Annotated in this window: 47 protein-coding genes and 4 tRNA genes (1 of these 51 running past the window's edge); 36 read left to right on the top strand and 15 right to left on the bottom strand. The window is 71.2% G+C overall.

Features of this window, described 5'->3' with window-relative positions:
- The 9 genes from RIN75_RS17980 to RIN75_RS17940 all read left to right on the top strand — a co-directional run.
- On the top strand, positions 1–1,209 hold the 3' portion of the coding sequence (locus RIN75_RS17980) for a cytochrome P450 (RefSeq protein ID WP_309113095.1). It extends 114 nt beyond the left edge of the window; 1,209 of the gene's 1,323 nt are visible here — the last part of the coding sequence; the start codon falls outside the window, past its left edge; it ends in the stop codon at positions 1,207–1,209.
- Positions 1,210–1,225: 16 nt separating this feature from the next.
- Entirely contained in the window at positions 1,226–2,233 is a 1,008-nt protein-coding gene (locus RIN75_RS17975; RefSeq protein WP_309113094.1) for an alpha/beta hydrolase, read from the top strand.
- Between the two features lie 378 nt (positions 2,234–2,611).
- A tRNA-Thr gene (locus RIN75_RS17970) sits at positions 2,612–2,685 on the top strand.
- Between the two features lie 46 nt (positions 2,686–2,731).
- Positions 2,732–2,804: transfer RNA gene (locus RIN75_RS17965), tRNA-Leu, on the top strand.
- 7 nt (positions 2,805–2,811) lie between these two features.
- Positions 2,812–2,883, top strand: a tRNA-Gln gene (locus RIN75_RS17960).
- A gap of 132 nt (positions 2,884–3,015) precedes the next feature.
- Positions 3,016–3,086 (top strand) — tRNA-Cys (locus tag RIN75_RS17955).
- A gap of 256 nt (positions 3,087–3,342) precedes the next feature.
- The gene (locus tag RIN75_RS17950; RefSeq protein WP_309113093.1) at positions 3,343–3,822 is read left to right on the top strand and encodes a hypothetical protein; all 480 of its coding nucleotides are present in this window, start codon (positions 3,343–3,345) and stop codon (positions 3,820–3,822) included.
- A gap of 77 nt (positions 3,823–3,899) precedes the next feature.
- On the top strand, positions 3,900–4,655 hold the full coding sequence (locus RIN75_RS17945; RefSeq protein ID WP_309113092.1) for an FHA domain-containing protein: 756 nt from the start codon (positions 3,900–3,902) through the stop codon (positions 4,653–4,655).
- Positions 4,656–4,780: 125 nt separating this feature from the next.
- Complete coding sequence (locus RIN75_RS17940) at positions 4,781–6,535, top strand: protein kinase (RefSeq protein ID WP_309113091.1); 1,755 nt, start codon at positions 4,781–4,783, stop codon at positions 6,533–6,535.
- Between the two features lie 16 nt (positions 6,536–6,551).
- Here the strand turns inward: RIN75_RS17940 and RIN75_RS17935 are convergent, their stop codons facing one another.
- Positions 6,552–7,979, bottom strand: coding sequence for a polysaccharide lyase 6 family protein (locus RIN75_RS17935; protein ID WP_309113090.1), 1,428 nt, complete (start codon positions 7,977–7,979; stop codon positions 6,552–6,554).
- Between the two features lie 117 nt (positions 7,980–8,096).
- Here RIN75_RS17935 and RIN75_RS17930 point away from each other — a divergent pair, with 117 nt between their 5' ends.
- The 8 genes from RIN75_RS17930 (at position 8,097) to RIN75_RS17895 (ending at position 19,207) form a co-directional block, all read left to right on the top strand.
- Entirely contained in the window at positions 8,097–8,402 is a 306-nt protein-coding gene (locus RIN75_RS17930; RefSeq protein ID WP_309113089.1) for a hypothetical protein, read from the top strand.
- Positions 8,402–9,616 (top strand): WXG100 family type VII secretion target, encoded by a 1,215-nt coding sequence (locus RIN75_RS17925; RefSeq protein ID WP_309113088.1) that lies wholly within the window; start codon positions 8,402–8,404, stop codon positions 9,614–9,616. Before RIN75_RS17930 ends, RIN75_RS17925 begins: the two co-directional genes overlap by 1 nt.
- Positions 9,616–10,272 (top strand): ESX secretion-associated protein EspG, encoded by a 657-nt coding sequence (locus RIN75_RS17920; protein ID WP_309113087.1) that lies wholly within the window; start codon positions 9,616–9,618, stop codon positions 10,270–10,272. Before RIN75_RS17925 ends, RIN75_RS17920 begins: the two co-directional genes overlap by 1 nt.
- 158 nt (positions 10,273–10,430) lie before the next feature.
- Positions 10,431–11,582 carry a BMP family ABC transporter substrate-binding protein gene (locus RIN75_RS17915; protein ID WP_309113086.1) on the top strand — a complete coding sequence of 384 codons (1,152 nt, stop codon included), beginning with the start codon at positions 10,431–10,433 and terminating at the stop codon, positions 11,580–11,582.
- A 40-nt stretch (positions 11,583–11,622) separates the two neighbouring features.
- Positions 11,623–12,207, top strand: a complete 585-nt coding sequence (locus tag RIN75_RS17910; protein ID WP_309113085.1) for a DinB family protein — start codon at positions 11,623–11,625, stop codon at positions 12,205–12,207.
- A gap of 222 nt (positions 12,208–12,429) precedes the next feature.
- A complete protein-coding gene (gene rph / locus RIN75_RS17905) occupies positions 12,430–14,982 on the top strand; it encodes a rifamycin-inactivating phosphotransferase (RefSeq protein ID WP_309113084.1) in 2,553 nt (850 codons plus the stop codon).
- Between the two features lie 39 nt (positions 14,983–15,021).
- A complete protein-coding gene (locus RIN75_RS17900; protein WP_309113083.1) occupies positions 15,022–16,683 on the top strand; it encodes an ATP-binding protein in 1,662 nt (553 codons plus the stop codon).
- A gap of 1,189 nt (positions 16,684–17,872) precedes the next feature.
- Positions 17,873–19,207, top strand: coding sequence for an endo-1,4-beta-xylanase (locus tag RIN75_RS17895; RefSeq protein ID WP_309113082.1), 1,335 nt, complete (start codon positions 17,873–17,875; stop codon positions 19,205–19,207).
- 51 nt (positions 19,208–19,258) lie between these two features.
- Here the strand turns inward: RIN75_RS17895 and RIN75_RS17890 are convergent, their stop codons facing one another.
- Entirely contained in the window at positions 19,259–20,332 is a 1,074-nt protein-coding gene (locus RIN75_RS17890; protein ID WP_309113081.1) for a substrate-binding domain-containing protein, read from the bottom strand.
- 122 nt (positions 20,333–20,454) lie between these two features.
- Here RIN75_RS17890 and RIN75_RS17885 point away from each other — a divergent pair, with 122 nt between their 5' ends.
- From RIN75_RS17885 to RIN75_RS17860, 6 genes are read left to right on the top strand one after another with little or no spacing between them, the layout of a single operon-like run.
- Positions 20,455–21,465 carry a hydroxyacid dehydrogenase gene (locus RIN75_RS17885; protein WP_309113080.1) on the top strand — a complete coding sequence of 337 codons (1,011 nt, stop codon included), beginning with the start codon at positions 20,455–20,457 and terminating at the stop codon, positions 21,463–21,465.
- On the top strand, positions 21,462–23,384 hold the full coding sequence (locus RIN75_RS17880) for a DUF2264 domain-containing protein (RefSeq protein WP_309113079.1): 1,923 nt from the start codon (positions 21,462–21,464) through the stop codon (positions 23,382–23,384). Before RIN75_RS17885 ends, RIN75_RS17880 begins: the two co-directional genes overlap by 4 nt.
- A gap of 20 nt (positions 23,385–23,404) precedes the next feature.
- Positions 23,405–24,670: a sugar ABC transporter substrate-binding protein gene (locus tag RIN75_RS17875; protein WP_309113078.1), complete on the top strand. Its 1,266-nt coding sequence runs from the start codon at positions 23,405–23,407 to the stop codon at positions 24,668–24,670.
- A 3-nt stretch (positions 24,671–24,673) separates the two neighbouring features.
- On the top strand, positions 24,674–25,582 hold the full coding sequence (locus RIN75_RS17870; RefSeq protein WP_309113077.1) for a sugar ABC transporter permease: 909 nt from the start codon (positions 24,674–24,676) through the stop codon (positions 25,580–25,582).
- Positions 25,579–26,469 carry a carbohydrate ABC transporter permease gene (locus tag RIN75_RS17865; RefSeq protein ID WP_309113076.1) on the top strand — a complete coding sequence of 297 codons (891 nt, stop codon included), beginning with the start codon at positions 25,579–25,581 and terminating at the stop codon, positions 26,467–26,469. Before RIN75_RS17870 ends, RIN75_RS17865 begins: the two co-directional genes overlap by 4 nt.
- Positions 26,470–26,474: 5 nt before the next feature.
- Positions 26,475–27,104 carry a hypothetical protein gene (locus RIN75_RS17860; RefSeq protein WP_309113075.1) on the top strand — a complete coding sequence of 210 codons (630 nt, stop codon included), beginning with the start codon at positions 26,475–26,477 and terminating at the stop codon, positions 27,102–27,104.
- Between the two features lie 152 nt (positions 27,105–27,256).
- On the opposite strand, the gene RIN75_RS17855 is transcribed toward RIN75_RS17860, so the two are convergent.
- A complete protein-coding gene (locus RIN75_RS17855) occupies positions 27,257–27,820 on the bottom strand; it encodes a DJ-1/PfpI family protein (protein WP_309113074.1) in 564 nt (187 codons plus the stop codon).
- A gap of 365 nt (positions 27,821–28,185) precedes the next feature.
- Between RIN75_RS17855 and RIN75_RS17850 the strand changes: the two genes are divergently transcribed.
- Complete coding sequence (locus tag RIN75_RS17850) at positions 28,186–34,326, top strand: RHS repeat-associated core domain-containing protein (RefSeq protein ID WP_309113073.1); 6,141 nt, start codon at positions 28,186–28,188, stop codon at positions 34,324–34,326.
- An 18-nt stretch (positions 34,327–34,344) separates the two neighbouring features.
- Positions 34,345–35,130 carry a hypothetical protein gene (locus RIN75_RS17845; protein ID WP_309113072.1) on the top strand — a complete coding sequence of 262 codons (786 nt, stop codon included), beginning with the start codon at positions 34,345–34,347 and terminating at the stop codon, positions 35,128–35,130.
- Between the two features lie 22 nt (positions 35,131–35,152).
- Here the strand turns inward: RIN75_RS17845 and RIN75_RS17840 are convergent, their stop codons facing one another.
- Together RIN75_RS17840 and RIN75_RS17835 are read right to left on the bottom strand one after the other, a co-directional pair.
- On the bottom strand, positions 35,153–35,332 hold the full coding sequence (locus RIN75_RS17840; protein ID WP_309113071.1) for a hypothetical protein: 180 nt from the start codon (positions 35,330–35,332) through the stop codon (positions 35,153–35,155).
- 219 nt (positions 35,333–35,551) lie between these two features.
- Positions 35,552–35,797 carry a three-helix bundle dimerization domain-containing protein gene (locus RIN75_RS17835; RefSeq protein WP_309113070.1) on the bottom strand — a complete coding sequence of 82 codons (246 nt, stop codon included), beginning with the start codon at positions 35,795–35,797 and terminating at the stop codon, positions 35,552–35,554.
- A 109-nt stretch (positions 35,798–35,906) separates the two neighbouring features.
- Here RIN75_RS17835 and RIN75_RS17830 point away from each other — a divergent pair, with 109 nt between their 5' ends.
- From RIN75_RS17830 to RIN75_RS17810, 5 genes are all read left to right on the top strand, one after another.
- Positions 35,907–36,035 (top strand): hypothetical protein, encoded by a 129-nt coding sequence (locus tag RIN75_RS17830; protein ID WP_309113069.1) that lies wholly within the window; start codon positions 35,907–35,909, stop codon positions 36,033–36,035.
- Between the two features lie 56 nt (positions 36,036–36,091).
- Positions 36,092–36,424 (top strand): hypothetical protein, encoded by a 333-nt coding sequence (locus RIN75_RS17825; RefSeq protein WP_309113068.1) that lies wholly within the window; start codon positions 36,092–36,094, stop codon positions 36,422–36,424.
- Positions 36,425–36,495: 71 nt separating this feature from the next.
- Positions 36,496–38,478, top strand: a complete 1,983-nt coding sequence (locus RIN75_RS17820) for a M12 family metallopeptidase (RefSeq protein WP_309113067.1) — start codon at positions 36,496–36,498, stop codon at positions 38,476–38,478.
- Between the two features lie 136 nt (positions 38,479–38,614).
- Positions 38,615–38,770 (top strand): hypothetical protein, encoded by a 156-nt coding sequence (locus tag RIN75_RS17815; RefSeq protein ID WP_309113066.1) that lies wholly within the window; start codon positions 38,615–38,617, stop codon positions 38,768–38,770.
- An 11-nt stretch (positions 38,771–38,781) separates the two neighbouring features.
- Positions 38,782–39,645 carry an alpha/beta fold hydrolase gene (locus tag RIN75_RS17810; protein ID WP_309113065.1) on the top strand — a complete coding sequence of 288 codons (864 nt, stop codon included), beginning with the start codon at positions 38,782–38,784 and terminating at the stop codon, positions 39,643–39,645.
- Here the strand turns inward: RIN75_RS17810 and RIN75_RS17805 are convergent.
- Positions 39,642–40,949, bottom strand: a complete 1,308-nt coding sequence (locus tag RIN75_RS17805) for an MFS transporter (RefSeq protein WP_309113064.1) — start codon at positions 40,947–40,949, stop codon at positions 39,642–39,644. The two genes, RIN75_RS17810 and RIN75_RS17805, sit on opposite strands and share 4 nt — an antisense overlap.
- A 54-nt stretch (positions 40,950–41,003) precedes the next feature.
- Here RIN75_RS17805 and RIN75_RS17800 point away from each other — a divergent pair, with 54 nt between their 5' ends.
- Positions 41,004–41,360, top strand: coding sequence for a metalloregulator ArsR/SmtB family transcription factor (locus tag RIN75_RS17800; protein WP_309113063.1), 357 nt, complete (start codon positions 41,004–41,006; stop codon positions 41,358–41,360).
- 32 nt (positions 41,361–41,392) lie between these two features.
- Here RIN75_RS17800 and RIN75_RS17795 read toward each other — a convergent pair whose 3' ends face one another.
- Entirely contained in the window at positions 41,393–43,009 is a 1,617-nt protein-coding gene (locus tag RIN75_RS17795; RefSeq protein WP_309113062.1) for a serine/threonine-protein kinase, read from the bottom strand.
- 148 nt (positions 43,010–43,157) lie between these two features.
- Between RIN75_RS17795 and RIN75_RS17790 the strand changes: the two genes are divergently transcribed.
- Entirely contained in the window at positions 43,158–43,370 is a 213-nt protein-coding gene (locus RIN75_RS17790) for a sigma factor-like helix-turn-helix DNA-binding protein (RefSeq protein ID WP_309113061.1), read from the top strand.
- A 19-nt stretch (positions 43,371–43,389) separates the two neighbouring features.
- Here RIN75_RS17790 and RIN75_RS17785 read toward each other — a convergent pair whose 3' ends face one another.
- Positions 43,390–44,028 (bottom strand): hypothetical protein, encoded by a 639-nt coding sequence (locus tag RIN75_RS17785; protein WP_309113060.1) that lies wholly within the window; start codon positions 44,026–44,028, stop codon positions 43,390–43,392.
- A 41-nt stretch (positions 44,029–44,069) separates the two neighbouring features.
- On the opposite strand from RIN75_RS17785, the gene RIN75_RS17780 reads away from it, so the two are divergent.
- Positions 44,070–44,813: an enoyl-CoA hydratase/isomerase family protein gene (locus RIN75_RS17780; protein WP_309113059.1), complete on the top strand. Its 744-nt coding sequence runs from the start codon at positions 44,070–44,072 to the stop codon at positions 44,811–44,813.
- Between the two features lie 2 nt (positions 44,814–44,815).
- Here RIN75_RS17780 and RIN75_RS17775 read toward each other — a convergent pair whose 3' ends face one another.
- The gene (locus tag RIN75_RS17775) at positions 44,816–46,039 is read right to left on the bottom strand and encodes a serine hydrolase domain-containing protein (protein WP_309113058.1); all 1,224 of its coding nucleotides are present in this window, start codon (positions 46,037–46,039) and stop codon (positions 44,816–44,818) included.
- Between the two features lie 554 nt (positions 46,040–46,593).
- On the opposite strand from RIN75_RS17775, the gene RIN75_RS17770 reads away from it, so the two are divergent.
- Positions 46,594–48,567, top strand: coding sequence for an amino acid transporter (locus tag RIN75_RS17770; RefSeq protein WP_309113057.1), 1,974 nt, complete (start codon positions 46,594–46,596; stop codon positions 48,565–48,567).
- A gap of 31 nt (positions 48,568–48,598) precedes the next feature.
- Positions 48,599–49,738 (top strand): glycosyltransferase, encoded by a 1,140-nt coding sequence (locus RIN75_RS17765; protein ID WP_309113056.1) that lies wholly within the window; start codon positions 48,599–48,601, stop codon positions 49,736–49,738.
- 61 nt (positions 49,739–49,799) lie between these two features.
- On the opposite strand, the gene RIN75_RS17760 is transcribed toward RIN75_RS17765, so the two are convergent.
- A complete protein-coding gene (locus RIN75_RS17760; protein WP_309113182.1) occupies positions 49,800–49,952 on the bottom strand; it encodes a hypothetical protein in 153 nt (50 codons plus the stop codon).
- A 148-nt stretch (positions 49,953–50,100) separates the two neighbouring features.
- Between RIN75_RS17760 and RIN75_RS17755 the strand changes: the two genes are divergently transcribed.
- A complete protein-coding gene (locus tag RIN75_RS17755) occupies positions 50,101–51,327 on the top strand; it encodes a cytochrome P450 (protein ID WP_309113055.1) in 1,227 nt (408 codons plus the stop codon).
- A gap of 42 nt (positions 51,328–51,369) precedes the next feature.
- On the opposite strand, the gene yicI is transcribed toward RIN75_RS17755, so the two are convergent.
- The 5 genes from yicI to RIN75_RS17730 form a co-directional block, all read right to left on the bottom strand.
- Entirely contained in the window at positions 51,370–53,661 is a 2,292-nt protein-coding gene (gene yicI, locus RIN75_RS17750; protein WP_309113054.1) for an alpha-xylosidase, read from the bottom strand.
- Positions 53,662–53,863: 202 nt separating this feature from the next.
- A complete protein-coding gene (locus tag RIN75_RS17745; RefSeq protein ID WP_309113053.1) occupies positions 53,864–54,676 on the bottom strand; it encodes a carbohydrate ABC transporter permease in 813 nt (270 codons plus the stop codon).
- A complete protein-coding gene (locus RIN75_RS17740) occupies positions 54,676–55,566 on the bottom strand; it encodes a sugar ABC transporter permease (RefSeq protein ID WP_309113052.1) in 891 nt (296 codons plus the stop codon). Before RIN75_RS17740 ends, RIN75_RS17745 begins: the two co-directional genes overlap by 1 nt.
- Positions 55,563–56,837, bottom strand: a complete 1,275-nt coding sequence (locus tag RIN75_RS17735; RefSeq protein ID WP_309113051.1) for an extracellular solute-binding protein — start codon at positions 56,835–56,837, stop codon at positions 55,563–55,565. The genes RIN75_RS17740 and RIN75_RS17735 overlap by 4 nt, the downstream gene beginning before the upstream one ends.
- Positions 56,838–57,136: 299 nt before the next feature.
- Positions 57,137–57,671, bottom strand: a 535-nt coding sequence (locus RIN75_RS17730; protein ID WP_309113050.1) for a cellulose binding domain-containing protein, incomplete at its 5' end; no start/stop codon positions are given.

Here is a 57,671-nt window from a genome sequence, read left to right as displayed (position 1 = left end):
GTGGTGCGGGTCGACCTCGGGCCGATGCCGACGTATTTCGTGACCAGTCCTCGACTTGTGCACGCGGTGCTGGTGGGTGAGGGGTCCTCGTTCCGCAAGGGCGCGATGTTCGACAAGTTCCAGCCCTACCTCGGCAACGGCCTGCTGCTGTCCAACGGCCCGTTCCACCGCCGGCAGCGGCGGCTGGTGCAGCCCGCGTTCCACCGCGACCGGATCGCCGGGTACGTGGAGGTCATGCGTCGCGCCACCGCCGACCTCGCGGACGCTTGGCGGCCCGGCGAGGTTCGGGTGGTCGAGCGGGACATGCAGGGCCTGGCGGTCGCGATCGTCGGCGAGGCGCTGTTCTCCACCGGGATCGGCGAACCGGTGGTCGAGGAGATCCGCCGCTCCATCTTCACCATCATCAAGCAGGGCATGGTCCGCGCGCTGTCGCCGTCCTGGGTGGAGAAGCTGCCGCTGCCGGGCAACCGCGAGTTCGACCGGGCCGTCACGGCGATGAAGGCGATCGTGCTGGACGTCATCGCCGCCCGCCGCGCCGACGGGACCGACCACGGCGACCTGCTCTCCACCCTGCTGCACGCGCGCGACGAAGCGGGCGGCATGACCGACGAGCAGACCTACGACGAGGTCCTCACCCTGTTGACCGCCGGCATCGAGACGACGGCCATCGCGCTGGCCTGGGCGTTCCACGAGATCGCGCAGCACCCGTCAGTGGAGGAGCGGGTGCACGAGGAGGTGGACCGGGTGCTCGGCGGGCGTCCGGTGACCTTCGCCGACGTGCCGCGCCTGGCGTACGTCGGGCAGGTGGTCGACGAGGTGTTGCGGCGCTACCCGGTGTGGATCCTGATGCGCCGCGCGCTGGAGGACGTTCGGCTCGGGGACGTGCTCGTACCGGCCGGCGGCGAGGTGGTCGTCAGCCCGCACGCCCTGCACCACGACCCCGCCGTGTTCCCCGACCCGCACCGGTTCCTCCCCGACCGCTGGGAACCCGAGCGCGCCCGTCGACTACCGCCCGGGGCCTACGTCCCGTTCGGCGCGGGCACCCGCCAGTGCCTGGGGAACCTGTTCGCCCGCACCGAGATCGTCGTCGCCGTCGCCACGATCACCGCCCGCCTGCGACTGGTTCCGTTGCCGGACAAGCCGGTGCGGGTGAAGTTCACCTCGGCCCCGTACCCCACCGGGCTGCTCATGCGCGTCCAACCCCGATAAGTGGAGGTCGTTCTCCGTGCGCTGGAAGAGTTTCCGCCGGTTCTGCGCCGTCGCGCTGCTCACCGCCGGAACCTGCCTCGTCCCCGGCTCGGCGGGCGCCGCACCGGTCGTCTGCGAAGACGTGACCGTGCCGGTGCGGGTCCTGCCGACCACCCAGACGATGTACGGCAGGCTCTGCACACCGCGGGGCGCCGACACGCTCCAGGTCCTCATCCCCGGCGGCACGTACAACAGCTCCTACTGGGACATCGCGTACACGCCCGGCACCCGGTCCTACCGGCAGGCGATGAACAACGCCGGCCAGGCCACCCTCGCCGTGGACCGCCTGGGCACCGGTCGCAGTTCGAAGCCGCTCAGCACGCTGATCACCGCCACCGCCCAGGCCAACGCCGTGCACGAGGTCGTCCAGGCCATGCGCGCGCGGTTCGACCGGATCATCGTCGGCGGGCATTCGATCGGCGCGGCGATGGCGATGATCGAGGCCGGGCTGCACCACGACGTGGACGGCGTGCTCGTGACCGGGATGACCCACCGGATGAACCACATCACCGTGCTGCCGGTGATGGCGAACATGGTCCCCGCCGCGCTGGACCCGCAACTCGCCGCGCGCGGCCAGGACCCCGGCTACCTCACCACCAGCGCCGGCACCCGGTTCGACGCCTTCCACACCCCCGGGCCGCTGGTGCCGGAGGCCATCGCCGAGGACGAGGCCAAGAAGGACGTCTTCGCCGCCACCGAGGCCGTGGACACCATCGCGCTGACGAACGTCGTCATCCCGTTCACGCGGCGGATCGACGTCCCGGTGATGATCGTCGTCGGCAACGACACCCACTTCTGCGGGGCGCCCCTGGGCAGCGACTGCTCGTCACCCGAAGCGCTCCGCGCCTCCGAGGCTCCCTACTTCTCGTCGGCGGCACGCCTGCACACCTACATCCTCAACGGCTACGGCCACTCCATCAACTACGCCCCCAATGCCCCCGACTACCACCGCGCCGTCCTCGCTTGGACGTCCACGCTCGGGTGAACCGGCTTCGGTATTGGACCTGATACGAGGATTGTGGAAAACCCATTGCGGAAATCTGCGCGGGCCGTGCATACTCGACTCACACCACGAGACAAGGGGTCAGTGTCATGACGAACACGCGGGAGCGAGAGGCGTGGCGTTTGCGTCAACACGCCACGATCGCCGCCGTGTGTCCGTCGCGCGACCTTGCGGCGACGACGTGGCTTGAGGCGCTGCTGAGCTGCGCGGACTCCCCGCCCTGATCCGGTAAGGGTCATGTGGACCGGGAGCCGCCCATCGGGAAACCGAGCAGGGCGGCTTCTTCGTTCGGCGTGCTCGAAATTCTCTCCGAATTCTTTCGGCACCTGAATGCCGCCCATTTTTCGGTGGGTGGTCCATGCCTCTTCAGCTCAACAGGTCAGGAGCACCCGCCTCGTAAGCGGGAGGACCGGGTTCGAGTCCCGGGAGGGGCTCACAACACACCCGCGCCGGTCGTCGCACGCGGCCGCCGGCGCACCCGCCCCCGTAGCCCAACGGGAGAGGCAACGCGCTCAGAACGCGTTCAGTCCAGGTTCGAATCCTGGTGGGGGCACGCACGATCCCGGTTGGTGCAGTCGGCAGCACAGCGGACTTTGGATCCGCACGCCCAGGTTCGAGTCCTGGACCGGGAGCCCGCCGAGCACCACACCGAGGGGGACGCGCCGGTGCGCAGACGATCCTTGCAAGATCGTCGTGGAGGGTTCGACACCCTCGTCTTCCACCACCACCGTCCCGGCACACGCCGGGGCGGGCCGTGATCGCCCGGCCCACGTCACGACGGTCGTGAGACGGCCTGCAAAGCCGTCGACACCGGGTTCGACTCCCGGGTGGGTCTCGTCACCAAGCTGCTCCGCCGTCGAGGAACGCGCTGCGTGGGCACCCTCGGCCGGCTTCGGCTGCCGCGCCCGCCGCGGTTCGGCGCCGCCGCACAGGCTGAAACCGTGTCGTCGTGGTGGCGTCCTCCCGAAAGCCCGAAAGCCCGATCGTACGACCGGCCGCATCCCGCCGAACCGTGGCTCGACCCGCCCGCCTGGCCCTACCCTGAAACCCGACGCCGCCGCCGAATGCTCCTTGTCCACGAGGGGGACTCTTTGACGCGTCTACGATTCTTGGCCCACGCGGTCGGCGTCCTGACGATGTCGGCCGTGCTGCTCACCTCCGTCCTGATCAGCCCGGCCAGCGCCTGCGTCTGCTTCCCCGGCAACGAGGCTTTGCGCTACCAGCAGGCGACCTACGTGTTCAGCGGGGTCGTGGTGGCCAAGAAGGTCGAGCAGAACAACGGCTACGACGACATCTACCGCTACACCGTCAAGGTCGGCACCGAGTACAAGGGCGACGTGCCGCCCTGGGTCCACGTCTTCACCCGGATCAACTCCTCGTGCCGGTACGAACTGACCGTGGGCGCCGAGTACATCGTGTTCTCGAAGTTCCCGCTGGTCGACAGGCGGCTGGAGATCGACCAGTGCGGCGGCACCCGGCCCGCGTCGGCCGGGCCGCCGGTGACCACCTCGCCGTCCTCCGGCACGTGGGCCGCCACGCCCACCACGCCCTGCGCGACGGCCACACCGTGAAACCGTCCTGAGAGGACCGTCCCGGGACCCCTCCCGGGACGGTCCGGCCACACTGCGCGAGGACCGAGGAGGCCGGCATGAACACCGAAAGCCTGGCGCGCGACGTGCCGCGCGCCGCACCCGGAGCCGTCGTCGCGCTCGCGTTGAGCGGGAAGATCAGCGCCGATCCCGTCGAGGGGCGCAGCGTCCGGTTCGGGCGCAACCGGCCCGACGTCGACCTGTGCGTCGGGGAGACCGACCCGCGGGTGAGCCGGCAGCACGGCCTGCTGACCCGCCGCGAGGGACGGTGGTGGGTCACCAACACCGGCAGGTTGCCGATCCGGCTGCCCAAGACCCGGTGGCTGTTCCGCGACGAGGACCCGGTGCCGCTGCCCAACGGCTACACGCCGCTGTTCATCCGCGGCTCGCACGACCGCGAGCACCTGCTGGAGCTGTACGTCGCGGGCCACGACGGCCGCCACCCCGCCACGCACCACGCCGCGGTCACCCAGCCGCCCAAGCGGTGGCGGCTCACGCCGGACGAGCACCTGCTGCTGGTCGTGCTGGGCCAGCGCTACCTGCTGCACGAGGCCAACCCGCAGCCGGTGTCGCGCCAGCACGCCGCCGAGATCCTCGCCGAACTCCAGCCGGACGCGGGCTGGGGCGTCAAGCGGGTCGAGCACATGGTGGCCGACGTCCGGGCCCGGCTGTCCGCGGCGGGCGTGCACGGGCTGCTGCGCGAGGAGGTCGGCGAACCCGTCGGCAACGCGCTCAACGACAACCTGCTGCGCGAACTCGTCCTGTCGACCACCCTCGTCCCGCCGGACCTGGCGCTGCTGGACTCCCTGTCCTGACCGACGCGGAACTGACCGACGCGGAACGACCAACGCTGTCCTGACGAACGCTTTTTGCGGTGAACGGACCATCGAACACCCGCAACCCGATGACGACACCGAGTGCGCTCATTACACTACTCTTCGTGCGCACGGGGGATGTGGTGGGCGGGCGGTACGAGCTGGAGGACGCTCGCGGCTCCGGGTCCGGGGGGATCGTCTGGTCCGCGTTCGACCGCAAGCTGAAACGGCGGGTGGCGCTCAAACGGCCCCACACGGCCGCGGACGAGGGCGACCGGCAGCGGTTCCGCCGGGAGGCCGAGACGGCCGCGCAGGTGCACCACCCCAACGCGATCTCGATCTTCGACACGGTCGACGCCGACGACTGCTGGCTGGTCATGGAGTACCTGCCGGCCGAGAGCCTGGACCGGATCCTGGCCGCGCGCGGACCGCAGCCGCCGGAGCGGGTGGCGCGGATCGGCGTGCAGATCGCGGGCGCGCTGGCCGCCGTGCACGCGAAGAACATCGTGCACCGGGACGTGAAGCCGGGGAACATCCTGGTCACCGACGACGACCTGGCCAAGCTCACCGACTTCGGCATCTCCATCTGGCGGGAGGTGACCCGCACCGACGACGGCCGGATCAGCGGCACCCCCGCGTTCACCTCGCCCGAGGTGGCGCGCGGGTACCCGGCGAACCAGGCCTCGGACGTGTTCTCCCTGGGCGCCACCCTGTTCGCGGCACTGGAGGGCACGCCCCCGTTCGGCAACGGCGACGCGTACGAGGTGCTCAAGCGCGCCCGGCGCGGTGAGATCCGGCCGATGCGCCACACGGGTCCGCTGGCCGCGCTGGTGGCGGAGATGCTGCGACCACAGCCCGCGGACAGACCGGGCGCCGACGAGGTCCTGTTACGGCTCAAGGAGATCGTCGGCGACTGGGAGCCACCGCGGGTCGACCACCCGGCGCCGCGCCGCCGCCGTCGACTGCTCCAGGCCACCGCGGGGGTCGCGGTGGTCGCGGTGCTCGGCGGGGTGGCGTTGGCCTGGGAGCCCTGGGCGCCCGCCGCGCCGCAGTCCGCGCCCCGCGTCGACCTCATCGGCGACGAGAAGACCGCCGACCCGTGCGCGTTGATCGACCCCGGGCGGCTGCGCGAGTTCGGCCCGACGCAGGTGTTCACCACCTACGGAAACTTCAACCGCTGCGACGCCGTGGTCGACGTCGGCGCCAAAGCCCCGGTGGACGTCGAGCTCCAGCTGATCACCCGCGCTTCCCGGGCCGTGCAGGGCAAGCCGCTGGAGGTCGTGGAGAAGACCCAGAACAACAGCGAGTGCGACCGGACGGTGGTGGTCGACGACACGTACGCCGTCCGCGTCTCGGCGAAGCAGGAAAGCCCCCGGCTGGACCTGTGCACGGTGGCCGAGTCGGCGACCGAGACCGTGCTGGAGGTGCTCCGCGCCGGTCCAGTGCCGCGGCGCGCGGTGCCGTTCCCGGAGGGTTCGCTGGCCCACGTCGACGCCTGCGCGCTGCTGGACGACGAGTCGCTGACCACGCTCGCCGCGGTCGACGGCGACTCGGCGGTGAACGTGTTCGGGAACTGGGCGTGCAAGTGGTTCAGCACGGTCGGCGGGCCCGGCATCAACCTGCGCTACGACCAGCACCCGGCGCAGGAGATGGTCCGGGGCGAGCGGACCGACGTGGCCGGCCGGGCGGGGTACGTCCAGCTGGACCCGGGTTCCGGCACGAGCTGCACGGTCGCCGTCCCGCACCGGCCGGCGAAGGGGCCGCAGCGGGACAACATCGACGTGATGGTGCTGACCGTGCGCGGCGACCGACCGGGCATCGAGTACTGCGGACCGGCCACCGGCCTGGCGGCGGTGGCCGTCAAGAAGTTGCCCTCCTGACGGCCCCGCCAGGCGGCTACCGCGAGTGGGGGCCGACGTCGGCGGCCCCGAGCGGCTTGCGGACGACCGGGGCGTCCGACCGTTCGTCCGCGCCGACATCGGGGACGCCGGCGCGCGGCTGGCCGTCCATGTCGTCGGTGACGAACGCGAAGCGGCCGGTGCCGGTGCCGACCGCCGGGCTGCCCGCGCAGATCCGGTGCACCTGTCCTTCGCGGCGCAGCAGGGGATCGACCGTGCGGATGGCCTCGGCGGGCTGGGTGACACCGACGGTCGCGGTGCCGGTCGGCCACGCGATGTTCCCGGCGTAGGTCATGTTCACCGGCGCCTTGCGCTCGTCGAACAGCTTGCCGTGGGCGCCGGTCACCACGTTGTCGGCGATGGTGGAGTCGACCGGCGGGTAGGTGTAGTTGGTGCCGATCTCGATGTTGGAGACGTTGTCCACGAACGTGTTGTGCACGATGGTGGCCCGGTAGACGCGCCAGTGCGCGTTCAACGCGCCGGAGGTGTCCACGTCGCCGCCGTCGACCTGGAGGGCGGCGTCGTAGCCGGTGCCGGTCAGGCCCTCGAAGTGGTTGTTGTAGATCTTGTGGTCCTGGCCGTAGATCCGGATGCCGCCGGTGCCCGCTTTGCCGCCGCCGAGGAAGAAGTTGCCGTAGAACGAGCCGCGATCGCCGTGGCGGTGCGACAACGTCCCTTGCGAGGTCCGGAAGGTGTTGTAGCGCACGGTGTTGTCGTTGCTCTTCACGGACACGATCTCGGGGTCGCCGTCGCAGTTCTCGAACAGGTTGGCCTCCACCACGGTGAACCCGCTTGAGCGGGAGATCGTGCTGCGGCCGACCCGGATGGCCTCCATCTCGTTCTGGGCGCGGGGTCCGATGTTGCGGAAGTGGTTGTGGTCGATGCGGTCGTGTTGGGACTGCTGGGTGTCCGAGCCTTCGATGGCGATGAAGTTGCCCAGCTGGTGCTTCTCCTCGAACAGGTTGTGGTCGATCCGGTTGTGGTGGCTGTCCGCGCCCCGGATGAGCACCCAGTGCAGGGTGGACTCTTCAGCGAGCCGGAAGTGGTTGCGCGTCAACCGGATGTGGTTGGAGCTGGTGATCAGCAACGTCGAGCGGTTGGTCCAGGTGAACCCCTCGAACGTCACGTGGGAGGAGTTCGCGACCTCCAGTTGGCCGTCGTCGACCACGGCCCGGCCGCGGTGGGCCGCCACGACGGTGATGGGCTTGGCCGCGGTGCCGTGCCGGCCGCTCATCGCGCCGATCGCGTACCGGCCGTCGGCGACCACGATCCGGTCGCCCGCGCGGGCGTCGGCCAACGCGGTGCTCAGCTGGGTCGAACTGCGCACGTAGACGGTGCGGTCGGTCGCCGACGCGGTCGGCCCCGTCAGCGCCGAGACCACCGACACGAGCAGCACCACCAGGAACGCACGACGAGCCCGTGTCATCGGAACCCCTTTTCGGACCGGAGACAGAACATGCGCGCCAGCGTCGTCGACCACTCTCGGGACCCGTCCCGAGCGGTCGGGGAGGGGTCCCCGAACACCGCCGCCACGCTGTGGCGCATGGGCGATTTCGAAGTGACCATCGAAACACTCCACGGTGTGGTCGGGCTGACCGACAAGATGCGGGACGACCTGTCCGAGACCACGCAGCACAGCCGGCCGCTGGCGCAGATCCAGCCCCCGATGCAGGACCCGGCGACCACCGCCTTCGTCGCCGCCGCCTCCCAGGCCGGGCAGGCGCACCTGGACTCCGTCACCCGGATCGGGCAGCAGGTGCGGACGCAGGGCGACGAGCTGCGCGCGTCGGTGGAGCAGTACGCGACCACCGAGCAGGGCAACCACCAGCGGCTGGCGGTGGCGGACTGATGGCCGGGCTCAGCGGGTACGAGATCTTCACGATGGTGTCGCAGGGCGCCGGCCCCGCCGGGCTGGTCCAGGCGGCGGACGTGACGCGCGCGGCGAGCACGCGCCTCCAGGGCGTCGGCGACCAACTGCGCCGCACCACCACGGACATGCGGGCCGCGTGGCGGGGCGCCGCGTCGGACGGGGCCGCGCGGGCCACGCAGCCGATCGAGCAGGCCCTCCAGCGCGAGCAGGAGACCCTGGGCCAGGTCGACGCGGCGCTGCGGGCCCAGGCGCAGTCCTACGAGCGGCTCCGGGCGCAGGTGCTGCCGATGGCCACGCCGCAGCCGCCGGAGCTGACCCTGTTCGACCAGCTGACGCCGTGGGACACCGACAACGAGATCACGCGCAGGGAGTGGTTCGAGGCCGACGCGAACAACCGCCGCGTCTACGCGGAGTACGTCGCGGCCACGGGCCAGAACCAGGCGATGCTCCCGCAGGCGGCCCAGGCCGCCGGCGCGCAGGGCGGGAACACCGCCGTGCAGTCCGCGGGTGGCGCCGGTGCGAAGTCGGCTTCGTCCGCGCCGCCCCAGGTCGCGGGCGCCGGCGCGGGCGGGACCACCGCGCCGTCGTCGGCCGGCGCTGGTGGTGGTTCCGCGTCGGCGCCGTCGGGCGGGGGCATGCCGTCGGGCGGGGGCCGGACTTCGGCGAGCGAGGCCGAGGGCGCGGCCGGTGGCCGGACGCCGGTCCTGCCCGGGCCGGGAACGCCGAAGCAGCCCAGTGACCGGACGGCGACGGCCGACGCGTCGCTCAGCGCGCTGGGTGGCGTGCCGATCGCGCCGCGGCCGGCGTCGGGCCGGGACACCGCGCACACGTCGAACCTGCCGAAGGGCGACCACCTGGGCGGCGGTGGCGGTGTCGCGCCGGTGCTGCCGGGCGGGATCGGCACGGGTGATCCGACCGGTACCAGGGGCGGGCGGGGTCCCCTGGGTGCCGGCGAGCGCTCGGGCGTGCTCGGCAAGACGCTGCCTCCCGGTGCTCCCGGCGGCGCTTTCACCAGTGCTCCCGGCGGCAAGCCCGCGATGGCCGGGGTGGGCGGCGGGTTCGCGCCGCACGCCGGGTACGCGCGCGACGAGGAGGAGAGGGTGCACAAGCGCACCGTGTACCTCGACGAGGACACCGACGCGCTGGTCGGCCGGCTGCCCGGCAGCGTGACGCCCGTGATCGGGGAGGACTGATGTTGCGCGCGCCGGTGGTGCTGTCGGACACCGCGTTCGACGTGCTGTGGCACCACGACGACCTCGGCGACCACCACACCGTGCTGCACGTGCCGCCCGCCGAGGCCAACGTCCTGGAGGTCGAGCACGAGCTGTACCGCGAGGGCGTGCGGGTGGACGACACGCTGGAGGCGTTGCGGGTGCTCGCGTTCGCCGACCTGGAGTACTTCGGCTGGATCGGGTTCAACCGCGAGGTGACGCTGCCGGTGGTCGCCGCCGCGGCGGGCCGGCACGGGGTGCTCGCGTTGCGGGACAACGGTCACGTGCGGATCGAGGCGGTGCACGGCGACCCGTCGGACACGCTCGCGGCGTGCCTGCCGGAGGTGCCGCCCGGGCGGGGCGCGTCGATCAACGCGCGGGAGGAGGAGGCGCGGGGGTCGCGGGCGCTGGTCGAGCTGATGCAGCGCCCGCGGTCGGGGGTGGCGAAGCTGTACGCGGCGCGGCGGGACCGGTACGGGCGGCGTCGGCGGTCGGAGTCGTTCGTGACCACGCTGGACTGCCCGGACGGGCGCTGGCTGGTCGTCCGCTACGCCGACCGCCGGGGCCAGCGCTGGGTGCACGCGACCCCGGCGGCGCGCCCGGTCATCAGGGAGTGGCTTCGCCGCCTCGGCGGCTGACCGCCGGCAGCGGGCCGACCGCGCGGCCGGCCCGCTGCCGGTGTCCCAGCAGGTGAGCGCTCGAACCGGAAGATCACCCGAAAGAGGTACGGTCCGACCCGTCCGGCCGTTGACACGGCCATCGGCCTGCTCGACGAGCAGGGGAGGGGAGACGATCCGTGCGCCGTCGTACGCGTGGCACCGCTGTTGCCGCGATCGCGCTGACCAGCCTCTTGCTGGGCGCCTGCGCGAAGGACCCCGGTGGGGGCACCGCCGGCTCGACCACCGCGACCGGTGCCGCGTGCGAGTTCGCACCGCCACCCAGCCCGCCCGCCAACTCGACCACCAGTGCCGCGGAACAACGCAGCGGTGAGAAGATCGACGGGAGCGCGCTGAAGATCGGCCTGGCCTACGACATCGGCGGCCGCGGCGACGCGTCGTTCAACGACCTCGCCGCCGCCGGGTTCGACCAGGCGATCAAGGACCTGGGGGTGAAGAAGGAGAACACCCGCGAGCTGTCCGCCGCGCCGAACGAGGACGAGTCGGTGAAGCGGTCCCGCCTGCGGCAGCTCGCGCGCGACGGGTTCAACCCGATCGTCGCGGTCGGGTTCGCGTACACGGAGTCGTTGAAGGTCGTCGCGCCGGAGTTCCCGGACGTCCGGTTCGGCCTGGTGGACTCGGCGGTGGACGGCGCGGCCAACGTGACGCCGCTGGTGTTCGCCGAGCAGGAGGGCGCGTTCCTGGCCGGTGTGGTGGCCGCGTACCAGAGCAAGAAGTGCCACGTCGGTTTCGTGGGCGGCGTCGACATCCCGTTGATCCACAAGTTCGAGGCCGGCTACACCCAGGGCGCGAAGGCCGCCGCGCCGAACATCGTGGTGGAGCGCAAGTACATCACCCCGGCCACCGACTTCAGCGGCTTCCAGGACCCGGCGAAGGGCTCGGAGACCGCCAAGGGCCTCATCGACAAGGGCGCGGACGTCCTCTACCCGGCCGCGGGTGCCTCGGGCATCGGCGTCTTCTCCGCGGTGAAGCAGGCGGGCGTGCTGGCGATCGGCTGCGACGCCGACCAGTACCACCAGCCCGCACTGGCCGACACCCGGGACGTCATCGTCGCGTCGAGCCTCAAGCGCGTGGACGTGGCCGTCAACGACTTCGTCACCGCCGCCGCCCGCAACGACCTGTCCTCCCTGCCCAAGGTCTTCGACCTCAAGGTGAACGGCGTCGGCTACGCCACGTCGGGCGGCAAGGTCTCCTCCGAGTTGCAGGGCATCCTGGAAGCCTTCAAGGCCCAGATCATCGAGGGCAGGATCAAGGTCGCCGACAAGCGGTAACCCTGCGGGCCGGGTCGCGGTTGGGGCATGCTCGGACGGCATGATCGACGATTTCGCGAAGGACTACCTGCACGGCGACCTCCGAGAGGTCCGCGAGGTGATGCTCCGCAAGCTCGACGGGCTGTCCGAGTACGACGTCCGCCGTCCCCTGACCGCGACCGGCACCAACCTCCTCGGCCTGGTCAAGCACCTGACCGTGACCGAGGCCCGGTACTTCGGCGAGGTCTTCGGCCGCCCGTTCCCCGAGCCCGTCTTGCGGTGGGACGACCTTGAGCGGCGTGGCACCGACCTCTGGGTGACCGAACACGAGACCCGCGAGGAGATCACCGACCGCTACCGGCGCGCCTGGGCGCACTCCGACGCCGCGATCGCCGCCCTCGCCGTCGACGCGCCCGGCCACGTGCCGTGGTGGCCGCGCCCCGACGTCATGCTGTTCAACGTCCTGGTCCACGTGCTGACCGAGACCACCCGGCACGCCGGTCACGCCGACATCCTGCGCGAGCAGTTGGACGGTGCGGTGGAGATGGACCCGGAGGGCATGGTCCGGCGCGGCCAGGACGCGGCTTATTGGGCTCGCCGGCACGCGGAGATCGAACGGGCGGCCCAGGCGGCTCGCAGCCGCTGACGTACGCAGAACCGCGCATGGCGAGCGGGCCGGCCGGGGCGGCGGTGTTCGCGGATACCGGCAGAGTCGCCGGGGATCGCGGAGATTCGCACTCTCCGCCACTTTCAACTTATAGCGCACAGGGGGTCTTGCGGCAAGACCCGGTCTGTGCCGCAGAATCTGCGACCGCTGCGCGACGATCGACGTACTGAGGGAGAATCAGTGGTGGCTTCAGGTCGTCATGTGCTGGGATTTCCGGAGATCGACCAGAGCCGGGCGGCGGTCGTCGGGGGGAAGGGCGCGCACCTGGCGGAACTGTCCCGGATCGACGGCGTTCGCGTGCCGCCCGGCTTCTGCGTGACCACGGACGCTTTCCGCCGGGTGGTGGCGGACGCGCTCGCCGATCGGATCGAGCGGCTGTCGCGCCCGGACGACGCGATTGGTGCGCTGAGCGCAGACCTCCGCCGTGCCGTTGAAGCGGTCACGATCCCCGACGACGTGGCGGCGGCGATTTTCGCCCGTTTGGATGACAACGCGGCCTATGCGGTTCGTTCCAGTGCGACCGCCGAGGACCTGCCGACGGCGTCTTTCGCGGGCCGGCACGACACGTACCTGAATGTCGTGGGGCGTGAGGCGGTTCTCCAGCACATCAAGTCGTGCTGGGCTTCGCTGTTCACCGAGCGGGCCGTGGCGTACCGCCTGCGGAGCGGTTTCGACCACCGCAAGGTGCAGATGGCCGTGGTGGTGCAGCGGATGGTCGTGCCGGAGGCGTCCGGGGTGTTGTTCACCGCCGATCCGGTCACGTCGAACCGGAAGGTCGTCAGCGTGGAGGCCGGGTTCGGCCTGGGGGAGGCGCTGGTGTCCGGTCTGGTGAACGCGGACGTCTACAAGGTCCGGGACGGCGAGATCGTCGAGAAGAAGGTCGCGAGCAAGCGCTTGGCCGTGCACGCCGTGCCCGGGGGCGGGACGCGGGAGGTGGCGATCGAGCCCGGAGCGCAGCAGCAGCCTGCGCTGACCGACGAGCAGGTGCTGCGGCTGGCGGGGTTGGGCCGGCGGATCGAGGCGCACTTCGGCCGGCCCCAAGACATCGAGTGGTGCCTGGTGGACGGCGGTTTCCAGGTCGTGCAGAGCCGGCCGATCACCACGTTGTTCCCGGTCCCGGAGGCCGCGGACGAGGCCAACCGGGTTTACCTGTCGGTCGGCCACCAGCAGATGATGACCGACGCGATGAAGCCGTTGGGCCTGTCGGTGTGGCAGTTGACCACGCCACGACCGATGGCCGAGGCCGGCGGGCGGCTGTTCGTGGACGTCACCGCGCACTTGGCGACCGAGAAGGGCCGTGACGCACTCCTGGACGCCCTGCGCACGTCCGACCCGCTGACCGGCGACGCCCTGCGCACCGTCCTGGACCGGGACTTCCTCCCGGCCCCGTCTTCCGCCGATCCCACCGTGCCGCCGGTCACCCCGGCCCCGTCTACGATCGACAACGATCCCGCCATCGTGGCTGAGTTGATCGCGAACTGGCAGACGTCACTAGCCACCCTTTCCCGCGATATCCGGACCAAGCAGGGATCGGCCCTGCTCGACTTCATCCGCGAAGACCTGCAAGAACTGCGCCGGCTCCTGTTCGAGCCGCGCAGCTACCAGGCGATCATGGCCGGGATGGACGCGACTTGGTGGCTCAACCAGCACATGCACGAGTGGCTGGGCGAGGAGAACGCCGCCGACACGCTCACCCAGTCCGCGCCCGACAACATCACTTCCGAGATGGGCTTGGCGCTCTTGGACGTAGCCGACGCGATCCGCCCGCACCCGGAGGTGGTCGAGTTCCTGCGCCAAGTCGAGGACGATCGTTTCCTCGACGAACTCCCCAAGCTCTCCGGCGGCCCTGAATCACTCCACGCGATCCGGACCTACCTCGACAAGTACGGGATGCGCTGCGTGGGCGAAATCGACATCACCAGGCCGAGGTGGAGCGAACACCCCACCGCCCTGGTGCCCGTGATCCTCGGCAACATCGACACCTTCGAGCCCGGAGCCGGCCGGCGGCGGTTCGACCAGGGCCGGCAGGAGGCGTGGCAGAAGGAGCAGGGCCTGCTGGAACGCTTGCGGGCGTTGCCGGACGGGGACGCGAAAGCCGAGGAAACCAAGTCGACGATCGACCGCCTGCGGACTTTCATCGGCTATCGCGAGTACCCCAAGTACGCCATGATCAGCCGCTACTTCATCTACAAGCAGGCCCTGCTGGCCGAAGCCGATCGCCTGGTGCGGACCGGTGTTCTCGATACCCGCGAAGACATCTACTACCTCCGCTTCGAAGAACTCCACAACGCCATCCGCACCGGCCACGTCGACAACGACCTGATCCGCCAGCGCGCGGATGCCTTCACCACCCACCAAACCCTTACCCCACCCCGAGTCCTCACCTCCGACGGCGAAACCATCACCGGCACCTACCGGCGCGAGAGCGTCCCGACTGACGCCCTGGCAGGCCTTCCCGTCTCCACCGGCATCGTCGAGGGCCGCGCCCGCGTGGTGCTGGACATGACCGAAGCCGACCTGGAAGCCGACGACATCCTGGTCACGTCCTACACCGACCCCAGCTGGTCGCCGGTCTTCGTCATGATCAAGGGTCTGGTCACCGAGGTAGGCGGCCTCATGACCCACGGCGCCGTGATCGCCCGCGAGTACGGCCTGCCGACCGTCGTGGGCGTGGAGAACGCGACGCGGCTGATCCGGGACGGTCAGCGGATCCGGGTGAACGGCACGAACGGCTACGTCGAGATCCTGCCGTAACCGCGGCCCCCGTGGCCTCCGGCGTGGAATGCTCGTCCGATGGCTTCGCCGACGTCGCTGCTCGCCTGTGCCCGGAACGACGTGACGCTGGACCGCGTGACGGCCCTGGTGGCACAGGAACCCTCCGAGAGCTTGACCTTGGAGTACAAGGAGAAGTTCAGCCCCCAACTGGTCAAGTCGGTGGCCGCGATGGCGAACACGTACGGCGGTCTGATCATCGTGGGCGTCGCGGACCGGCCAGGGGGTGATCGGGTCGTGGGCGCGGAGCCGGACACGGTCGACAAGATCGTCAACACCTGCTTCGAACGCCTGGAACCGCCGTTCGAGCCGGAGATCATCGAACTGGCCCTGCCCGAGGGGACGGGCCGGTCGGTGGTGGTGGTCCGGGTCCACCCCGACCGCGCACCCAGGCCCGTGCTCCTCGACGGCCGGGCGATGATCAGGCTGCACGGCCGCAACGCGGTGGCCGACCGCACCCGGCTGGGACAGCTGTTCAGCGAGTCCACCGCGTCGAGGTCGTCGTACGACGGGTGGATCCCGACCCCGCACCTGAACCTCGACAACCCCGACGAGCCGAAGCCGGCGGTCCTGCTGCGCGGCGGGCTCCGGGTTCCGGTGGGTGAGGCGGTCGCGTGGCGGGCGTTGTCCGAGCGGGCGACGACGGCGGTGGCCGGGGCGTTGGACGAATCGCCGCTGAGGAGGGCGATGACGGCGTGGTGCACGGAGATCGGCCTGCGCGCGCCGGATGGGTTCCGCCTCGCCGGGCACAACCGCGCCCGCCGACTCCGCCTGGTCGCATCGGCCCGCGCCGACCGCCACGTGGTCGAGGCCGTGGCCGAGGTGCAGCTTCCGCAGACGTACGGAACGCCGCACTCGGACCTGCTGCTCACCCTGGACCTCCTGGCCGGTGTCGGCCCGGAGATCCCCGACGTCGACATCGTCCCGGACCTGATCCTGCGCGAGGACGTCGAGCCACGCGGGCGGTTGCGCGAGCTGCCCGCGTGGCCGTCGCGGTTGGCGGTGCACCGACTTCGAGACCTGCTCGACGCCATCGTCGCGACGCTGGTCGACCCGGCCGTCACCACGGCGTTGGCGGCGGTCGCGGACGTCGACCCCGTTCTGGTGCCCTGGCCGCGCACGGTGGCGTTCCGGTCCGTCGCCGACGTGTCCCGACTGCTCGACGAGCCGACGCTGACCCGGATCTCCGGCACCGGCGGCTCCTACGGTGCCGACATGGTGGCCAATCCGGCACTCGACCCCCGTGATCAGGGCCAACGGGCGTCACGCTCAAGACCGGCCCCAACCGGGTCGTCCACTCCGTCGACACCAGCCAGGACCGCGTCGAGGCGACCCTGCCGCCGGCGGACGTCCTCGACCCGCTGCGCGAGGTCTTCCGGGCCGCCGAGGCGCAGCAGGCCGTGGTGCGGGCCGGTGGCACGCCGGCGGTGGACGAGGAGGCCCGGGGACGGGCGTTGGTCCTCGACGTGGTCAAGACCGAGGCCCGCGAGCCCCGGCAGGTCCGCCTCATCCGGGGGCGGTTCTGGATCTACCGGTACGAGGCGGAGGAACGGCTGCCCGCCGCGGACGGCCGCAGGCTCACCCTGGACCTGCCGCCGGTCGACGACTCGATCGAGGACGGCAAGGACTACCTGGTCGCCGAGATCACCTTCACCATGCCGATCGACGGCGACGGCCCGGTGACCTGGAAGGCGCTGTTCGAGCCGGTGACGCGGTCGGTGCTGTACCTGCGGGCGATGGTCAGCGACCTGACCGGCCGGGTGTTCGACCTGGACCCGGTGACCAAGACCGCGAACACCGCGCTCAGTTCGACGTCCGACAACGCGGCGCTCGACCCGCACCGCGACACCGTCACCCTGATGAACCTCGACCCGCCGTCCAACGGGACCCAGACCCTGCGCGGCACGTTCGGCGAGGTGCGCGAGGTCGAGGGCGAGGTCGTCGAGGCGCCGGCGAACCCGGCCGGCACGGATTTCAACTTCGCCTACGTGAAGGTCAAGAACCGGGGCACGAAGACCGCCCACGACGTGGTGGTCAGCGGCTACCACACCAAGCCGGGCGCGGGTTTGCTGTGGCCCAACGATTTCGAGCCGCTCGACACCCCGCGGGTCGTCGTGGGCGCGCCGGCGGGCGACAGCGCCGAGGAAGTGACGGTCGGCCCGTTCGAGTGGACGCCGGACGTCAACGCGTTCGGCCACGACTGCCTGCTGATGATCGCCCGCGCCACCGGCGATGCGTCCAATGTGGACACCTTCACCGCCGGGGAGGTCATCCCGGAGTGGCGGCTGGTGCCCAACGACAACAACATCGGCCAGCGCAACGTGCACCCGGTGCCCGGGAACCCGGTCGGGCTGGTCGAGGCGCTGAAGAACGTGGCGATCTGGGTGCGCAACCCCGAGCCCCGGCGCGCCAAGGTGACCTTCGACGTGCGCCTGCCGCGGGCGTTGGCCGACGCCGGCCGGCGGCTCGACCTGGCCGGCGTCGACCAGGACGGCCTGGACCTCAAGCCGGGCGGACGGCGCCGCCGGGTGAAGCTCCAGTTGGTTGAAGGCGGGGCGTGGGACCCGGGCGCCATCGGCGTGGAGGACCGGGACGTCCGGATCGACGTGCGGGCCGGCGGGAACCTCGTGGGCGGCATGACCTACCGGCTCGACCCGGAACTGCAACACCCGCACAACCGGCACGACTGACCACGCGAGTTCGACCCGGTTCGTCCTGGTTGGCTAACGGTTTCGTGCACTTCTTCAGCGGATGGGAAGCATTGCCCGGCCCGAGTGGCTGTGGTTATGGTCGACCCGACAACTATCGGTTCCTCGATCGAAAGTTTCGGTCGGCCACCCGTCCTGGCGGGTGTTTCCCAGAAAGCGCTTACATGAAACTGACAGCGAAGTCGGTCTCACGAGTCGCGCTCGTGTCGACCTTGGTGGCCGCCACGGCGGGCGCCGCGGTCCTGGTGGCGGCGCCCGCCAGCGGCGCCGCGTCCACGCTCGCCGCGGCGGCCCAGCAGAGCGGCCGGTACTTCGGCACCGCCGTCGCCGCGGGCAGGCTGGGTGACTCGACCTACACCGGGATCCTCAGCCGCGAGTTCGACATGGTCACCGCCGAGAACGAGATGAAGATGGACGCCACCGAGCCGAACCAGAACCAGTTCAGCTACGGCAACGCCGACCGGATCGTGAACCACGCCCGCAACCAGGGCAAGCGGGTGCGCGGGCACGCCCTGGCGTGGCACTCGCAGCAGCCGGGCTGGATGCAGCGCATGGAGGGTTCCGCGCTGCGCCAGGCGATGCTGAACCACGTCACGAAGGTGGCGAGCTACTACCGGGGCAAGATCTACGCCTGGGACGTGGTGAACGAGGCCTTCGAGGACGGCAGCTCCGGCGCGCGCCGCAACTCCAACCTCCAGCGCACCGGCAACGACTGGATCGAGGCCGCGTTCCGCGCCGCGCGTGCCGCCGACCCGGGTGCGAAGCTCTGCTACAACGACTACAACACCGACAACTGGTCGCACGCCAAGACCCAGGCGGTGTACCGGATGGTGCAGGACTTCAAGTCGCGGGGCGTGCCGATCGACTGCGTCGGCTTCCAGGCGCACTTCAACAGCGGCAACCCGGTGCCGTCGAACTACCACACGACGTTGCAGAACTTCGCCAACCTCGGCGTGGACGTGCAGATCACCGAGCTGGACATCGAGGGCTCGGGGTCGACCCAGGCGCAGCAGTACCAGGGCGTCACCCAGGCGTGCATGGCGGTGTCGCGGTGCACGGGCATCACGGTGTGGGGAATCCGGGACAGCGACTCGTGGCGCTCGTACGGGACCCCGCTGCTGTTCGACAACTACGGCAACAAGAAGGCCGCGTACACGTCGGTCCTCAACGTCCTGAACAGCGGCACGGGCAGCACCGGCCCGACCACCACGTCGTCGAGCCCGAACCCCGGTGGTTGCACCGCGACCTACTCCGAGGGCGAGAAGTGGAGTGACCGGTTCAACGGGAACGTCACGGTGACGGGCACGAACAACTGGATCGTGACGGTGACGGTGAGCACCCCGCAGAAGATCATCGCGACGTGGAACACCAGCCCGAGCTGGGACTCCACCGGCAACGTGATGACCGCGCGGCCGAACGGGAACGGCAACACGTTCGGGTTCACGGTGATGCACAACGGCAACTGGACCTGGCCGACGGTGTCCTGCCGCGTCGCCTGACCCTCCGCGGCAGGACCCGGACCAGCCCGGGTCCTGCCGCGCTGCCCGCGGTCACGACGACGAACGCACGACCAGCCGGGGTTCGATGACCACTCGGTGTGCCGGGCGGTGGGGGTCGTGGTCGCGGAGGCGGGCGGCCAGTAGGGCCACCGCGGCGCGGCCTACCGCGGCCTTCGGGGGGCGGACGGCGGTCAGGGGTGGGTCGCACAGTTCGGCGACCTCGTCGTCGTAGGTGACCACGGCCAGGTCGCGGGGCACGTGCACACCGCGTTCCTGGCAGCGCTGCACCAGCGAAATCGCCTCCGGGTCGGAGTGGACCAGCAGCGCCGTCGTACCGGTCGCCGCGCACCGGTCCAGCAAGGCGTCCAGGGCGGCGGGCCAGGCCGGGTCGCGGCTGTCGGCGGTGCGCACGTCCGGGGTGCCCTCGACGGGCAGGCCCAGGCGTTCGCACGCCTCGCGCCAGCCCCGGCGCACGTGCGGTGACGTCGGGCTGGTCACGGTGGTGCACACGCCGACCCGCCGGTGGCCCGCCTCCGCCAGGTGCACCACGGCCATCGCCGCACCCCGCGCGTGATCGCTCACCACGGACTCGACGACCTCGCGGTAGCTGTCGCCGGGCGTGCGCTCCAGCAGCACGACCGGCAGGTCCACCGAGCGCAGCCACTCGACCAGCGCCTCCCCCTCCGCTCCGGTGGTGGTCGGGGCGACCAGCAGCCCGTCGACGGCACCCGTCTCGACCAGCCGGGCCAGCTGGCGGCGCTCGTCGGCGGCCTCGTAGGTCGCGCCGCGCAGCACGATCCGCACATCCTCCTCGGCCGACGCCTCCCGCACCCCCTTGATCACGTCGGGCCAGTAGTAGTCCAGCGACGGGACGACCATGCCCACGGTGGGCAGTTCCCCGGCCGGCGGGGCGGTGCCGGGCACGGGACCGCCGGCGACCGTCGCGCCGCCGCGGACGCGGTGCACGAGGCCCTGTTCGGCGAGGAAGTTGATGTCCCGGCGGACGGTGATCGCGGAGACGTCGAGCGCGTCGGCCAGGTCGTGCACGCGGGCGGTGCCGCGGTCCCGGATCAGCTCGACCACCTTGGCGCGGCGTTCCGCGGGCAGCATGTCGGAGGTCGTCACGGTCACAATCATCCTCCGATCGGATCTGATCGTCACTGATTCGAACAGTCTTGACCTGAAAACTCTGATCGAAGATGATCGGTGCGTCGATCGTGCGCAACCGGCGGCCCTGCGGAGGACGAGTGACCGACCGACCCCAAGCGCTGCTCGTCATGGCGCGACGCCACTTCCGCGTCCAGTTCCACCGCCCCCAACTCGACCGGCTGGCCCGGCTGGTCGACCTGGGCGACCCGTTGTGCGCCACCGAGTTGGACTCCGCCGCCGCGCGCGACCGGTTGCGCGAGACCGACGTCCTGCTCACCTCCTGGGGCGCGCCCCGGCTGACCGCCGAACGGCTGGCCGCCGCGCCCCGGCTGCGCGCGGTCTTCCACTGCGCCGGCACGGTGCGGTCGCTGGTGTCCGACGAACTGTGGCGACGAGGTGTCCTGGTCACCACCGCGGCCGACGAGAACGCCATCCCGGTCGCCGAGTTCACGCTCGCCGCCATCGTGTTCGCCGGCAAGAAGGCGCCGTTCCTGGCCCAGGACGCCCGCGCGCACCGCGCCGACTGGTCCTACACCGCGTTACGCGGCGAACTGTCCAACCGGGACCGGACGATCGGCGTCGTCGGCTTCTCCCGCGTCGGACGCCGGGTGGTGGAACGGCTGCGCACCCTGGACGTGACGGTCCTGGTGACCGACCCCTACGCCGACCCGGCGCTGGTCCGGGCGGCGGGCGCCCGCCGGGTGGAACTGCCGGAACTCCTGAGCGCCAGCGACGTCCTCACGCTGCACGCGCCGGAACTGCGCTCCACCCGCCACCTGATCGGCGCGCGGGAACTGGCCATGCTCCGCGACGGCGCCACCCTCATCAACACCGCGCGCGGCGCGCTGGTGGACACCGCCGCGCTGGAACGGGAGTGCGCCGCCGGGCGGCTCGACGCCATCCTCGACGTCACCGACCCGGAGCCGCTGCCCGCCGACTCGGTCCTCTACACCCTGCCCAACGTGATGATCACCCCGCACGTGGCGGGCTCGCAGGGCGCGGAGACCCGCCGGCTGAGCGACAGCGCGATCGACGAACTGGAACGCCACCTGGCGGGCCTGCCGCCGCGCGCCGCGGTCACCGCCGACACGCTCGGGATGAGCGCATGACCGTCTCGCCGATCACCGGGTGGACCCGCGAGCACTGGGCGGCGCTGGCCGACCGGATGCTCCTCGCGGCCAGGGAGCACGCCTCGCCCGACCACGCCCGGATCACGCCACCCGGCCCGCCCGGCGGCTACGGCACGGCGGTGGACGGCCTGGAGGGCTTCGCCCGGACCCTGCTGCTCGCGGGTTTCCGGCTGGCCGGCGAGCACGGCCGCGACCCGCTGGACCTGGCCGGCTGGTACGCGCGCGGGCTCGACACCGGCACCGACCCCGCCTCGCCGGAGCGCTGGCCGCGGCCGGACGAGCACCCGCAGGCCAAGGTCGAGGCCGCCGCGCTGGCCCTGGTGCTGGACCTGACCCGGCCGTGGCTGTGGGACCGGCTGGACGAGGTCGCGCGGCAGCGCGTGGTGGACTACCTTTCGCCGGTGGTCGGCGACGACACCTACCCGCGCTGCAACTGGGTGTGGTTCCGGATCGTGGTGCAGACGTTCCTGCGCTCGGTCGGCGGGCCGTGGCGGGCCGACGACGTCGCCGCCGACCTGGCCGCGCACGACTCGTTCCACCGCGACGAGGGCTGGTTCGCCGACGGCGACGAGCGGGCGTTCGACCACTACTGCGGGTGGGCGCTGCACCTGTACCCGGTGCTGTGGGCCCGGATGCGCGGGGCGGGGGAGTGGGCCGACCGGGCCGCCGGGGACGTCGCGCGGCTCGACCGGTTCCTGCTCGACCACCTGCGCCTGGTCGGCGCGGACGGGTCGCCGCTGGTGCAGGGCCGCAGCCTGGTCTACCGGTTCGCGGCGGCGGCGCCGTTCTGGGTGGGCGCGTTGGCGGGCGTGACCTCGGCGGGACCGGGTCTGCTGCGCCGCGCCGCGTCCGGCGTCCTCGCGCACTTCGCCGACCGGGGCGCGCCGGACGAGCGGGGCCTGCTGACCCTGGGCTGGCACCACGAGTGGCCCGCGCTCGCGCAGTCCTACTCCGGGCCGTCCTCGCCGTACTGGGCGGCCAAGGGGATGCTCGGGCTGGCCCTGCCCGCCGACCACCCGGTGTGGACCGCGGTGGAGGAGCCGCTGCCCGTGGAACGGGCCGACGAGACGTGGTGCGCCGGACCGCCGGGCTGGGTGGTGTCGGGCACCCGGGCCGACGGGATCGTGCGCGTGGTCAACCACGGCACCGACCACGAGCACGTCGGCGCACGGGTCGGCGACTCACCCCTCTACACGCGGCTGGGCTACTCGACGGCCACCGCCCCGCTGCTGTCCGAACGGGCGTGGACCTCGCCGATGGACCAGTCCGTCGTGCTCCTGGACGCCCGCGGCACCGCCACCCACCGCGCCGGCATGCGGACCCTGCGCGTCGAACGGGTTGGGGACGCCGTGCTCGGCGCCTCGACCGCCCGAGTCCACCTGCTCGACCCGGTGCCGGGACGCGACCACGGATCCGGGCGGCGCGGCGTGGCGCGCGACCTCGCCGAGATCACCACGGTGTCCGTCCTCAAAGGACCGTGGGAGGTGCGGTGCGCGCGGGTGGCGCCGTTGCCCGACGCGCCGGACGCCCTCCAAAGCGCGGTCGCGCTGCGGATCGGCGGCTGGCCGCTGGCGGCGGAGGAGGTCGAAGTCGACCCGCGACTTGTACAGCACCAAGTCCCGGCCGCGTCGGTCCGCGCGGGCGGCCTGTGCTCGGTCCTCGTCGCGGTGCGCGGCCTGGACCGCGTCGGAGTGGACACCGAGGACGACGCGAGCCCGCTGGGTCCGCGTGCCGCGACACCGTGGGCGACTGGTCCGGTCGCACCGGGCGGGTGGGCGGTCGCGGCCATCGCACTGGGCGGCGGGGTGGCCGGTCCGCCCGCCGTCGACCTCGACCACCGCACGTTGGAAATCCACTGGCCCGACGGGGGACGCACCACCGCCGACCTGCCGCTGTAGACGAAGAGGAGACGGAATCAATGGCGACTCCGAACAAGCCCGCCACACGGCGGCGACTGCTGGCGGCGCTCTCGGCGTTGGCCCTGGTCGTGGCCGGCTGCGGGTCGAGCGAGGACGAGGGCGGGCCGGTCACGCTGACCGTGTCGGTGTGGAACCTCGCGGGCACGCCCGAGTTCAAGGCGCTGTTCGACGCCTTCGAGCGGGCCAACCCGGACGTGGACGTCCAGCCGGTGGACATCCTCGCCGACGACTACCCGCAGAAGGTCACCACGATGCTCGCCGGCGGCGACAAGACCGACGTGATCACCATGAAGAACGTCACCGACTACGCCCGCTACGCCGGCCGCGGCCAGCTCGCCGACGTCACCGACCTCGCCCGCGCCGCCAAGGACCTGTCCGGCCTCGACGCGTTCGACGTCAAGGGCTCCTACTTCGCGCTGCCCTACCGCAACGACTTCTGGGTGCTGTACTACAACAAGAAGCTGTTCGCCGAAGCCGGGATCGGCGCGCCGGAAGCGCTGACCTGGGACAAGTACGCCGAGATCGCCCGCAAGCTCACCCGCGAGCGGGACGGCAAGAAGGTCTACGGCGCCTACCACCACACCTGGCGCTCGGTCGTGCACGCGATCGCGGCGGCGCAGACCGGCGGCCACCAGATCACCGGCGACTACACGTTCTTCGCCGACCAGTACCGCACCGCGCTGGGCCTCCAGGACGCCGGCGCGGCCCTCGACTTCGCCACCGCGAGCACGCAGCAGTCCAGCTACCGCACCATGTTCGAGAGCGAGTCCGCCGCGATGGTGCCGATGGGCACCTGGTACGTCGCCGGCGTCCTCGCCGCGCGGGCCAAGGGCGACACGGCCGTCGACTGGGGCGTCGCGCCGATGCCGCAACGGCCGGGCGCGACCGGGGTGACCACGTTCGGCTCGCCGACCGCGTTCGCGGTCAACAAGAACGCCAAGCACCCCAACGCGGCGCGCAAGTTCGTGGAGTTCGCCGCCGGCGCCGAGGGCGCGAAGGCCATCACCGCGGTCGGCGTGGTGCCCGCGTTGCGCGGCAAGGACATCACCGAGCAGTACCTGGCGCTGCCCGGGATGCCGACCGACGAGCTGACCCGCAAGGCGTTCGCGCCCGACAAGATCGCGCTGGAGATGCCCGTGGACGAGCACACCTCGGACGTGGACACCATCCTCCGCGAGGAACACCAGTTGATCATGGTCGGCGACAAGTCCGTCGAGGACGGCATCCGGTCCATGCGCGACCGCGTCGCCGACGTCGTGGACTGAGCCGTGACCATCACGCAGACCCATTCACCGTGCCGCTCCGCCCGCCGCCGGCGCGACACCCTCGTCGGGTGGAGCTTCATCCTCCCCAACCTCCTCGGCTTCGCCCTGTTCACCCTCGTGCCGGTGCTCGCCACGTTCGTCCTGGCCTTCGCCGACTGGGACTCCTACCGCGCGCCGGAGTGGGTGGGGCTGGACAACTTCGCGAAGTTGCTGGAGGACGACAACTTCCGCACGGCGCTCACCAACACCCTGTACTACGCGGCGGGCCACATCCCGCTCACCCTGGTGGCGGCGCTCGCGCTGGCGGTCGTGCTGGACCGGAAGGTCCGCGGTGTGGGGTTCTTCCGCACCGCGGCCTTCCTGCCGTACGTGACCTCGCTGGTCGCCGTCGCCGTGGTGTGGAACATGCTGTTCAACCCGACCGCCGGCCCGGTCAACCAGCTCCTGGGCGTGCTCGGCGTGGACACCCCGCCCGGGTGGGTGACCAGCACCGACTGGGCCATGCCCGCCGTGATCATCACCAGCGTCTGGCGGGACATGGGGTACTACATGGTGCTCTACCTGGCCGGGCTCCAGGCGATCCCGGCGGAGTACTACGAGGCCGCGCGGGTCGACGGCGCCGGCGCGTGGCACCGGTTCCGGCACATCACGCTGCCGTGCCTGCGCCCCACCACGTTCTTCGTCCTGGTGATGCTGACCATCCAGAGCTTCAAGGTCCTCGACCTCATCGTGGTCATGACCAACGGCGGACCCGGCCGCAGCACGCTCGTGCTCGCGCAACTGGTCTACCGCGAGGGCATCGTGGAGGGCCACTTCGGCTACTCGTCGGCGATCGCGCTGGTCCTGTTCGTGATCGTGCTGTCGGTGACCGTGCTCCAGTTCCGGCTCAACGAGCGGAGGAACGCCCCGTGACCGCGCTCGCGTCACCACCCGAGGCCCGTCCCGACTCCCCGGCCCCGACTCCCGTGCGTCGACCGCGCACCCGGTCGCTGCGCACTGTCGCGGCCTACGCGGCGCTCACCGGCATGGCGTTGGTGGTGCTCGTGCCCTTCGCGTGGATGGTGTCGGCGTCGCTGAAGCGGGACAACCAGGTGTTCACCGTGCCGACGCGGTGGATTCCCGAGGAAGTGCGCTGGTCGAACTTCGTCGAGATCTGGGACCGCATCCCGTTGGCCGACCAGCTCGGCAACTCCGCGTTCCTCGCCTCGACGGTCACCCTGCTCCAGGTGCTCACCGGCAGCTTCGCGGCCTACGGCTTCGCCAAGGTCCGATTCCCCGGCCGGGACGCGATTTTCCTTGCCTACATCGCGACCATCGCCGTGCCGTGGCAGGCATACATGGTGCCGCAGTACATCATGATGCAGAAAGCCGAGCTGACGAACACCTACTGGTCGATCGTGCTGTTGCAGGCGTTCGGTGCTTTCGGCGTGTTCCTGCTGCGGCAGTACTACCTGTCGATCCCGGACGAGTTGTGCGAGGCGGCGCGCATCGACGGGCTCAGCGAGTACGGCATCTACCTGCGGATCGTGCTGCCGCTGTCCCGGCCCGCCCTGGCCAGCCTGGCGCTGCTGACCTTCGTCACGACCTGGAACGACTACCTGGGGCCGTTCATCTACCTCACCGGCAACGAGCTGTGGACGGTGCAGTTGGGGCTGAAGTCGTTCGTGGGCCAGTACGACGCCGAGTACGCCATGATCATGACCGGCGCGGTTCTGTCGGTGCTGCCGATCCTGGTGGTGTTCCTCGCGGGGCAGCGGTACTTCATCCGCGGCATCGCCACGACGGGCCTGAAGGGGTGAGCCCGGTGCGGTTGCTCCGCCCTGCCGCGCAGCAGACGTACGAGAAGCTGTTCGGCGCAGTTTATGTCTGCCTCATGGCCAACGTGCTGCTCACCGGGTCCTGTCTGCCCGTGGTGGTGGCGCTGGCGGTGGTGGCGGACCCGGTGGCGTCGTGGCCGTTCTTCGTGGCGCTGTCGGGGTGTTGCGCCCCGGCGCTGGCCGGGGTCTTCGGCGTGTTCGCCGACGGGTCGTCGCGGGTGTGGCGACCGTTCTGGACGGCTTACCGGCGGGCGTTCCGGGCGTCGCTGACCGCGTGGTACGGCGCGGCCCTGGTGGTGGTCGTGCTCGCGGTGGACGCGCGGGCGGTTCCCGCGCTGCTGCCGTTGTTCGTCTCCACCGGTGTCCTGGTGGTGACGTGCGCGCTCGCCGTGATCCTCGTGGCCGCCACCCGTCCCGTTCCGCCGCGGGGGTTGGTGCGCTCGTGCCTGTTCCTGACCGCTCGGCGCTGGTACCTGGCCCTGCTCAACGCCGTCGTGCTCGCCACGGTGGTCGCGGTCGTGCTGCTGCAACCGGTGGCGGGCCTGCTCGTGGCATGCGCGCCCCTGCTCTACGTGGTGTTCGGCAACACCCGGGCGGTGGTCGCGCGGCTGCCTTGATCGTCGCTGCCTTGATCGTCGCTGCCTTGATCGTCGCTGCCTTGATCGTCGCTGCCTGGAGATCCCGACCCCCGGACGGCATCCCGCCGTGAGCCGGCCCAACGCCGGAGTCGGCCTCACGCCGGGAGCCGGCCTCACGCCGGGAGCCGGCCTCACGCCGGGACGTGCAGGTCCTCCAGCACCCGCATGAACGCGCGCGACCACAGCGGCAGGTCCGGCCAGCCGCGGCAGGACACCATGGGTCCGTCGACGGCGTCGGGCAGGTCGACGAACGTCGCGCCCGCCAGTTCCATGTCCACCTTCAACGGCGGGTAGGCGGCGGTGGTGCGGCCCTTCAGCAGGCCGAGGGCGGCGGGCACCTGCGGGCCGTGGCAGATGGTGCCGACCGGGAGGCCGCGGTCGAAGAAGTGGCGGACGATGCGGGCCACGTCGGGGCTGGTCCGGATGTACTCCGGCGCCCGTCCGCCGGGGATCACCAGCCCGTGGAACTCCTCCGGGTCGACGTCGCCGAACGCCACGTCCACCGGCAGCAGGTGGCCGGGTTTCTCCGTGTAGGCGTCGCAATCGGGCTCGAAGTCGTGCACCACCAGCTTCACCGCGCGCTTGGTGGGCGCGGCCACGATCGCCTCGTGACCGCCCTCGCGCAGGCGGAAGACCGGGTACATCGAGTCGAGTTCCTCGGCGGCGTCGGCGGTCAGGATCAGCACCCGAGCCATGCGCGCTCCTCGTCCGGGCATCGAACCGGTTCGATCACGTCGCCCACCCTAGGGAGCCCCGACTGGCGGGCACAAGCGTCCGGACGGGTGTCGAACCGGTTCTGTTCGGACGCCGCGTTTCCGGTCGGAAGTTGAATTGTGAAATTCCTGCGGCGCGGGATTTTTTGATCTCTTCAGCGATTTCGGCGTTATTCCGCGTCATCTCGATCGGGGGTAGGGCTTCACCCGGTCGGATGTGGTTTTGCTGCCGCGTCTCCGCTTCAATGGTCGCCGGTGGGAGATTTTACGTAGATCTTGCAGGCTTTGATCCGCGACCTGTTCCGGCGTGTGGTTCGCCGCCTGGGGGTCGGGATTTCGGGGGAGTCGTGGCGGAGTTGAGCACGGTTCGGGGGAGTCGGGTTCGCTGGTTGGCGTCGGTGTGCGTGGCGCTGGTGGCGGCGAGCCTGGTGCAGCCGGTCACGTGGGCGCGGGCGGTCGCGGGCGAGGTGCCGGGGGTGACGGCGGGCGCGGGGCCGGTGGACCGGCCGGCGCCGGCGTCGGCGCGACCGGACGAGGCGGTGCCACCGGACCGGTGGCCACCGGTCGTGCCCGCGGGCGTCAAGGCGGGCGGCGAACCGCGACAGCTGTCCACTGAGGACTTCGAACGCGTCCGCACCGCGGCACAGGCCGACGAGATCTTCAGCGGAGTCCTGACGCGGCCCGGGTTCGCGCTGGGCGACACCTCGCTGGTGGTCTACTTCGACGTCCGGGACGACGGCCGCGCCTGGTCGTCGTGGCGGGCCAGGGTCTTCGAGGCCTCGACGGGCACCGAGCAGGCCTCGACCGTGCTGCCCCGGTCGGACCTGCGAACCCCGTGCGGCGTGGTGCGGCAGTTCTGCCGGACGTTCGGCGCGCAGGAGGGCTGGGCGCTGGACCCGGGCAAGGAGTACTTCGTCACGCTGGCCGCGGTGCTGGACGCCGGCGGCGAGGTCGTGTCCACCCCCGGCCCGAACACCCGGCCGCGCCGCACGGTGCTGCCGCCGGAGGTCCCGGTCGAGCAGACCTCGGGCTGCGGCTGCGGGGTGGCGTTGAGCACCACCGCGGCCCGGCAGGCGTTCCGCGGCGACGGCGTGAACACCGCGACCGGCGCGTTCACGCGCGTGGAGCCCGACCTGGCGATGGCCTCCTTCGGCGTCCCGTTCGCGTCCACGCGCGTGTACTCCTCGACGCTGACCGCGCCGGGCCTGTTCGGACCGGGCTGGGCGTGGTCCTACGGGATGCGCGTGACCCAGACCGACGACGGCGTGGTCGTGCAGGCCGACGACGGCGCGAGCGTGCGGTTCCGGCCGGCCGACGGCGGCGGCTTCCGGCGTCCGCCGGGGGTCCGGTCGACGCTGCGCAAGACCGATTCCGGCTGGGAACTGGTCACCGTGACCCAGCTGGTCTACGGCTTCGACGGCGAGGGCCGCCTGGTGTCGGTCCGCAACCCGCGCGGCATCGGCGTGACGCTCGCGTACGGCGTGGACGAGATCACGATCACCGACCCGTCCGACCGGGTGGTGCGGGTCCGCGTCGAAGGCGGCCTGATCCGCTCGATCACCCTGCCCGACCACCGCAAGGTCCACTACGAGTACGACGCCGCCGGCCGGCTCGCCGTCTACAAGGACCCCCGTGGCGGCCAGTGGCGCTACGCCTACTCCGCCGAGGGCCGGCTGACCGAGGTCACCGACCCGCAGCCGCACCGCACGACGTTGGTGCGCAACGAGTACGACGCCGCCGGCCGGATGGCGCGGCAGCTCGACGCCCTGGGCAACGCCACCGCGTTCGCCTGGAACGCCGCCGAGCAGGAGGCGACCACGACCGACGCGGACGGCGTGATCGTCCGCGACGGCTACCGCGGCAACGTGCTGCTCTACACCCGGCGCGGCGCGGGCGACACCGACCTGCACCGCTACGACGGGTCGCTGAACCGCAACCTGCTGGTCAACGGCAGCCACAACCAGCACGAGTCCGAGCACGACGCCAACGGCAACTCGACCCGGCGGGTCGCCCCGCAGGGCTTCGACGAGAAGACGAAGTTCGACGAGCGCAACAACCCGATCGAGTTCACCGACGCCAAGGGCGCGGTCTGGAAGAACACCTTCAACGAGTTCAACGAACTCGTCCGCACCACCGACGCCGAGAACCACTCGATCACCCACGCCTACGACGAGCGCGGCCTGCGCACCACCACGACCGACCAGCGCGGCAAGGTCACCCGCTTCGAGCACATCCCGGCCGGTCGGGCGAACTCCGGGATGCTCGCGGCCGTGATCTCCCCGGAGGGCCGGCGGACCGAGGTCGGGTACGACGCGACCGGCCGCCGGACCAGCTCGACCGACCCCCGCGGCACGGTGCCGGGCGCGGACCGCAAGGCGTTCACCACCGAGTACCGCTTCGACGCGCAGGACCGCGTGGTCGAGGTGTCCGAGCCGGGCAAGCGGCACTCGTGGCGCACGCGCTACGACGAGGTCGGCCGGGTCAGCGCCACGGTGAGCCCCGAGTCGGTCAAGGTCGAGTACCGGTACCTGGACAACGGGCGGCTGGAGAAGGTCGTCGACCCGCGCAAGACCACCTCGATCAGCTACACCGCCGCCGGCCGCCGCGCCTCGGTGCGCATCGAGATGGGCCACCACCAGCCCGACATCGTCACCTCGTACCGCTACAACGCCAAGGGTCTGCTGCACCAGGTGGTCTCGCCGCGCGGCAACGTGTCCGGGGCGAACCCGGCGGACTTCACCACCACCTACCGCTACGACGCCAACGACAACCTCGTGCGCATCTCGCGCCCGTACCCGGGCGGCCAGGTGGTGCACAAGGACATCAAGGTCGACGAGCTGGACCGGACGAGGTCCACAGTGGACGAGTTCAACAAGGAGTCCACGTTCCGGCGCGACGACAACGGCCGGATCACCGGCGCGACCGACAGCCTGGGCCGCGAGCTGGACATGGGCTACGACCGCAACGGCCGCCAGACCTCCAACACCGACGCCGGCCGCAACACCACCAAGTCGACCTACGACGAGGCCGGCAACAAAATCCGCCAGGAGAGCGCCACCGGCGGCGTGACCACGTGGACCTACACCGACGACGGCCTGCTGGCGAGCGTGACCGAGCCGCGCGGCAACGTCGAGGGCGCCGACCGCGAGAAGTTCACCACGCACTTCGAGTACGACCTCGCGGGCAACCGCACCAAGGTGATCGACCCGCTGGACCACACCACGGTGTCCACGTTCGACGCCACCAACCGGCTCACCTCGGTCACCGACGCCAACGGCCACACCACCCACTACCGGTACCGCGAGGACAACCGGATCGACAGCACCCACGGCCCCGATTCGCGGTTCCGCCCGCACGCCCCGCACCACGAGGCCACCGTCTACAGCTACCACGACGACGGCCTGCTCAAGTCGATCCGCGACCCCAACCACCACGTGCGGCGCATCGACTACGACCGCGCCGGCCGCCCCATCGCGACCACCGACCCGCTCGGCCGCCGCGTCGAGGCCACCTACGACGTGGAGAACAACCTCGTCTCCGCCATCACCCGAGGCGAGCACGAGCGGCTCAGCGACGCCGAACGCGCCAAGCGGACCATCGTCGACACCTACGACATCGTCGGCCGCCGCACCGAACGCGCGTTGGGCGACAGCGGACCCAAGTACTCGTGGGCCTACGACGCCAAGGACCGCATCACCGCCTTCGGCGACCCGCTGGGCGTGCGGAAGGTGACCTACGACGACGAGGACCAGATCACCCGCGTGGTCCGCGAGGAGGCGGGCCGCAGCGAGACCTTCTCCTACGACTACGACGTGCGCGGCAACGTCACCGGCCGCACCTACCCCGACGGCACCCGCGTGACCAGCGGTTACGACGCCGACAGCCGGATCACCGAACTCACCGTGCGCGGCGGCGGCGCGGGCGCGGACCCGGCGACCTGGCGCTTCGGCTACGACGTCGCGGGCCGCCGCACCACCACCACCCTGCCCGCGGCCACCGGCCTGCTCGAACGGCGCACCTACGACGACGCGGGCCGCCTGACCGCCATCGGCACCGAACGCATGCCGGGCGCGGGCGCACCGCCGAACGTGCAGGACCCGATCTCGGCGTACCGGCTCGACCTGGACCCGGTCGGCAACCCGACGAAGGTCACCACCACCCGCGGCGGGGTGTCCGAGGCCGTCGCCTACGCCTACGACGACGCCGACCGCGTCACCTCGGCCTGTTACGCGGCCAACGACTGCGACCGCCACACCCAGGCCGCCGGGCGCATCGACTACACCTACGACCTGGTCGGCAACCGGCTGACCCAGAAGCGCACCGGCACCGCCGGCAGCGACACCACCTTCTACAAGTACGACGCCGCCGACCAGCTCACCCGGCGCGTGGTCGTCCAGCACCGGGCGGGCAACGCGCCCGACGGCGAGGCCACCGGCTGGCCCAGCGTGGTCACCGACTACGACTACGACCTCAACGGCAACCAGACCAGGGCCGGCCGTGACACCTTCGCCTACAACCTCGACAACACCCTGGCCGGCGCCACGGTTGGCGGGCGCACGACGGCGTTCGCCTACGACGCCGCAGGTCTGCGCCTGACCACCACGTCCGGCGAGGGCGCGGCGGCCACCACGCAGCGGTGGAGCTGGGACGTCAACGGCACCCTGCCCCAGATCGCCCTCGACGTCACCACCAACGCCGCCGGCACGACCACCGAGCGCCGGGGCTTCACCTACGGCCCCGACGACGAGCCGCTGGCCCTGCTCGACCCCGCCACCGGTGCCCACCCGTACACCCACGACTGGCTCGGCGGCACGGCGAACATGCTCAGCCCCAGCGGTGTGCCGGAGGCGGGCTACGACTACGACCCGTTCGGCAACCCGCGCCAGGGCGACACCCTCAAGCCCGGCGACCCGACCGGTCCCGCCAACCCGTTGAAGTACACGGGCGCGTACCAGGACTCCACCACGGGCGAGGGCAACTACTTCCTCCGCGCCCGCAACTACAACCCCGACACCGGCCGGTTCGCCAGTACCGACCCGATGCCGCAGCCGGGTCCCGCGATCTCGGCCTACGCCTACGCCGAGAACAACCCGTTGTCCTTCACCGACCCGACCGGCGCGGTGGTCGACGCGGGCGGCGGTGGCGGCGGCGCGCCGGCGGAGACCGGCGGCACGCAACCCACCGGGCCCAGCCCGGAGGACGTGGCGAAGGCGCAGCAGATCCAGAGCAAGAGCCTGCTCGACGTGATCCTGGAGGCCGGCGGCCAGATCCTCATGGAGTTCCTGGGGATCAACGACATCGTCAACTGCCTCAAGGGCGACATCGGCGCGTGCGTGTCCATGGTCATCGGCGCGCTGCCGTGGGGCAAGATCTTCAAGGCGAAGAAGATCGCGGAGGCCATCTTCCGCGCCGGCAAGGCGGTCGTCACCTTCTTCCAGGAGATCAGGTGGGCGCGCGCCATCATCCAGGGCGCGGAGAAGGCCGCCGAAGCCGCTCGGGCCGCCGCGGCGGCAGCGGCCAAGGCGGCGGCGGAGAAGGCCGCCAGGGCGCGCGCGATCGCCGAGGAGGCGGCGAAGAAGGCGGCGGCGCAGGCGGCCGAACGGGCGAAAGCCAAGGCAGCCAAGGCGAAGGCGGCGACCAAGAAGGCCGCGCCGGAGAAGAAGGCGCCGGAGAACACCGCACGGACCGAGTCGTGCCCGTTGCCGCGCCGCCAGCACAGCTTCGTCGCGGGCACCCGCGTGCTGATGGCCGACGGCACGACCAAGGACATCGAGTCGGTCCGGCCGGGTGACACCGTCCGGTCCACCGACCCGGTGACCGGCCGCACCGAGGACCGCCAGGCCACGCACACGTTCCGGACCGACCACGACAAGGACTTCGTCCTGGTCACCACCCGCGACGACCGGGGCGAGCGGCACACCGTCACCACCACGGACAACCACCCGTTCTGGTCGGCCACCGCCGGCCGGTGGGTCGACGCCGGCGACCTGCGCCCGGGTGACCTGCTGCGGACGTCGGCGGGCACGTACGTCCAGGTCGACGCAGTCCGGGCGGAACGGCGGCACTGGCGCACGTTCGACCTCTCGGTCGACGGCATCGAGACCTACTACGTCATGGCGGGGTCGGCCGCCGTCCTCGTCCACAACAACAGCTGCCGGACGTTCGGCAACCACTCGCCGACCGGGCGGCTGGACATCCCGGACACCCAGGGCGTCTACATCATCACGATGTCCGACAACATGATCTACGTGGGTTCGGCGACCAAGAAGAACACCATCCACAAGCGCATCCACCGCGCGTTCACCGACGACGAGCACGCCGTGGCGAGCGCGGGGTACCAGCGTTCGGACGTCCGGCAGCTGGACTGGATCGAAATGCCGGGGGCCGACGACGCCGAGATCCACGGCTTGGAGCGGAACTTGGTCGACTACCATGGCGGGATTGGCAGCGGCACGCTCCTGAACCGGGTCAACCCGCCGAGCCACTGAACCACCCCGAGGCGGCTGATGGCACGAAGTGGCTACCGGGTGCTCCACTGGTACGCCGATGTGGACGGTCCCTGGTCGGCGGTGGCGCTGGAGCGCTACCGCGACCAGGGGTGCGACGGGCTCGTGCTGGTGCCGGGTCCGGAGTGGACACCGCCGGACCTTTCGTTCGTGCTGGACGTGCCGGGTCTGCGGTACCTCGCGTTGGAACGCCGGTTCCGCGACGACACGCACGCGTTCCTGGTCGAGTCGCTGGAGGAGTTGTCGCTGGTCACCGGCTCGTCGCGGGCGGTGCCGGAAGTGGTGCAGCCGAACCTGGTCCGGCTGTGCCTGACCAACCGGCCGGGGATCTCGGCGGCCCGGTGGCCGAACCTGGAGGAGTTCCGGCTCGGCGGGTGGCGGGACGCGGACCTGGGGGTGCTGGCGGGCGCCGGGAAGCTGCGCGTGTTGCACGTGGAGGGGAAGAACCAGTCGGCGTCCCTGCACGGGATCGAGGGCAGCTCGTTGGAGGTTTTGGAGGTGCTGGACGCCGGCCTGCCCGATCTGGGGCCGTTGGCGGGGATGTCGTCGTTGCGCGAGCTGAAGCTGATGGGGTCGCGGAAGAACACGCACTCCGTGCTGGACGTTTCGGTGCTCGCGTCCGCGCCGCTGGTGAAGGTGTGGATGTCGAACGCGGCCGGCGTGACCGGCTTGTCCGACCTCGCGCAGAACCCGGCCCTGCGCGAGGTCCGGCTGATCAACTGCGGTGTGGGGGAGGCGGAGGTGCGGGGGGCGCTGCCGCAACGCGTGCGGGTGACCGTCCGCTGACCGGTCGCGGCCCCTTCGTCGGTCAGGGCATCAGCTTGTCGCTGAGCAGTTCCGCCGCCCATCGGTGCGCCCGCGCGCACATCTCCGCCTCGGTCCCGCGCGCGTGCCCGGCCACGGTGTCGCCCGACCACAGCACCAGCGCCGTGACCCCTTCCCGGACCGGCGTCAACCCGATCACCCACCGCCGAGCCCCGCGCGCCACCCGCCGCTCCACGGTGAGCTACCGCCCCCGTCGGTCGGTCTCCACCTGCCACTCGGGCGAGGACGCGGCCAGTTCCGCGACCGATCGCGGCGGGTGACCGGGTGCGCGGTGGGCACCGATGGCGTTCATGTTCTTCACGATGGCACGGCTCCCGGTGCCCCCATGCGCGACACGGCGCGGTTCAGGAAACGGACAGCGCTCATCGCGACCCGAGCGGGGTCAGCGGACGCCCTGGAGTCGCCGCTGGGCGAGCTTGGCGGCCAGGATGGGCAGGAACCCGTGCACCTTGGCCCGCGCGGCGAGCTGCCGGTAGGACTCCGTGACGGCGTCGCGCACCACCTGGTAGCTCGTGCCGCGCGGCAATCTGCGGGTCAGTTCCTCGGCGGCCTGGTCGAGCTGGACCTCGACGCGGGTGTGCAAGTCGTGCGGATCGCGAACCACGTGACCTTCGAGCCTGTCGCCCATCACAGCCCTCCAAGCGGGCTTGGAGGCCACCGTCCGACCTCTGCCGAGCCCCGCCGTCCGGGATCGACCGTAAGGTTGAAACGTTGGACAAAGCCAGTCTGGACTTTCGGTGAGCGAATCCGCATCATGCGCCAACCCGCGGCAGGTGGTGCGGGCGGGCCGGGACGCGGTGGTGGTCGGGCGGGTCGCCGAGTCGAGCGGGTCGGCGGCCCTGGTGCAGGCGTTCTGGCTGCGGTGACGCGGTGTCACCGGTCCGGATGTGTGGTCGGGCGGTTACGCGTATGGTGCTGGATCGTGCGCGTTGTGGGGACGTTGCGGTTCCCGTCTGCCGATGCCCCGGTCCGGTTCGACCGGGTTCGCGTCGAGGTCCGCGACGTGTCCGAGGCCGACGCCCCCGCGCGCACGGTCGCCGTGGTGACCCTGCCCGCGGTGAGCGTCCCCGCCGGTGGGCTGGAGCTGCCGTTCGCCGTGGACGCGGACGTCGACGGCCCCGGGACCTTCGTGGTGCGCGCGCACGGTGACCGGGACGGCTCCGGGGTGGTCACCCGGGGCGACCTCGTCACCACCGCCGCGCACCGGGTCACCCGCGTGCCCATGGTCGTCGACCTTCACCCGGTCGAGGCCTGAGAACTCGCCGTATCTGGCGTTCCCCAGATGCCTCCGTTCCACAAACGCATTCTTTTCGGAAGGAGACACCCGTGAACGAGATCGTGACCAGTGACGACATGGCCGCCAGCCGGGAGGTCCGCACCGGGTTCCTGTCCGGGCCCGGGTTCGTCGACAAGCCGGTGCGCTACAGCGTGGTCGACGGCATCGCGCTCTACCAGGGGTGCATCGACATGGGGCCGGCCGAGGAGGTCGAGGTCGCCGCCGCCAGAATGCGCCCCGGCGAACCGGCGGACGTGGGGCAACCCCCGTCCGAGGCGCTCGGGATCGGGCTGCCGTCCGATTCGGACATGCTGTGGACGAACGGCGTCGTGCCGTTCGTCGTCGACGCGGGCCTGCCCAACCAGGCCCGTGTCACCCAGGCCATCGCGCACATCGAGGAGAACACCGCCATCCGGTTCGTCGCGCGCACCAGCCAGGCCAACTACGTGCGGTTCGTGCGCAACCCGGGGCAGAACTGGAGTTCGTCGCCGATCGGGATGCGCGGCGGGGAGCAGCTCATCCGCCTGTCCGACGGCGCGACGATGGGCACCACGGTCCACGAGTGCCTGCACTCGCTGGGCATCCTGCACGAGCAGAGCCGGTGCGACCGCGACCAGTTCGTGACCATCAACTACGGCAACATCCAGGACGGGTTCGAGTCCAACTTCGACCGGTTCTGCGACGGCTTCACCGACTACTTCGACTACGACTACGACTCGATCATGCACTACGGCCCGACCGCGTTCGGCATCAACGGCGCCACGACCATCGTGCCGAAGCGGGCGGGCGTGACGATCGGGCAGCGCAACGGCCTGAGCTTCGGCGACCGGGTGACCATCGCGCACATGTACGCGCGGTTCACCGGGCGCGGCCACACCGGCGTCTTCCGCGCGGGCAGCGGGAAGCACGCGCTGTGGGTGAACGTGAGCTGGGACAGCTTCGTGGCCAAGTGGCAGGAGTGGGCGGCGCAGGGCCTGCGGCTGATCGACATCAACGTCCGGCGGGTCGGCGGCGAGAACCGCTACTCCGGCGTGTGGACCGCCGGGTCGGGCGGCTACGCGCTGTGGGCCAACGCGTCCTGGGACAGCTTCAAGGCGAAGTGGCAGGAGTGGGCCGGCCAGGGGTTGCGCCTGGTCGACCTGCACGTGCTGCGCGTGGGCGACGAGAACCGGTACTCCGGCGTGTGGCGCGCGGGGACCGGAGGTTACGCACTGTGGGTCAACGCCTCGTGGGACAGCTTCAAGGCGAAGTGGCAGGAATGGGCCGCGCAGGGCCTGCGGCTGGTCGACATCAACGTCCACGAGGTCGGTGGGCAGACCCGGTACTCGGGGGTGTGGCTGGCCGGGTCCGGCGGGTACGGGCTGTGGGCCAACGCGTCCTGGGACAGCTTCCGGGCGAAGTGGCAGGAGTGGGCGGGGCAGGGGCTGCGGCTGGTGGACATCAACGTGCACCAGTTGGGCGGCGAGAACCGGTACTCCGGCGTGTGGCTGCCCGGCACCGACGCCTACTACCTGTGGGCGAACGTGCCGTGGGAGAGCTTCCGGGCGCGCTGGCAGCAGCAGAGCGCCAACGGCCTGCGGCTGGTGGACTACGAGTTCGTCGAACCCGCGTCGGCCGACACCTTGGACTTCACCGGGTCGCCGGAAGAGGCCGTGGCGCTGCCCTCGGGCGTCGGCGGGCTGTTCGACGGCGAGACCTTGGTCGACCTGGTCGACGCCGGTGCCGCTGAAGGCACCCCGATGGCCACTGACGGTGCAGGCGGGGCGGAGATGGGCGTTCCCGCTGCGGTCGAGGTTTCCGCCGGGGACGGTGTCGGCGGCATGTCGGGTGCGGTGGGGCAACCCGCCGCGGCCACTGCCGCGGACGGTGACGGCGGCTTGGTGACCGACGCGGACGGGCAGACGGTGACGCTGCAGGTCGCCGGGTTGGGCGGCGCGTCCAACGGCGTCGACCACCCGGCCAACGGCATCGACCACCCGGCGAACGACCACCCGGCCAAGCCGACCCGCAAGGCCAAGGCGGCCAAGCGCTAGCGCGACACCGGCCCGGTTCCACCTCCGGGCGTGGAACCGGGCCGAGTGCGTCAGGCGAACATCACGATCGTCACCAAGATCCGCAAGACCCGCGCGGGAGCTGTTGCGGTGCAAAGCTTTCGGCGATGTAGTCCGGGTGGGCAGCGGCATGGGCGGGTCCGGTCCCGCGTTGCTGGAGGCGGTGGTGGCCGACCGGGAGCGCGTGCTCGGCCCGGACCACCCGACGACCGCCGCCGCCGAGGAGGTCCTGCGGATCACCGAGACCGGCCGGGCGGTGGCCGGCTTGTGTTAGCGTGCGGCTCCTTGATCAAGTTCTGGGGGAGCGTGGTGGAACGGGTGGCGCGGTCCGGGTCGGTCGTGTTGTGGAGCGAGGCGCTGGGGGAGCCCGGCGGGGTGCCGGTGCTGCTGGTCATGGGCGCCAACGCGCCGGCGCACGGGTGGCCGGACGAGTTCGTGGCGCTGCTGGTCGAAGGCGGGTGCCGGGTCGTCCGGTACGACCACCGCGACACCGGCCGGTCGACGCGGGTGCCCGACGGCGACTACGGCATGGGTGACCTCGCCGAGGACGCGGTCGAGGTGCTCGACGCGCACGGGATCGAGCAGGCGCACGTGGTGGGGATGTCGATGGGCGGGATCATCGCCCAGCTGCTGGCGGTCGACCACGCCGATCGGGTGCGCACGCTGACGTTGATGCACACCGGCGCGCTGGACATGGGGTCGACGGAGGACGTCGTCCCGCTGGAGGGCGCGCGGCTGGAGCGGATGATCGCGCTGGCGGTGCCGGGGGAGGACCTGGAGTCCGAGCTGGCGCGGCGGGTCGAGCTGTGGCGGGAGCTGCACGGCGACGGGCTGCCGTTCGACGCGGCGGAGTACCGGCGGCTGGAGGAGCGGGCGGTCGCGCACGCGGGGACGTTCGAGCCCAGCACCGCGCACGTCCGGCTGGGTGGCGAGCCGCTGCCGCGTGGGGCGGATGACCTGCGGCGGGTGAGCGTGCCGGCGTTGGTGGTGCAGGGGGAACTGGATCCGTTCTACCCGCCGGGGATGGGTCGGCACTTGGCGGCGTTGCTGGGTGCGAGGTTGCTGGAGGTGCCGGGCATGGGTCACGCGTTGCCGGCTGCCGTGCACCGCACTGTCGCGGACGCGATCCTGGAGCACATCCGCGGTTAGGCGGGCCATCGGGTGTGGAGGTCGTCGATGCGGTACGGGTGGGCGTGCCGCCAGTGGCCGTTGACCAGTTCGGCGTCTTCCAGGTGGTTGTGGTCGCAGGTGTGGTCGTGGTCGTGTTCGACCAGGTCCGGGTCGTGGGTGGGCCAGACGCGGATGGCGAACGTGGTCGCGGCGGCGGTGATCGTGCCGAGGGTGATGAGGGTGGTGGTCATGCCCGTGGTGGTGGCCAGCCAGCCGGCTAGCGGGTAGCAGAGCAGCCAGCAGGCGTGGGAGAGGGAGAAGTCGGCGGCGAACACGGCGGGGAGGTCGTGGGGGTGGGCGGACCTGCGCAGCAGGCGGCCGGCCGGGGTGAGGACCAGTGAGCCGGCCGCGCCCGTGATGGCCCACAGGATCAGCAGGGTCGGCCAGTTGCTCAGCCACGCGGTCACCGGGACGGCCGCGAACAGGGTCACGGCGAGCACGGCGGACGCGCGGAGCATGACCCTGCGGTCGGGTGCGCGGTCCAGGATGCGGGGCAGGGCCAGGGCGGCGATCAGGGAGCCAAGGCCGTTGGCGGCCAGGGTCAGGGCGACGGCGGTGTCGTCCAGGCCGAGCAGGTCGCGGACGTAGGTCACGGTGTTCACCAGCACCATCGACCCTGCGGCGGCGACGGCGAGGTGGACGGCGAGCAGGCCGCGCAGGCGCGGGGTGGCCAGGTAGATGTGGATGCCCCGGGTGGTCGCGCCGGTGGTGCGTGCGTAGGTGGTCGTGGGCAGCAGTGCCGAGCCGACCAGCAGGGCGGATGCGGCGAAGCCGAGGGACGTGCCGACGAACAGCAGGTCGTAGCTGATCACGGTGAGCAGGACGGCCGCGATGAGCGGGCTGACGAGGCTTTCCAGGTCGTAGGCGAGGCGGGACAGGCTCAGCGCGCGGGTGTAGTCGCGTTCGTCGGGCAGGAGTGTCGGGATCGTGGCCTGGAACGCGGGCGTGAACGTGGCCGAGGCGGCTTGCAACAGGAAGATCAGCAGGTAGACCTGCCAGATCTGGTCGACCCAGGGCAGTGCGAGGGCGATGGCGGCGCGGACGGCGTCCATGGCGACCAGGAGGGTTTTGCGGGGTAGCCGGGCGGCGAGCGCGCCCGCCACGGGGGCGATGCCGACGTAGGCGACCATCTTGACGGCCAACGCGGTGCCCAGGACGGCTCCGGCGTCGGGGCCGGCGAGGTCGTAGGCGAGCAGGCCGAGCGCGACCGTGGCCAGGCCGGTGCCCGCGAGGGCGAGCAACTGTGCGGTGAACAGCCGCCGGTAGGCGGGGTTGGTCGGCATGGGCACGGCCTCCGCGTGGCGTGGACAGGTGTTCTCCTGGCACCATACGTGCTCATGTACGCACGCGACGACGTTGCAACAGCGCATGACTGGCAGCAGCTACCGTCCGGCGAGCACGTGGAGGCCGCCGTGGACGGGTTCCGGATGCTCGCCGACGGCACCCGGCTGCGCATGATGTGGCTGCTGTGCGGGGCGGAGTACGACGTGACGACGTTGGCCAACGCGGTCGGCATCGCCCGGCCGGCGGTCTCCCAGCACTTGGCGAAGCTCAAGCTGGCCGGACTGGTCTCGGTGCGCCGGGACGGGCGGCGGGCGCTCTACCGGGTGCGGGTGGGGCACGTGCGACGGCTGTTGGGCGAGGCGATCGAGGCCGCCCACCACCGCGTGGCCGACCTGCCCGACCACGACTGAGGATCGGGCGGCGGACCGCGCTCAGGCGCCGGTCACTTGGCGCGGGGGTAGGTCTTCTGGACCTCGCCGTTCAGGTTGGCCTGGAGGTGGGCGCCGCCGTAGTCGTCGGCCAGGTACACGCGCAGGGACGGCTTCCCGTCGATGATGCCGGTGTCCACGATGACGTACCGCGTGGTCGGCTGGGGTACGCCGAGTTCCTTGGCGGCGCGGTCGAACAACGCCGGCAGGGCGTCCCAGTTGACCTCGTTCAGGTCCAGGACGGCGCGGTCGGCGTCCACGCCGTCGGGACCCTCGCGGGTGGCTTTGCCGCCGCGGTACTCGAAGTTGTCGAAGCCGTGGGCGACGGCGGCGGTGGGGGCGGTGGCGCCGGCCCGGTCGGGCCACAGGGTGAACTTGGAGACCTTGGAGCCGCCCATGGCCTCGCTGAGAGCGCCCGCGGCCTTGCGGGCGCCGGCGGGGGTGAGGAGGTCTTCCTTCGCGGTGTCCGCGGCGGTGGCGGCGGGGCCGGTGGGGAGGACGATGTTCGGCAGGGTCGCGCCGAGGGTGGTCGAGGTGCCCAGGCCGGCCTTGGTGTTGTCGCCGATGAGCTTGATCGCGTACAAGGTCGCGGCGACGACCAGTCCGACCACGACCAGGGAGAGCACCACCGCGCCGCCGCGCTTGCGGGGTCTGGGGAGCGGGGTCGGGTAGGACTTGGGGTTCAGGTGCGGGGCGCTGACCGGGGTCGGCCCGGACTGCCACTGGGGGCCGCTCGGGAAGCCGGGGACGGCGAAACCGCCGGGAGTGGGCGGCCCGAGGGGTGGGGACTGGTCGCGTTCGGCGGCGGCGAGCATCTGGTCCAGGACCTCGCCGGTCGGGCGCTCGGCCGGGTCGCCGCGCAACGCCGCGGTGAGGGCCGGGGTGAGCGCGCCCGCGCGCCGGGGCGGCGGGACGGGCTCGGTCATGACGGCGGCGAGGGTCGCCATGGTGGTGGCGCGGCGCATCGGGTGGTAGCCCTCGACGGCCACGTACAGCAGCATCGCCAACGACCACAGGTCCGACGCGGTCTGGGTCTCGTCGCCGCGCAACCGCTCCGGGGCGATGTACTCCGGCGACCCGATGACGTCCCCGGTCGCGGTGAGCTGGGTCGAGCCCTGGAGCGCGGCGATGCCGAAGTCGGTGAGCACGGCGCTGCCGTCGGTTCTCAGCAGCACGTTGCCGGGCTTGACGTCGCGGTGCATCACCCCGGCGGCGTGGGCCGAGCGCAGCGCCGCGAGCACGTCGCGCCCGACCCGGGCCGCCTCCACCGGGCTCAGCACGCCCTCGCGCAGCCGCGCGTCCAGCGACGTGCCGCGGACCAGCTCCATCACGATCCACGGGTAGGGCGAGTCCGGCGAGTCGATGATCTGGTAGATCGACACCACGTTCGGGTGCTGCAACCGGGCCAGCGCGCGGGACTCGCGCAGCACGCGCTCCCGCAGCTGGGCGGCCATCGCGGGGTTGCCCTCGAGCTGGTCGGCGTCGGCCGGGCGGACCTCCTTGATCGCGACCTCGCGGTGCAGCCCCAGGTCCAGGGCGCGCCAGACCGTACCCATGCCACCGCTGCCCAGCCTCTCCAGCAGCTCGAAGCGGCCGTCGACGATCGGCCCGGTGTGCTCTCGCTCAGACACCGCGTCAAGCTAGCAACCGATCATCGCCGACGAGGCACGGGCGGGTATCTCGTTCGCACTGGCAAAAGCCCTGCAGGACGACGGTGGTGTGCCACATTGTCGTCGCGGCCGCGGGGTAGGTGTAGTCGCCGGCGCACCCCCAGTTGGTGTGGCAGTTGTCGCCCTGGATGTGCACGGTCCGGCCGTTCACCGCCGGCCCAGGTACGACCTGGCGGCGGCGTTCGTCCTGCGCGGCATCGCGGACCTGGAGTACAACGACATCGCGCAGCGGCTGGCGATCCCGGTGAGCACGGTCCGGTTCCGCACCCACGAGGCCCGCGAGTTCGTCCGCCGCCGGCTCATCGACAGCGCACCCCGCTGAACCGTCCGGAGTGGACGGTTCAGCCGAACAGGCGCATCGCCCGGTTGGCCAACGGCCGGAGCGTCCGGGCGTCGGTGTTCGCGACGTAACCCCAGCTCGGGCCCGGCTCGAAGGCGGTCGCCCCGCGCTTCACGCGCCCGGTCAGCCGGCCCAGGGCCATGGCCAGGTCCGGCGTGACCTCCCGCAGCCGGTCGTCGGTGGGCGGCGGCACCTCACGCGCCTCCGGGACGCCACCGCGCACCCGCCACAGCGCCAGCACGTCGGCGGCCCGTTCCGGGGCTCGCGGGTCGGTCCCGTACCCCGCCGCGACGTGCAGCACGAGCGACGCCTGGCACCAGGCCAGTTCCAGCCACTCCGTCACCGCGTCCGCCGGCGTGAACGCGCCACGCGCCCGCGTCGGCCCGCCGTACAGGAACCGGTGCCGCACCACCGTGTGCGCTCCGGAAGCGAGCGTCACCGCCGGCGCGGCCGGGTACTTCGCCCGCTCGCCCTCGGCCCACGCCCACGCCGCGCCACCGGCCTCCGCGACCGCGACCCGGGCGACGTGCCCGGCCACCGCCTCCGGCTCGGCGAACACCAGGCGCCACAACGCCACCGGGACGACGTCGGGACGATCGGGCAGGACGCGGAGCGGCGGTCCGGGCGGGGCACTGGTCACCGGCGGAGCATAGACAGGCCGCCGGCGGAGAGGGGAACGCGATGATCGAGTGGGACGTGGTGGACGGGGTCGGGGTCGTGGCGATGGCCCACGGCAAGGTCAACGCCCTGGACCTGGAGCTGTGCCGGGAGATCCGGCGGGTGATGGGGGAGTCGCACGGGGTCCGGGCGGTGGTGCTGACCGGGGCCGGGCGGGTGTTCTCGGCCGGCGTCGACCTCAAGCGGGTCGTCGACGGCGGGGGAGCGTACGTGGCCGAGTTCCTGCCCGCGCTCAGCGCGGCGTTCCGGGCCGTGTTCGACGTGGCCAAGCCGGTGGTCGCCGCGGTCAACGGGCACGCGATCGCCGGTGGGTGCGTGCTCGCGGCGGCCTGCGACCACCGGGTCATGGCCGGCGGGACGATCGGCCTGCCCGAGTTGCGGGTGGGTGTGCCGTTCCCGCACGCGGCGCTGGAGATCGTGCGGTTCGCGGTCGGGCCGGTGGTCGCGAACCGGGTGATCTTCGACGGGGCCAACTACGAGCCGGCGGTGGCGCTGGAACTGGGGCTGGTGGACGAGTTGTGCGAGCCGGACGTCCTGCGGGAACGGGCGGTGGCACAGGCGGGGGAGTGGGCCGACCGCATCCCGGCCGACGCGTTCCGCCACACCAAGGCGCAACTCCGGTCTGAGGTGAACGCGCGCCTCGACCGGCTCTCCGACGCCGCCACGGTGGACCTGTGGACGAAAGCCGCCACCGACGGCCGGATCCGAAACTTCATGGATCGGACCGTCGGTGGCGGCGCGCACTGACGTCAGCCCAGGCAGGAGCGGACGGCGGTGGCGAGGTCGGCCGCGCGCGGGTCGTCGGCGCGGAAGTTCCACAGGTTGGTGACGTAGGCGAACCCGATCCCGGCGTCCGGGTCGCCGAAGCCGATCGACCCGCCGGAACCGGGGTGGCCGAAGGAACCCGGGCCGGCCATGGGCATGGGCGGGCAGGCCCGCCAGAAGCCCAGGGACATGTTGAAGGAGCGGTCGGCCGGGATGTCCAGGCCGTCGGGCAGGCCGTGCATGCGGGTCTTGTCGGTCCGGACCTCGGTCATCCGGGCGACGGTGTCCGGGTTGAGCAGGCGGACGCCGTCGACCTCGCTGACGGTGGCGGCGTACATGCGGGCGATGGAGTGGGCGTCGGCGACCATGTTGGCGGCCGGGAACTCGGCGGCGCGCCAGGCGCGGGTGGTGAAGTAGGCGGTGGAGTTGTCCAGGGCTCCGCCGAGTTCGCCGGCGCGGGCCTGCACGGAGTCCGCGCCCCACACGGCGTTGACCCACGCGGCGACCGTGTCGGCGTCGAGCCCGGTGGCCTTGATCATGCCCGCGAGCAGTTCCTCCACGCTGAACGGGGCGGCGTAGTGGAGGGTGGCGACCTGGGGTTCCTCGTGCTCGGGCAGGCCGATCCAGGCGCGCAGGCCGAGCGGGGCGGCGATCTCGTCGGCGTAGAAGGTGCCGAGGGTCTTGCCGGTGACGCGGCGGACGATCTCGCCGACCAGGAAGCCGTAGGTCATGCTGTGGTAGACGTGCTCGGTGCCCGGCTCCCACAGCGGCTTCTGCGCTTCGAGGGCGCGGATGACCGGGTCCCAGGCGCAAGCGTCCTCGAAGGTCAGCGGCCCGTCGACGATCGGTAGCCCGACCTGGTGGGAGAGCAGCCAGCGGACGGGGACGTCCTGCTTGCCGTTCGCGCCGAACTCGGGCCAGTAGCGGGTCACCGGGGCGTCGAGGTCGAGTTCGCCGCGTTCGACCAGCACGTGCGCGCAGATCGCGGTGGCGCCCTTGGTGGTGGAGGCGACCTGGACGATGGTGTCGTCGCGCCAGGGCTTGCCGGCTTCGCGGTCGGCCAGGCCGTCGAACAGGTTGACCACGGGGCGACCGCCGGCGTAGACGCTGACCGCGGCACCCACCTCGCCGTCGTTCGCGAAGTTCGCGCGGAAGACGTCCGCGACCTTGCCCCAGCCCTGCTCGACGTGCTCGGACGTGGTGTTCATTTCGTTGGTCCTCTCTTGGTTTTTGGGCGAGATCAGGCGGCCGGGTGGATGACGATGTCGTCGAGCCGCGTGCGGGCGTGGACCTTGACGGTGTCGGTGGAGGCGTCCGCGGCGGACAGGGTGTTGCGCACGACGCCCCTTGGTGCCCTCGGCGACCTTGACGTCGGTCTTGTTCGCGCTGTCGACCGGCTCGACGCGGACCACGGTCTCCGGGCGGTCGCCGGCGGTGAGCCGGACCGGGGCGCCGGCGGTGGTCAGGGTGGCCGTGATCCGGGCCGGAGTGGCGAAGGCAGGCATGTCGTTCTCCCCGGTTCCTGGCTCCGCGTTCCGCCGAGCCGTTCGTTGGGGCCAACGATCACCGGCCGTCCTGACACCGGGCAGTCACGACGCTGACACGGTGCTGTCGGGGATTTGTGCAAGCTTCCTTACGGGTTTTTGACGGTGTCACGGTCATCACCCGGTCAGGTGGCGAACTCGCGGTCCTTCAACCGCACGTCGGCGGCCTGGACCGTTCATGCTGGGGCGTGTCCACGACGTCAACGGGGAGATGTGGCATGACCGGCACCACCGAAGTTCCGCCGAGGGTCGACAGCCCGGTACGGCCCAGTCCGCCGGCGACGGCGTTCGGGCGGTGGCTGTTGCAGCACAGGGTGGCTCCGGTCGGTCCGGAGAGCGACGAGTCGCACGCCCAGCCGCAGGCCTGGTGGAAGGTCATGTGCCTGACCGGTGTGGACTACTTCTCCACTCTGTCCTATTTGCCCGCTATCGCGGCTTTGGCCGCCGGCGCGCTGTCCCCTTTGGCCACTTTGTTGATCGTGGCGTTGACGTTGTTGGGCATGTTGCCGATGTACCGGCGGGTGGCGCGGGAAAGCCCGCACGGGCAGGGTTCGGTGGCGATGCTGGAGGACCTGCTGCCGTTCTGGCGCGGCAAGATCTTCGTGCTCGTGCTGCTGGGGTTCGTGGCCACGTCGTGGATCATCACGATCACGTTGTCCTCGGCGGACGCGACCGTGCACCTGCTGGAGAACCCGCTCGCGCCCGGGTTCCTGCACGGCCACGAGGTCCTGGTGACCGTGGTGCTGCTGCTGGTGCTGGGCGGGGTGTTCCTGCTCGGGTTCAGCGAGGCGGTGGGTGTCGCCATTCCCTTGGTGGTGATCTTCCTCGCGCTCAACGCGGTGATCGTCGGGGCGGGCGTGGTGCGGTTGTTGTCCGAGCCGGTGGCCCTCGATCGCTGGGTGGACGCTTTGACGGCTGGTGGTGGTTTCGGTGACGTGATCGGGCCGGCGATCTTGGCGTTTCCGTTGCTGGTGCTCGGCTTGTCCGGTTTCGAGACGGGCGTGAGCATGATGCCGCTGGTCGCCGCCGACGGGAAGACGCCCGAGGAGCGGCTCGAATCGCGCATCCGCAACACGCGCAAGCTGCTCACCGCCGCCGCGTTGATCATGTCGGTGTGCCTGATCGCGACCAGTTTCATCACCACGGTGCTGATCCCGGCGGAGGCGTTCCAGCCCGGCGGACCCGCGAACGGCCGCGCGCTGGCGTACCTCGCCCACGAGCACCTCGGTGGCGCCTTCGGCACGGTGTACGACATCAGCAGCATCCTGATCCTGTGGTTCGCGGGTGCTTCGGCGATGGCGGGTTTGATCAACATCGTGCCCCGGTACCTGCCGTCCTACGGGATGGCGCCGGAGTGGTCGCGGGCGGTGCGGCCGGTGGTCTTGGTCTACACGGCCGTGTGCATCCTGATCACGATCATCTTCAAGGCCGACGTCAACGCCCAGGCCGGGGCGTACGCGACCGGCATCCTGGCCATGATGGTGTCCGGTTCGGTCGCCGTGACGATCTCCGCCGTCCGCAAGCGCCGGCGGCCCGCCGCGATCGGGTTCACGGTGTTGACGCTGGTGTTGCTGTACGCGTTGGTGGAGAACGTGATCGAGAAGCCGGACGGTCTGACCATCTCGGCGTTCTTCATCCTCGGGATCGTGGTGATCTCCCTGGTGTCCCGGGTGTCGCGGACCACTGAGCTGCGGGTGGAGCACATCGAGTTCGACGAGGCCGCGCGCCGGTTCGTGCACGACTCGATCGCCCACGACGGTGCGCTGACCCTGGTCGCGAACCGCCGCCAGGCGGGGGACGAGGCGGAGTACCGGGAGAAGGAGGCCGAGCAGCGCGGGGTCAACCCGGTGCCGGGGCAGGCGGACGTGTTGTTCCTGGAGATCGACGTGGTGGACCCGTCGGACTTCAGCGACGTGCTCAAGGTGCGCGGGGTGGAGGTCGCCGGCCACCGCATCCTGCGCGCCGACAGCCCCGCGGCACCCAACGCCATCGCCGCGATCCTGCTGACCCTCCGCGACACGACCGGCGTCCGCCCGCACTGCCACTTCGCGTGGAGCGAGGGCAACCCCCTGGGCCACCTGTTCCGCTACCTGCTCCTGGGCCGCGGCGACACCGCTCCGGTGGTGCGGGAGATCATCCGTTCCGCCGAACCCGACCCGGAGCGGCGTCCCGGCATCCACGTGGGCGGCTGACCAGCACCGGGGAAGTCACTAGGTTTTCCCGGTGCGCATCCTTTTCTCGAGCCTCGGCTCGCACGGACACACCTATCCCCTCCTCCCGCTCGCCATCGCCGCCCGCGACGTCGGCCACGACGTCACGTTCGTGACCACGGCCCCCTTCGCGAGCGCCCTGGCGGCGTACGGCATCGAGCACGTGCCCGGTGGCATGGACATGCTCCAGGCGTTCGAGTTGGCCGACGCCGGGCCGGCCGCCCGCAAGCTGCCGGACTTCCGGCCCGAGCGGGTTTCGGCGGTGTTCGGGTCGATACTGCCGCGCAGCTGTGCGGCGGACCTGGTGCCGATCATCGTCGACCACAAGCCCGACCTGGTCGTGCACGAACTCGCCAACCCCGGCGCGGGGCTGGCGGCGAAAGTTGCGGACGTGCCGGCCGTGTGCCACTCGTTCGGGCGGATGTGGCGGCCCACAGGACCTCCCGAGGTGCTGCGCAGACACCTGCACGAGGTGGCCGCTGATCTCGGTGTCGAGTTGCCGGGCGGTGACATCATGTCGCTGGGCAACCCCTACCTCGACATCTGCCCGCCGTCCGTGCAGGACCCGGAGTTCGCGGTGTCGCAAACCATCCCGTTGCGGCCGGTGCCGTTCTCCGATCCCGGTGAACTGCCGTCGTGGGTTCGGGAGCACCGGGAACCGTTGGTGTACTTGACGTTGGGCACGGCGTTCGGGAGCGCTGGGGTGTTACGCACGGCGATCGCGGGGCTGGCGACGCTGGAGGTCAAGGTGCTGGTGTCCACCGCGCGGTGCGTCGAGGTGGACGCGCTGGGGGACGTGCCGGACAACGTGGTCGTGCTGCCGTGGCTGCCGCAGGCCGAGCTCCTGCCGCACACGGACCTCGTGGTGCACCACGGCGGGGCCGGCACGACGATGGGCACGTTCGCCACCGGCGTGCCGCACCTGGTCCTGCCGCAGGGCGCCGACCAGTTCAGCAACGCCGACGTGGTGACCGCGGCCGGGCTGGGTGACCAGGTCCTCGCCGCCGACCTGACCGCCGAGGTGGTCGCGACCAAGGCGCGCCGACTGCTGAGCGACGAGACCGTGCGTGCGGCGGCGAAGGCGATGGCCGCGGAGGTGGCCGCGATGCCCTCGCCGCACGACGTCGCCCGCCGCCTGGCCGACTACGCATAGGCGACCACGCACAAGAAAGAACCCCGCCCACCAAGACAGGTGGGCGGGGTTCCCCGGTGGATCAGCGGCGGGTGCAGCGGTAGCTCGACGCCACCGCCGGGTCGCCGTACCCCTTGTACCGCGAGACCCGCGGGTACGCGCAGAGGTCGCGGGTGCGGGTGCCGTCGGTGGTGGCCGCGGGCAGGGTCGATCGCGGTTGGTCAGTCGCGGCCATCCAGAACAGTCGGGTTCCATTCACCGCGAATCCACTGGCCAGGCCTGATGTACCGGTTGATTACCGGGCGGTTCCCCGGTCGGCCCCACCCTTCTGCGGTAGAGGGACGGACATGGCCCGAAGGATCGTCTTTTGCGAGGGAGTAGGCATGGCGGAGTCGGACATCACCACGTCGGAGAACGGAGCCGGGACGAGGTCGTTCCCGATGCGGCGTTCCGGGTGCCCCTTCGACGTCCCGGCGGAGTACGAGGCGCTGCGCGCGGCCGAGCCGGTGTCGCGGGCGGTGCTCGCCGACGGCAGCGCGGTGTGGCTGGTCGCGCGGCACGCGGACGTCCAGGCGGGGCTCGTCGACCCGCGGATCAGTTGCGACGGCAGCATCCCGGGCATACCGATGCCGGGCGGTTCCGGTGTGGACAAGGTGGGGAGAAGGTCCTCGTTCGTCCGCATGGACCCGCCCGAGCACGACGTGTACCGCAAGCTGCTGGCACCCGACTTCACCATGCGCAAGGCCCGCGCCCTGCGCCCGTGGATCCAGGGCATCGTCGACAGCGCGCTGGACGACCTGGCCGACAGCGGCCAGCCGGCCGACCTGGTCCGCCTGGTGGCGTTGCCGGTGCCGTCCACAGTGGTCTGCGGGATCCTCGGCGTGCCCAACTCCGACCACGAGTTCTTCCAGTCCCGCGCGGCGGTCATGCTGCACCGGGGCAGCACGCGGGAGGACCTGCGCAACGCGGTCATGGAGCTGCGCACCTACATGGTCGGGCTGCTCAAGGACAAGCGGCAGAACCCCGGCGACGACGTCCTGACCAAGCTCGCCAACGCGCCCGCCGAGCTGGAGCTGGACGACGTCGACCTGGCCGGCGCGGCGCAGAGCGTGCTGAACGCCTCGCACGAGGCGACCGTGAACATGATCGCCCTCGGCGCGCTCGTGCTCACCGAGAACCGGGACGCCCTGGCCGAGCTGGCCGCCGACCCCACCCGGTGGCCGGCCGCGGTGGACGAGCTGCTGCGCTACCTGGGCATCGGCGACCTGCTCTCGCCGCGCATCGCCAAGGAGGACGTCGAGATCGGCGGGCAGCGGATCGCCGCCGGCGAGGGCCTGTACTTCCTGACCGGCTCGGCCAACCGGGACAAGGAGGTCTACGACGACCCGGCGACCTTCGACATCCACCGCCCCAACCGCGGCCACCTGGCGTTCGGGTACGGCCTGCACCAGTGCCTGGGCCAGAACCTCGCCCGGGTGGAGCTGGAGGTCGTGTTCGAGAGCCTGTTCCGCCGGTTCCCCGACCTGCGCCCGGCGGTGCCGATCGACCAGCTGTCCTACAAGCACGACAGCGCCCTGTTCGGCGTGCACGAGCTGCCGGTCGTGTGGTGAGGCCCGCGGCGGGAGGTCGGCCCCGACCTCCCGCCGCTCAGGTCAGGCCCGCACGGTCACCGCGTCGCCGCCCGCCTCGATGAGCACCCCCGCCCGGTCGGCGACGACCTCACCGCCGTCCACCGACTCGACCGACTCCGCGCCGACGAGCAGCAGCCGCCACCGGGAGGGCGCGGACTCGGCCGTCACCCGGATCTCGCCGCCCTGGACCACCGCGCGGAACGTCGTGCCGCCCACCACGGTCACGTGCTCGCCCTCGGACAGCTGATACGCCCGCAGGGTGACACCCTCGGCGTAGTCGTAGTCCGGCCGGTCGTCCACCGCGCCCACCGGCAGGACGGTGTTGGGCCGCACCAACACCGGCGCGGTCAGGAAGTCGCAGCGGTCCCGGACCCAGCGCGGACCCTGCACGACCTCGCCGGTCAGCAGGTGCGTCCACGCGCCCTCGGGCACGTAGTACGCCACATCGCCGTCGTCGGAGAACACCGGAGCCACGAGCAGGTCGTCGCCGAGCATGTACTGGCGCTCCAGGTGCACGCACGCCGGGTCGTCCGGGAACTCCAGCACCATCGCCCGCATCATCGGCACGCCCTCCGCCGTGGCCTGCCGCGCCGCCCGGTCCAGGTACGGCATCAGCGTCAGCTTCAGCTTCACGAACCGCCGCAGGACGTCCACCGACTCCTCGTCGAACAGCCACGGCACCCGGTAGGAGTGGCTGCCGTGCAACCGGCTGTGCGAGGACAGCAGGCCGAACGCGATCCACCGCTTGAACAACGCGGGCGTCGGCGTGCCCTCGAACCCGCCGATGTCGTGGCTCCAGTACCCGAACCCGGACAGGCCCAGCGACAGCCCGCCGCGCAGGCTCTCCGCCATCGACTCGTAGGTCGCCTCGCAGTCCCCGCCCCAGTGCACCGGGAACTGCTGGCCGCCGGCCGTGGCCGACCGGGCGAACACCACCGCCTCGCCCTCGCCGCGCCGCCGGCGCAGCAGGTCGAACACGGTCTTGTTGTAGAGGTACGTGTAGTAGTTGTGCATCCGCTCCGGGTCGGAGCCGTCGTGGTAGACCACGTCGGTCGGGACGCGCTCGCCGAAGTCGGTCTTGAAGCAGTCCACGCCCTGGTCCAGCAACGCCTCCAGCTTGCCCGCGTACCACTCGCGGGCCGCCGGGTTGGTGAAGTCCACCAGCGCCATGCCCGGCTGCCACAGGTCCCACTGCCACACGTCCCCGTTGGGCCGGCGCAGCAGGTACCCGTGCGCGGCGCCCTCGGCGAACAGCGGCGAGCGCTGCGCGATGTAGGGGTTGATCCACACCGAGACCCGCAGCCCGCGCTCCTTCAGCCGGGCCAGCATCCCCTCCGGGTCGGGGAACGTGCGCGGGTCCCACTCGAAGTCGCACCAGTGGAAGTCGCGCATCCAGAAGCAGTCGAAGTGGAACACGCTCAGCGGCAGGTCCCGCTCGACCATGCCGTCGATGAACCCGTTGACCGTCTTCTCGTCGTAGTCCGTGGTGAACGACGTGGACAGCCACAGCCCGAACGACCACGCGGGCGGCAGCGCGGGCCGCCCGGTGAGCGCGGTGTACTTGCGCAGGATCTCGCGGGGCGTCGGCCCGTAGATCAGGTAGTAGCGCAGGGAGTGTCCCTCGACGCTGAACCCGACCTTCGACACCGCCTCCGAGCCCACCTCGAACGAGACCAGCCCGGGGTGGTCGACGAAGATGCCGTAGCCGGCGTTGGTGAGGAAGAACGGGACGTTCTTGTACGCCTGCTCGCTGCTGGTGCCGCCGTCGGCGTTCCAGATGTCGACGGTCTGGCCGTTCTTCACCAGCGGCCCGAACCGCTCGCCCAGCCCGTAGACCGCGTCCCCGACGCCGAGGACGAGCTGCTCGCGGACGTGGTGCGTGCCGTCGAGGGTCATGAACCCCATGCCCTTGAAGCCGCTGGTGGTCAGCAGCCGGCCGTCGGCGGTGAAGTCGACCTGCCACTGCTCGCCCTTGTGCACGCGGACCGACAACGCGCCCGCGGTCAGCACCACGCCGGCGTCGTCCTCCACCACCTTGGCCTCGTGCCCGGCGTCGGCGGCGAGGCCGAACGAGGGCTCCTGCGGCCGGCCGCCGGAGAAGTGCGTGATCTCGACCCCGACCACGTCCGCCATCGGGGACGTGAGGCCCAGGGTGACCATCGGTCCCTTGAGCATGTCGCCGCGGTGCCGGATCGGACGCGTCGCCGCGTGCACGACGACCTCCCCGTCTCCCGCGGTGACGTCGTGCACCCCGACCGGGTGAGTCGCCTCGACCCCGGGCCGCAGCAGCCAGTACCCGTCGCTGAACTTCACCCGAACTCCAATCGGCGAAAGCCTGGCCGTTCCCGGCCAGGAGTACCCGACCCCGTTTCGTCCGCGGGGGTCGGGACGTTTCTGCTGCTCGATGTATCCCTTGACGATCGACAAGGCACGCCGCCACACGACCCGGCGAAGTACGAGGGGGACCGGGAATGCCGGTGATCCGTGGCCGGTGCGGCTCGGCGCGACGCGATCATCACTTGACCGCTCCCACCGTGATACCGCGGGTCAATGCGCGTTGGAAGATGAGGAAAAAGGCGATGGCGGGGACGACGCCGAGCAGCGCCGAGGCGCTGGTCATGGTCGCGTCCATCAGCCGCTGGCCCTGGAGCACGCCCAGCGCCACGGGCACCGTCTGGTTCTCGTTGGAGATCAGCAGCACCAGCGGCAGGAAGAACTCGTTCCAGGTCCAGATGAAGAAGAACACGAACAGCACGCCCAGGGTGGGCCTGCTGATCGGCACCACGACCCGCACCAGCGCCTGCCACTTCGTCGCCCCGTCGATGCGGGCGGCGTCCAGCAGTTCGCGCGGGAAGCCGCTGAGCGTCGAGGTGAGCAGGTAGGTGCCGAACGCGGACTGGATCGCGGTGAACACGATGATCACCGAGAGCTTGGTGTCGTACAGCCCGACCTCGTTGGCGATGTAGTACAGCGGGTAGACCAGCGCCTCCTGCGGCAGGGTGTTCGCGGTGAGGAACACGACCAGCACCCACAGCCGGCCGCGCACCCGGCCGATGCCCAGCGCGTAGGCGTTGAACACCGACACCACGACCGCCAGCACCGCCACGGACCCGCTGATCACCGCGCTGTTGAGCAGTTTCTCGCCGTAGTCGACGCGGTCCCAGAAGGCGATGATGCCGTCCAGCGAGACGCCCTCGGGCAGGCGCAGCGGGCCGCCGCTGGAGTACTCCTCGGGCGTCTTCACCGCGTTGAGCGCCACGATCACGAACGGCGTCACCATCGCCACCGCGAGCACGACCATGGACCACAGCACCGCGTGCCGCCGCATCAGCGCTCACCCCGCTGCTGCACCCGCAGGAACACCGCGGTGAGCACCAGGACCAGCACGGTGAGCACGGTCGCGATCGCCGCGCCGTACCCGACCCGGGTGCGCTCGAAGAAGTTCTGGAACGAGTAGTACGCGGGCACGTTCGTGGCACCACCCGGTCCGCCCCGGGTCAGCACGTAGATCGGCGCGAACACCTTCAACGCGGCGATCGTGCACGTCAGCAGCACGACGAAGATCTCCGGCCGCAACCCGGGCACGGTGACGTGCCGGAACCGGCCCCACCACGACGCCCCGTCCAGTTCGGCGGCCTCGTGCAGGGCCGGGTCGAGCCGCCCCATCCCGGCCATGAAGATCACCACCGGGTACCCGAGCTGCATCCACACCAGCACGCCCATCAGGCTCCACAGCGCCAGGTCCGGGTCGCCCAACCAGTTGCGCGCCAACGCTTCCAGCCCGACCGCCCGCAGCACCTCGTTCAGCGCGCCGTCCTTCGGGGCCAGGATCCAGCTCCACACGATCCCGGCCACCGCGATCGGCAGCACCTGCGGCAGGTACACGCACGCCCGCAGCACGGCCGCGTGGCGCGACCCGAAGTGCTTGCCGATGTGGTCGAACAGCGCGGCGGCGACGACCAGGCCGAGCAGGGTGGGCACCACCGCCATCGCCACGACCAGCGCCACGTTGTGCCGGAAGGACGCCCAGAACGTCCCGTCCGACAACAACCTCAGGTAGTTCTCGGCGCCGACCCACTCCGGCTCGCCCACACCCGTCCACTCGGTGAAGCTGATGCCGATGTTCATCCCGAACGGCACCAGGATCACCGCGAGCAGCAACAACCCGCCGGGCACCAGGTAGAGCAGGTAGGACCGGCGCTCGCGGAGCGCGCTCATCCGCCGAGGCTCGCGACGTGCTCGCGGTACGGCCCGGCCAGCTCGTCCAGGACCTGCTTCGGGTCGGCGTCACCGGTGATGAGCTTCTGCACCGCCGAGACCTGAACGTCGTAGTAGCCGGGCACGGGCCAGTCCGGGTAGAACGCCAACCGGTCGCCGTCGCGCAGCGCCTGGTAGTCGTCGTTGAGCTGCCGGGTCGCCGGGTCCGCGGCGGGGGCGGCGCCGGGCGCGACGGCCACGCCGCCCGCGTCGCGCAGCTTGTCCTGGACGGCGGGGGACAGGGTGATGTCGATGAAGTCGTAGGCGAACTGCTTGTTCTTGGCGCCCTTGGGCACCACCCACATGTTGCCGCTGGAGCCCGCCGTCATGCCCGGCCACCGCGCGGACACCCACGCGAAGTCCTTGACCTGGGCGCGCACCCGGCCGTACCACCACGTGCCGCTGACCATGATCGGGTGCTTGCCCTGCATGAACGCCAGCCCCATGTCCTCGGCCTTGAGCCCGGCGCTGTCCTTGGACACGTAGCCCTTGCGCACCCACTCGGCGAACGTGGTGGCCCCGTAGGTCCACGCGGCGTCGTGGAAGTCGACCTGGCCGGTGTAGCGCTGGAAGCGGTCCACCCAGCCGCGGTCGGCCTTGGTCAGCGCGAGCTGGTAGAGCACCTGCTGCGCCGGGTACTCCTGGCCCGCCGTGGCCAGCGGGGTGATCCCGGCGGCGACGAACCGGTCCATCGCGGCGGTCAGCTCGTCCAGCGTGGTGGGCAGGGCCAGGCCCTGCCGGTCGAACATGTCCTTGTTGTAGTAGACCGTGATGTACTCGGCGTAGTTGGGGATGCCGAACCACTTGCCGGAACCCATCACGCCGCGCTCGTCGTAGCGGGCGGTGGTGTCGATGCCCGGTCCGAGCTTCTTGTCCCAGCCGCGTTCGGCGACCTCGTCGCTCAGGTCGGTGAGCAGGCCCTGCTTGGACAGCAGTCCGGCGGTGGCGTTGCCCTTGGGGTACTCCATGAGGTCCGGCGCGTCCTTGGAGTTGAGCACCAGGGCGCCGGTCTTCTGGGTCTGCTCGAAGCCCTTCTCCTCGAACACCACCTTGACACCGGGGTGGGAGGCCTCGAACTGCTTGATCGCCTCGGCCCACGCGACACCCATCGCGCTGTCCGGCCCTTCGAAGTGCCAGAGCGTGAAGGTGTTGTCGGAGGGCTCGTCCGAGGCGCCGCAGCCCGTCACGGCCAGCAGTGCCGCGACGGCGGCTACCAGGAGTCGCTTGGGCATCGATCCCTCCACGGTGGCTGTCGAAGCGCTTCGATGATGCACCGTAGAAGGTCACCTGCCGGGAGCGCAACAGCCTTCCGAGGGAAGGTGGGGGAGTGTCGAATCGTTCGACGGTCTGTTCGGTGAAACGCTTCGATGCGGTGACGTGGAGACGCCGAGGCGCGGAGACGTCGCGACCCCGGCGGCCGGGAGAGGGGGCCGGCCGCCGGGGTCGTCGTGACGATCTCACCGACGAGGAGAAATTTTCCTTCAGTGAATTAAGAATTTTTGCCAGCTGAAGGGTTGGAGGTGTTCGTGCGCTAGCGGGCCGAGCAGGTGGGGGAGAGGGTGCCCGCGGTGCCGTTGGCCTGGAAGCCGAAGTCGACGGTGCCGCCGGCGGGGATGCTGCCGTTGTAGGCGACGTTGGTGAAGGAGACGTTGCCGGTGTTCCCGCTCCGGTTGGAGTTCCAGGAGTTCGTCACCGTCGCGCCCGAGGGCAGGGCGATCGACACCGACCAGCCGCTGACCGCCGACTCCGCCTTGACCCTGAGGTTGGCCACGAAACCGGTGTTCCACTGGTCGACCCCGACGACGGTCGCCGTGCAGCCGCCCGGGTTCGGGTTGGTGGTGGTCGTCGTGGTCGTCGTCGTCGTCGTGGTGGTGGTCGTGGTGGTGGTCGTGGTCGTCGTCGTGGTTGTGGACGACGGCGGAGCCCCGTTGAGCGCGTTGAGGACGGCGGTGTAGGCGGGCTTCTTGTTGCCCGAGCCGTCGAACAGCAGCGGGGTGCCGTAGGCGCGCCACGAGTCGGTGTCGCGGATGCCCCACACGGTGATGCCGTTGCACTTCGCCACGGCC

The sequence above is a fragment of the Saccharothrix sp. genome, from assembly GCF_031180885.1.
Lineage (GTDB): Bacteria > Actinomycetota > Actinomycetes > Mycobacteriales > Pseudonocardiaceae > Actinosynnema.
The sequence above is the reverse complement of the archived record's forward strand: the minus strand, read 5'-3'. Positions and strand labels throughout refer to the sequence as shown.

What these genes read in the sequence shown, in the direction of transcription:
- RIN75_RS17855 (WP_309113074.1), bottom strand. Translation starts at nt 27,820, where the DNA reads ATGGCTCGGGTGCTGATCCTGACCGCCGACGCCGCCGAGGAACTCGAC.
- RIN75_RS17745 (WP_309113053.1), bottom strand. Translation starts at nt 54,676, where the DNA reads ATGCGGCGGCACGCGGTGCTGTGGTCCATGGTCGTGCTCGCGGTGGCG.
- RIN75_RS17740 (WP_309113052.1), bottom strand. Translation starts at nt 55,566, where the DNA reads ATGAGCGCGCTCCGCGAGCGCCGGTCCTACCTGCTCTACCTGGTGCCC.
- RIN75_RS17875 (WP_309113078.1), top strand. Translation starts at nt 23,405, where the DNA reads ATGGCGACTCCGAACAAGCCCGCCACACGGCGGCGACTGCTGGCGGCG.
- RIN75_RS17800 (WP_309113063.1), top strand. Translation starts at nt 41,004, where the DNA reads ATGTACGCACGCGACGACGTTGCAACAGCGCATGACTGGCAGCAGCTA.
- RIN75_RS17755 (WP_309113055.1), top strand. Translation starts at nt 50,101, where the DNA reads ATGGCGGAGTCGGACATCACCACGTCGGAGAACGGAGCCGGGACGAGG.
- RIN75_RS17945 (WP_309113092.1), top strand. Translation starts at nt 3,900, where the DNA reads ATGAACACCGAAAGCCTGGCGCGCGACGTGCCGCGCGCCGCACCCGGA.
- RIN75_RS17900 (WP_309113083.1), top strand. Translation starts at nt 15,022, where the DNA reads ATGGCTTCGCCGACGTCGCTGCTCGCCTGTGCCCGGAACGACGTGACG.
- RIN75_RS17845 (WP_309113072.1), top strand. Translation starts at nt 34,345, where the DNA reads ATGGCACGAAGTGGCTACCGGGTGCTCCACTGGTACGCCGATGTGGAC.
- RIN75_RS17780 (WP_309113059.1), top strand. Translation starts at nt 44,070, where the DNA reads ATGATCGAGTGGGACGTGGTGGACGGGGTCGGGGTCGTGGCGATGGCC.
- RIN75_RS17925 (WP_309113088.1), top strand. Translation starts at nt 8,402, where the DNA reads ATGGCCGGGCTCAGCGGGTACGAGATCTTCACGATGGTGTCGCAGGGC.
- RIN75_RS17910 (WP_309113085.1), top strand. Translation starts at nt 11,623, where the DNA reads ATGATCGACGATTTCGCGAAGGACTACCTGCACGGCGACCTCCGAGAG.
- RIN75_RS17735 (WP_309113051.1), bottom strand. Translation starts at nt 56,837, where the DNA reads ATGCCCAAGCGACTCCTGGTAGCCGCCGTCGCGGCACTGCTGGCCGTG.
- RIN75_RS17895 (WP_309113082.1), top strand. Translation starts at nt 17,873, where the DNA reads ATGAAACTGACAGCGAAGTCGGTCTCACGAGTCGCGCTCGTGTCGACC.
- RIN75_RS17835 (WP_309113070.1), bottom strand. Translation starts at nt 35,797, where the DNA reads ATGGGCGACAGGCTCGAAGGTCACGTGGTTCGCGATCCGCACGACTTG.
- RIN75_RS17770 (WP_309113057.1), top strand. Translation starts at nt 46,594, where the DNA reads ATGACCGGCACCACCGAAGTTCCGCCGAGGGTCGACAGCCCGGTACGG.
- RIN75_RS17920 (WP_309113087.1), top strand. Translation starts at nt 9,616, where the DNA reads ATGTTGCGCGCGCCGGTGGTGCTGTCGGACACCGCGTTCGACGTGCTG.
- RIN75_RS17760 (WP_309113182.1), bottom strand. Translation starts at nt 49,952, where the DNA reads ATGGCCGCGACTGACCAACCGCGATCGACCCTGCCCGCGGCCACCACC.
- RIN75_RS17935 (WP_309113090.1), bottom strand. Translation starts at nt 7,979, where the DNA reads ATGACACGGGCTCGTCGTGCGTTCCTGGTGGTGCTGCTCGTGTCGGTG.
- RIN75_RS17805 (WP_309113064.1), bottom strand. Translation starts at nt 40,949, where the DNA reads ATGCCGACCAACCCCGCCTACCGGCGGCTGTTCACCGCACAGTTGCTC.
- RIN75_RS17775 (WP_309113058.1), bottom strand. Translation starts at nt 46,039, where the DNA reads ATGAACACCACGTCCGAGCACGTCGAGCAGGGCTGGGGCAAGGTCGCG.
- RIN75_RS17930 (WP_309113089.1), top strand. Translation starts at nt 8,097, where the DNA reads ATGGGCGATTTCGAAGTGACCATCGAAACACTCCACGGTGTGGTCGGG.
- RIN75_RS17880 (WP_309113079.1), top strand. Translation starts at nt 21,462, where the DNA reads ATGACCGTCTCGCCGATCACCGGGTGGACCCGCGAGCACTGGGCGGCG.